Origin of the sequence: Delftia sp. S65, assembly GCF_016516495.1 — a bacterium.
GTDB lineage: Bacteria > Pseudomonadota > Gammaproteobacteria > Burkholderiales > Burkholderiaceae_C > Comamonas > Comamonas acidovorans.
In genome coordinates, this window is record NZ_JACVUR010000022.1 from 1 (window position 1) to 55,500 (window position 55,500).

51 protein-coding genes (1 of these 51 only partly in view) are annotated in these 55,500 nt (G+C 68.5%); 29 read left to right on the forward strand and 22 right to left on the reverse strand.

Features of this window, described 5'->3' with window-relative positions; all coding sequences use genetic code 11:
* The first annotated feature begins 69 nt into the window (after window positions 1–69).
* Window positions 70–366, forward strand: coding sequence for a hypothetical protein (locus tag IAE24_RS17615; protein ID WP_012202852.1), 297 nt, complete (start codon window positions 70–72; stop codon window positions 364–366).
* A gap of 81 nt (window positions 367–447) precedes the next feature.
* On the opposite strand, the gene IAE24_RS17620 is transcribed toward IAE24_RS17615, so the two are convergent.
* Entirely contained in the window at window positions 448–858 is a 411-nt protein-coding gene (locus IAE24_RS17620) for an OsmC family protein (RefSeq protein ID WP_012202853.1), read from the reverse strand.
* A 56-nt stretch (window positions 859–914) separates the two neighbouring features.
* Entirely contained in the window at window positions 915–1,811 is an 897-nt protein-coding gene (locus IAE24_RS17625; protein ID WP_199961270.1) for an MBL fold metallo-hydrolase, read from the reverse strand.
* A gap of 85 nt (window positions 1,812–1,896) precedes the next feature.
* On the opposite strand from IAE24_RS17625, the gene IAE24_RS17630 reads away from it, so the two are divergent.
* The 4 genes from IAE24_RS17630 to IAE24_RS17645 all read left to right on the forward strand — a co-directional run bounded on the left by IAE24_RS17630 (window position 1,897) and on the right by IAE24_RS17645 (window position 5,066).
* Window positions 1,897–2,214, forward strand: a complete 318-nt coding sequence (locus IAE24_RS17630; RefSeq protein ID WP_012202855.1) for an ArsR/SmtB family transcription factor — start codon at window positions 1,897–1,899, stop codon at window positions 2,212–2,214.
* Between the two features lie 27 nt (window positions 2,215–2,241).
* Complete coding sequence (locus IAE24_RS17635; RefSeq protein WP_199961271.1) at window positions 2,242–2,772, forward strand: rhodanese family protein; 531 nt, start codon at window positions 2,242–2,244, stop codon at window positions 2,770–2,772.
* Window positions 2,773–2,872: 100 nt separating this feature from the next.
* Window positions 2,873–4,255 carry an aminopeptidase P N-terminal domain-containing protein gene (locus IAE24_RS17640; RefSeq protein ID WP_199961272.1) on the forward strand — a complete coding sequence of 461 codons (1,383 nt, stop codon included), beginning with the start codon at window positions 2,873–2,875 and terminating at the stop codon, window positions 4,253–4,255.
* Window positions 4,248–5,066 carry a hypothetical protein gene (locus IAE24_RS17645; protein ID WP_012202858.1) on the forward strand — a complete coding sequence of 273 codons (819 nt, stop codon included), beginning with the start codon at window positions 4,248–4,250 and terminating at the stop codon, window positions 5,064–5,066. The genes IAE24_RS17640 and IAE24_RS17645 overlap by 8 nt, the downstream gene beginning before the upstream one ends.
* A gap of 2 nt (window positions 5,067–5,068) precedes the next feature.
* On the opposite strand, the gene IAE24_RS17650 is transcribed toward IAE24_RS17645, so the two are convergent.
* The 3 genes from IAE24_RS17650 to IAE24_RS17660 all read right to left on the reverse strand — a co-directional run bounded on the left by IAE24_RS17650 (window position 5,069) and on the right by IAE24_RS17660 (window position 9,166).
* Window positions 5,069–6,334: a TIGR03118 family protein gene (locus IAE24_RS17650; RefSeq protein WP_199961273.1), complete on the reverse strand. Its 1,266-nt coding sequence runs from the start codon at window positions 6,332–6,334 to the stop codon at window positions 5,069–5,071.
* Between the two features lie 190 nt (window positions 6,335–6,524).
* On the reverse strand, window positions 6,525–8,186 hold the full coding sequence (locus tag IAE24_RS17655) for an AMP-binding protein (protein ID WP_199961274.1): 1,662 nt from the start codon (window positions 8,184–8,186) through the stop codon (window positions 6,525–6,527).
* Window positions 8,183–9,166, reverse strand: a complete 984-nt coding sequence (locus IAE24_RS17660) for a cyclase family protein (RefSeq protein ID WP_199961275.1) — start codon at window positions 9,164–9,166, stop codon at window positions 8,183–8,185. Before IAE24_RS17660 ends, IAE24_RS17655 begins: the two co-directional genes overlap by 4 nt.
* A gap of 373 nt (window positions 9,167–9,539) precedes the next feature.
* Between IAE24_RS17660 and pyk the strand changes: the two genes are divergently transcribed.
* Entirely contained in the window at window positions 9,540–10,976 is a 1,437-nt protein-coding gene (pyk, locus tag IAE24_RS17665) for a pyruvate kinase (RefSeq protein ID WP_012202862.1), read from the forward strand.
* 76 nt (window positions 10,977–11,052) lie between these two features.
* Here the strand turns inward: pyk and IAE24_RS17670 are convergent, their stop codons facing one another.
* Together IAE24_RS17670 and IAE24_RS17675 are read right to left on the reverse strand one after the other, a co-directional pair.
* Complete coding sequence (locus tag IAE24_RS17670; RefSeq protein WP_199961276.1) at window positions 11,053–11,622, reverse strand: phosphatase PAP2 family protein; 570 nt, start codon at window positions 11,620–11,622, stop codon at window positions 11,053–11,055.
* A gap of 12 nt (window positions 11,623–11,634) precedes the next feature.
* A complete protein-coding gene (locus tag IAE24_RS17675) occupies window positions 11,635–12,411 on the reverse strand; it encodes a phosphatase PAP2 family protein (protein ID WP_199961277.1) in 777 nt (258 codons plus the stop codon).
* A 93-nt stretch (window positions 12,412–12,504) separates the two neighbouring features.
* Between IAE24_RS17675 and IAE24_RS17680 the strand changes: the two genes are divergently transcribed.
* The 3 genes from IAE24_RS17680 to fba all read left to right on the forward strand — a co-directional run bounded on the left by IAE24_RS17680 (window position 12,505) and on the right by fba (window position 15,779).
* Window positions 12,505–13,203, forward strand: coding sequence for a response regulator transcription factor (locus IAE24_RS17680; RefSeq protein ID WP_013804530.1), 699 nt, complete (start codon window positions 12,505–12,507; stop codon window positions 13,201–13,203).
* Window positions 13,200–14,585 carry an ATP-binding protein gene (locus tag IAE24_RS17685; protein ID WP_199961278.1) on the forward strand — a complete coding sequence of 462 codons (1,386 nt, stop codon included), beginning with the start codon at window positions 13,200–13,202 and terminating at the stop codon, window positions 14,583–14,585. Before IAE24_RS17680 ends, IAE24_RS17685 begins: the two co-directional genes overlap by 4 nt.
* A gap of 129 nt (window positions 14,586–14,714) precedes the next feature.
* A complete protein-coding gene (gene fba, locus IAE24_RS17690; protein WP_013804528.1) occupies window positions 14,715–15,779 on the forward strand; it encodes a class II fructose-bisphosphate aldolase in 1,065 nt (354 codons plus the stop codon).
* Window positions 15,780–15,836: 57 nt separating this feature from the next.
* Here the strand turns inward: fba and IAE24_RS17695 are convergent, their stop codons facing one another.
* A complete protein-coding gene (locus tag IAE24_RS17695) occupies window positions 15,837–16,673 on the reverse strand; it encodes a sulfite exporter TauE/SafE family protein (protein WP_199961279.1) in 837 nt (278 codons plus the stop codon).
* A 132-nt stretch (window positions 16,674–16,805) separates the two neighbouring features.
* Complete coding sequence (locus IAE24_RS17700; RefSeq protein ID WP_199961280.1) at window positions 16,806–17,591, reverse strand: nucleotidyltransferase family protein; 786 nt, start codon at window positions 17,589–17,591, stop codon at window positions 16,806–16,808.
* 117 nt (window positions 17,592–17,708) lie between these two features.
* Between IAE24_RS17700 and tkt the strand changes: the two genes are divergently transcribed.
* The 3 genes from tkt (at window position 17,709) to IAE24_RS17715 (ending at window position 21,376) form a co-directional block, all read left to right on the forward strand.
* Window positions 17,709–19,754 (forward strand): transketolase, encoded by a 2,046-nt coding sequence (gene tkt / locus IAE24_RS17705; RefSeq protein WP_012202870.1) that lies wholly within the window; start codon window positions 17,709–17,711, stop codon window positions 19,752–19,754.
* 109 nt (window positions 19,755–19,863) lie between these two features.
* Entirely contained in the window at window positions 19,864–20,865 is a 1,002-nt protein-coding gene (gene gap / locus IAE24_RS17710; protein ID WP_012202871.1) for a type I glyceraldehyde-3-phosphate dehydrogenase, read from the forward strand.
* 151 nt (window positions 20,866–21,016) lie between these two features.
* Window positions 21,017–21,376 carry a tRNA-binding protein gene (locus IAE24_RS17715; RefSeq protein ID WP_026062619.1) on the forward strand — a complete coding sequence of 120 codons (360 nt, stop codon included), beginning with the start codon at window positions 21,017–21,019 and terminating at the stop codon, window positions 21,374–21,376.
* A 12-nt stretch (window positions 21,377–21,388) separates the two neighbouring features.
* On the opposite strand, the gene IAE24_RS17720 is transcribed toward IAE24_RS17715, so the two are convergent.
* The 3 genes from IAE24_RS17720 to IAE24_RS17730 form a co-directional block, all read right to left on the reverse strand.
* Window positions 21,389–22,363, reverse strand: coding sequence for a tripartite tricarboxylate transporter substrate binding protein (locus tag IAE24_RS17720; protein WP_199961281.1), 975 nt, complete (start codon window positions 22,361–22,363; stop codon window positions 21,389–21,391).
* Window positions 22,360–23,613, reverse strand: coding sequence for a M20 aminoacylase family protein (locus IAE24_RS17725; protein WP_199961282.1), 1,254 nt, complete (start codon window positions 23,611–23,613; stop codon window positions 22,360–22,362). The genes IAE24_RS17720 and IAE24_RS17725 overlap by 4 nt, the downstream gene beginning before the upstream one ends.
* A gap of 139 nt (window positions 23,614–23,752) precedes the next feature.
* Window positions 23,753–24,640, reverse strand: a complete 888-nt coding sequence (locus IAE24_RS17730; protein ID WP_199961283.1) for a LysR family transcriptional regulator — start codon at window positions 24,638–24,640, stop codon at window positions 23,753–23,755.
* Between the two features lie 141 nt (window positions 24,641–24,781).
* Between IAE24_RS17730 and dkgB the strand changes: the two genes are divergently transcribed.
* A complete protein-coding gene (gene dkgB, locus IAE24_RS17735; RefSeq protein WP_141830770.1) occupies window positions 24,782–25,603 on the forward strand; it encodes a 2,5-didehydrogluconate reductase DkgB in 822 nt (273 codons plus the stop codon).
* A 158-nt stretch (window positions 25,604–25,761) separates the two neighbouring features.
* On the forward strand, window positions 25,762–27,441 hold the full coding sequence (locus tag IAE24_RS17740) for a long-chain-fatty-acid--CoA ligase (protein WP_065346872.1): 1,680 nt from the start codon (window positions 25,762–25,764) through the stop codon (window positions 27,439–27,441).
* Between the two features lie 68 nt (window positions 27,442–27,509).
* Here IAE24_RS17740 and IAE24_RS17745 read toward each other — a convergent pair whose 3' ends face one another.
* On the reverse strand, window positions 27,510–28,955 hold the full coding sequence (locus IAE24_RS17745) for an L-lactate permease (RefSeq protein WP_199961284.1): 1,446 nt from the start codon (window positions 28,953–28,955) through the stop codon (window positions 27,510–27,512).
* Window positions 28,956–29,098: 143 nt separating this feature from the next.
* On the opposite strand from IAE24_RS17745, the gene IAE24_RS17750 reads away from it, so the two are divergent.
* From IAE24_RS17750 to IAE24_RS17790, 9 genes are all read left to right on the forward strand, one after another.
* Window positions 29,099–29,590, forward strand: a complete 492-nt coding sequence (locus IAE24_RS17750; protein WP_016449824.1) for an Lrp/AsnC family transcriptional regulator — start codon at window positions 29,099–29,101, stop codon at window positions 29,588–29,590.
* 81 nt (window positions 29,591–29,671) lie between these two features.
* Window positions 29,672–30,262 carry a TetR/AcrR family transcriptional regulator gene (locus tag IAE24_RS17755; RefSeq protein WP_013804518.1) on the forward strand — a complete coding sequence of 197 codons (591 nt, stop codon included), beginning with the start codon at window positions 29,672–29,674 and terminating at the stop codon, window positions 30,260–30,262.
* A 136-nt stretch (window positions 30,263–30,398) separates the two neighbouring features.
* Window positions 30,399–31,283 carry an NAD(P)-dependent oxidoreductase gene (locus tag IAE24_RS17760; RefSeq protein ID WP_199961285.1) on the forward strand — a complete coding sequence of 295 codons (885 nt, stop codon included), beginning with the start codon at window positions 30,399–30,401 and terminating at the stop codon, window positions 31,281–31,283.
* Between the two features lie 22 nt (window positions 31,284–31,305).
* Window positions 31,306–32,502: an MFS transporter gene (locus IAE24_RS17765; RefSeq protein WP_199961311.1), complete on the forward strand. Its 1,197-nt coding sequence runs from the start codon at window positions 31,306–31,308 to the stop codon at window positions 32,500–32,502.
* A 200-nt stretch (window positions 32,503–32,702) separates the two neighbouring features.
* Window positions 32,703–33,233 carry a cupin domain-containing protein gene (locus IAE24_RS17770; RefSeq protein WP_012202881.1) on the forward strand — a complete coding sequence of 177 codons (531 nt, stop codon included), beginning with the start codon at window positions 32,703–32,705 and terminating at the stop codon, window positions 33,231–33,233.
* A 173-nt stretch (window positions 33,234–33,406) separates the two neighbouring features.
* Window positions 33,407–34,237: an alpha/beta fold hydrolase gene (locus IAE24_RS17775; protein WP_233626265.1), complete on the forward strand. Its 831-nt coding sequence runs from the start codon at window positions 33,407–33,409 to the stop codon at window positions 34,235–34,237.
* A 22-nt stretch (window positions 34,238–34,259) separates the two neighbouring features.
* Complete coding sequence (locus IAE24_RS17780; RefSeq protein WP_012202883.1) at window positions 34,260–35,066, forward strand: IclR family transcriptional regulator; 807 nt, start codon at window positions 34,260–34,262, stop codon at window positions 35,064–35,066.
* A 54-nt stretch (window positions 35,067–35,120) separates the two neighbouring features.
* The gene (locus IAE24_RS17785) at window positions 35,121–35,918 is read left to right on the forward strand and encodes an aspartate dehydrogenase (RefSeq protein ID WP_199961287.1); all 798 of its coding nucleotides are present in this window, start codon (window positions 35,121–35,123) and stop codon (window positions 35,916–35,918) included.
* 111 nt (window positions 35,919–36,029) lie between these two features.
* Entirely contained in the window at window positions 36,030–36,791 is a 762-nt protein-coding gene (locus tag IAE24_RS17790) for a 5'-methylthioadenosine/adenosylhomocysteine nucleosidase (protein ID WP_199961288.1), read from the forward strand.
* Between the two features lie 126 nt (window positions 36,792–36,917).
* Here IAE24_RS17790 and mltA read toward each other — a convergent pair whose 3' ends face one another.
* Window positions 36,918–38,102, reverse strand: a complete 1,185-nt coding sequence (gene mltA / locus IAE24_RS17795) for a murein transglycosylase A (protein ID WP_034389752.1) — start codon at window positions 38,100–38,102, stop codon at window positions 36,918–36,920.
* Here mltA and IAE24_RS17800 point away from each other — a divergent pair.
* From IAE24_RS17800 to IAE24_RS17810, 3 genes are all read left to right on the forward strand, one after another.
* Entirely contained in the window at window positions 38,101–38,271 is a 171-nt protein-coding gene (locus IAE24_RS17800; RefSeq protein WP_016449371.1) for a hypothetical protein, read from the forward strand. The genes mltA and IAE24_RS17800 overlap by 2 nt on opposite strands.
* A gap of 145 nt (window positions 38,272–38,416) precedes the next feature.
* Window positions 38,417–39,115: an OmpA family protein gene (locus tag IAE24_RS17805; protein WP_199961289.1), complete on the forward strand. Its 699-nt coding sequence runs from the start codon at window positions 38,417–38,419 to the stop codon at window positions 39,113–39,115.
* 105 nt (window positions 39,116–39,220) lie between these two features.
* Window positions 39,221–40,495, forward strand: coding sequence for an amino acid deaminase (locus tag IAE24_RS17810; protein WP_199961290.1), 1,275 nt, complete (start codon window positions 39,221–39,223; stop codon window positions 40,493–40,495).
* Window positions 40,496–40,500: 5 nt separating this feature from the next.
* Here the strand turns inward: IAE24_RS17810 and IAE24_RS17815 are convergent, their stop codons facing one another.
* From IAE24_RS17815 to IAE24_RS17830, 4 genes are read right to left on the reverse strand one after another with little or no spacing between them, the layout of a single operon-like run.
* Window positions 40,501–41,130 carry a response regulator transcription factor gene (locus IAE24_RS17815; protein WP_012202778.1) on the reverse strand — a complete coding sequence of 210 codons (630 nt, stop codon included), beginning with the start codon at window positions 41,128–41,130 and terminating at the stop codon, window positions 40,501–40,503.
* A 16-nt stretch (window positions 41,131–41,146) separates the two neighbouring features.
* Window positions 41,147–43,234, reverse strand: a complete 2,088-nt coding sequence (locus IAE24_RS17820; RefSeq protein WP_442778747.1) for a two-component system sensor histidine kinase NtrB — start codon at window positions 43,232–43,234, stop codon at window positions 41,147–41,149.
* A gap of 35 nt (window positions 43,235–43,269) precedes the next feature.
* On the reverse strand, window positions 43,270–44,085 hold the full coding sequence (locus IAE24_RS17825) for a carbon-nitrogen hydrolase family protein (protein ID WP_034389761.1): 816 nt from the start codon (window positions 44,083–44,085) through the stop codon (window positions 43,270–43,272).
* Entirely contained in the window at window positions 44,082–48,227 is a 4,146-nt protein-coding gene (locus tag IAE24_RS17830) for a YhdP family protein (protein ID WP_199961292.1), read from the reverse strand. Before IAE24_RS17830 ends, IAE24_RS17825 begins: the two co-directional genes overlap by 4 nt.
* Before the next feature lie 133 nt (window positions 48,228–48,360).
* Between IAE24_RS17830 and glnE the strand changes: the two genes are divergently transcribed.
* Window positions 48,361–51,105 (forward strand): bifunctional [glutamate--ammonia ligase]-adenylyl-L-tyrosine phosphorylase/[glutamate--ammonia-ligase] adenylyltransferase, encoded by a 2,745-nt coding sequence (gene glnE / locus IAE24_RS17835; RefSeq protein ID WP_099734903.1) that lies wholly within the window; start codon window positions 48,361–48,363, stop codon window positions 51,103–51,105.
* A 374-nt stretch (window positions 51,106–51,479) separates the two neighbouring features.
* Here glnE and IAE24_RS17840 read toward each other — a convergent pair whose 3' ends face one another.
* A complete protein-coding gene (locus IAE24_RS17840) occupies window positions 51,480–52,100 on the reverse strand; it encodes a glutathione S-transferase family protein (protein ID WP_013804599.1) in 621 nt (206 codons plus the stop codon).
* A 115-nt stretch (window positions 52,101–52,215) separates the two neighbouring features.
* On the opposite strand from IAE24_RS17840, the gene purB reads away from it, so the two are divergent.
* Together purB and IAE24_RS17850 are read left to right on the forward strand one after the other, a co-directional pair.
* Complete coding sequence (gene purB, locus IAE24_RS17845; RefSeq protein WP_034389767.1) at window positions 52,216–53,595, forward strand: adenylosuccinate lyase; 1,380 nt, start codon at window positions 52,216–52,218, stop codon at window positions 53,593–53,595.
* Window positions 53,596–53,699: 104 nt separating this feature from the next.
* On the forward strand, window positions 53,700–54,260 hold the full coding sequence (locus IAE24_RS17850; RefSeq protein ID WP_012202786.1) for a YaeQ family protein: 561 nt from the start codon (window positions 53,700–53,702) through the stop codon (window positions 54,258–54,260).
* 25 nt (window positions 54,261–54,285) lie between these two features.
* Here the strand turns inward: IAE24_RS17850 and IAE24_RS17855 are convergent, their stop codons facing one another.
* The 3 genes from IAE24_RS17855 to IAE24_RS17865 all read right to left on the reverse strand — a co-directional run.
* Window positions 54,286–54,999 carry an N-acetyltransferase gene (locus tag IAE24_RS17855; RefSeq protein WP_199961293.1) on the reverse strand — a complete coding sequence of 238 codons (714 nt, stop codon included), beginning with the start codon at window positions 54,997–54,999 and terminating at the stop codon, window positions 54,286–54,288.
* 141 nt (window positions 55,000–55,140) lie between these two features.
* Window positions 55,141–55,275 (reverse strand): hypothetical protein, encoded by a 135-nt coding sequence (locus IAE24_RS30590; RefSeq protein WP_260263915.1) that lies wholly within the window; start codon window positions 55,273–55,275, stop codon window positions 55,141–55,143.
* A gap of 125 nt (window positions 55,276–55,400) precedes the next feature.
* A protein-coding gene (locus IAE24_RS17865) for a DUF3717 domain-containing protein (protein ID WP_012202788.1) crosses the window boundary here: on the reverse strand, window positions 55,401–55,500 show its final stretch. 332 nt of this gene lie beyond the right edge of the window; the window shows 100 of its 432 coding nt (coding positions 333–432); its start codon lies off the right edge, out of view; the stop codon is at window positions 55,401–55,403.

Below are 55,500 nucleotides of genomic sequence, written 5' to 3' on the forward strand. Positions count from 1 at the left end.
CCCCCCCCGCCCCCCGGCGCCGTTGGGGGGCGCCCCCCCCCCGGCCTCACTCTTACAGGAGAAAACGCCATGAATACATCCGTACAGACGCAAGCCGAAGCCGCTGAAGAGGCGGTCCAGAGCGCCGTGGAAGTCCAGCGATTCCCCGAGAAGTTCGAAGCCACGGTCACCGGCAATGTGCAGCACCGGGTAGGCGACGGCCCCCTGGAAGACATTCCGCGCGGCACCCGTGTGCAGGTGGCCACGGCCATCGGAAGCTATGTGCTGTCCTGGACCCAGGACGAGCAGCCGATCACCGTGTCGCTGGCCAAGCGCGAGTTCGAGCTCTATGTCGATACCGGGGAGATCGAGGTCAGCCAAGCCTGACGCCGGCCATGTCCCATCCACTCCCAAAAGCCCTGCGGCCTGACAGCTGCAGGGCTTTTTGCATGGTGGCCCGGCCCGCGCTCAGGCCGGCAGCTGCAGCGCGGTCTGGATGTGCACCTCGCCGGCCAGCAGCTTGTGCACGGGGCAGGCCTCGGCCACCTGCAGCAGGCGCTGGCGCTGCTCGTCGTCCAGCGCGCCTTGCAGCGTGATCTGGCGCTCGATCAGGTTGCCGCTGGCCGGCGTGCCTTCGGGGTTCAGGCGCAGTTGCACGTCCACCTGCTCCAGCTTCCACTGCTTGCGCGCCGCGTACATCTGCAGCGTGACCGTGGTGCAGGCGCCCAGGGCCGACAGCAGCAGCTGCAGCGGGTTGGGCGCCGTGTCGCCGCCGCCCTTGTCCGCAGGTTCGTCCACATGCCAGCTGTGGCCTTGGGGGTCGCCGAGCGTGACGCGATAGGGGGTGTCCGTGCTGGTGGCGTGGGCGCTGTGGATCATGGAAGGTCCTTTGTCCTGGGGTGTCGCAAGAGGGGTGGGAGAGGCAACGGACGACTCTACGCCTGCTTCGCGTCCGCTGCCTGGGGCCGGTGCTTCATGCGCAGCGGGATTTTGAGGTAGTGCACGCCATTGGCCTCGGCCGCAGGCCAATGGCCTGCGTGCATGTTGACCTGGATGGCGGGCAGCAGCAGGGCGGGCGCGGACAGCGTGGCGTCTCGCTGGTTGCGCATGGCCACGAAGCTTGCCTCGTCCACGCCCGTGTGCACATGCACATTGCCGGCGCGTTGCGCGTCCACCGTGGTTTCCCAGGCATGGCGGTCGCGGCCCGGCGCCTTGTAGTCATGGCACATGAACAATCGCGTTGCGGGCGGCAGGGCCAGCAGGCGCTGGATGGAGCGGAACAGCGTGCCCGCATCGCCGCCGGGGAAGTCGGCGCGCGCCGTGCCGTAGTCGGGCATGAACAGCGTATCGCCCACGAAGACCGCGTCCGCGATGCGGTAGGACACGCAGGCCGGCGTATGGCCGGGCGTGTGCATCACCTCGATGCGCAGCCCGCCCAGCGGCAGGCTGTCGCCGTCGGCCAGCAGCCGGTCGAAGGGCTGGTCGCCGCCGGACGCGGGCAGGTTGAAGACGGGGCGGAAGATGCGCTGCACCTCGCGGATGTGCTCGCCCACGGCAATCGGGGCGCCCGTGCGCTCGCGCAGGTACGGGGCTGCGCTGAGGTGATCGGCATGGGCATGGGTTTCCAGAATCCAGCGCACTCGCAGGCCCTGGGCCTGCGCGGCCTCCAGCACGGCATCGGCCGAGCCGGTGTGGGCCTGGCCGCTGGCGTGGTCGTAGTCGAGCACGGGGTCGATGACGGCGGCATCGGCCGTGTCCGCGTCCCAAGCCAGGTAGGTCACGGTGTGGGTGTTGGCGTCGAAGAACGGTGCAATGCGCAGCGGTGATGTCATGAGGGCACTCCTGGTTCGATGGCTCATGTGCAGCCTGTCGGCAATTATATTAGAATTTGCTAAATTAGATTGTTCTTGATCAACCATGACCGAACCGACGCTCTCTCCCGAACAGGCCTTTTTGCAGCAGGGTGCTGCACGTGCCGCCGCGCTGCTGCGCGCCGTGGGCAACGAGAGGCGCCTGCTGGTGCTGTGCCTGCTGATCGAGCATGGCGAGCTGTCCGTGGGCGAATTGCTGCAGCAGATCCCGCTGAGCCAGTCGGCCCTGTCCCAGCACCTGGCCCGCATGCGCGAAGAGGGTCTGGTCGCCTACCGCCGCGAGTCGCAGACGCTGTACTACCGCATCGCCAATCCCGATGTGCAAAAGCTGGTGGCCACGCTCAAGAGCATCTTCTGCGCCTGAAATCCTCTGTTCCCAAGGAGCTGATCCATGTCTCTTTCCTCCGTCTCCTCCCAAGCCGCCCGCCAGATGCAGGAGCAGGGCGCCTGGCTCATCGACATCCGCGCGCCGGACGAACATGCGCGCGAACGCATAGGCGGCGCACGCAGCATGCCCATGGACCGCCTGGCGGCGGGAGCCCTGGCCGGCGCGCCCGCCGCCGTGGTCTTTCACTGCCGCTCCGGCCACCGCACGCGTCTCAACGCCCAGGCCCTGGCGGCAGCCTTGCCGCCCGGCTGTGCCGGCCATGTGCTCGACGGCGGCCTGGACGCCTGGAAGGCACAAGGCCTGCCCGTGCTGCGCGACAGCCGCCAGCCGCTGGAGCTGCAGCGCCAGGTGCAACTGGGCGCGGGCGGGCTGGCACTGCTGGGCGCCGTGCTCGGCGCCACGGTGTCCCCGTGGTGGCACCTGCTGTCGGCCTTCGTGGGCTGCGGCCTGATCGTGGCCGGTGCCACGGGCTTTTGCGGATTGGCGCGCGTTCTGATGAAGGCGTCCTGGAACCGGCGCGCCCTGGGGCAGTGACGGCGCCTGCACTGAATCCAGCCTGACGCCTGATGTCCGACCCCCAAGTTCCCCTGTTCAGGGGACTGTGGAGAACCCCGGACGGCAGTACGATAGCTGTATGACATCTGTTTACGCTCAACGCCGCGCACGCTTGGCCGCCCAGTTGGGCGCTGGCGGCATCGCCATCATTCCCACCGCTCCCGAGCGCCAGCGCAACCGGGATACCGACTACCTGTACCGCCACGACAGCTACTTCTACTACCTGACCGGCTTTGCCGAGCCCAATGCCTGCCTGGTGCTGGCCGCCGACGGCACCAGCGTGCTGTTCTGCCAGCCCAAGGACCTGGAGCGCGAAATCTGGGACGGCATCCGCCTGGGCCCCGAGGCCGCCGTGGCCACGCTGGGCGTGAGCCAGGCGTTCTCCAGCGCCGAGATCGATACGCGCCTGCCCCGCCTGCTGGAGAACCGGGGCCGCCTCTGGTATCCGTTCGCCACGCATGAAGGCCTGGCCGTGCGCGTGGAAGGCTGGCTGGGCCAGGTGCGCGCGCGCGTGCGCTTCGGCGCGCTGTGCCCGGCCGAGCAGGGCGACCTGTGCACGCTGCTGGACGAGATGCGCCTGGTCAAGGACGCGCATGAGCAGGACATCATGCGCCGCGCCGCCGCCATCAGCGCCCAGGCCCATATCCGCGCCATGCAGCGCTCGGCACGCATGCTGCGCGCAGGCCAGGAGGTGCGCGAATACCACCTCGACGCCGAGTTGCTGCATGAATTCCGCCAGCAGGGCTCGCAGTACGTGGCCTACGGCTCCATCGTGGCGGCCGGCGCCAACGCCTGCGTGCTGCACTACCAGGCCGACAAGGCGCCCGTGCATGCGGGCGAGCTGGTGCTGATCGACGCGGGCTGCGAGCTCGACGGCTATGCCAGCGACATCACGCGCACCTTCCCTGCCGATGGCCGCTTCACCGGCCCGCAGCGCGCGCTCTACGAGCTGGTGCTGGACAGCCAGAAGGCCGCCGTGGCGGCCACGCGCGCCGGCGCGCGCTTCAACGATCCGCACGACGCCACCGTGGCCGTGCTGGCGCAGGGCATGCTGGACCTGGGCCTGCTGGACAGAAAGGTCTATGGCAACGCCCAGGACGTGATCGAGCAGCGCGCCTTCTTCCAGTTCTACATGCACCGCACGGGCCACTGGCTGGGCATGGACGTGCACGACTGCGGCAGCTATGTGGAGCCCTCGGAGCTGGGCCAGTCGCACGAGCGCAAGGACCCGCTGTCGGGCGAGACCATCACCAACCGCCCCAGCCGCATCCTGCGCCCGGGAATGTGCACCACCATCGAGCCGGGCATCTACGTGCGCCCTGCGGCCGGCGTGCCCGAGCAGTTCCACAACATCGGCATCCGCATCGAGGACGATGCCATCGTCACCGAGACGGGCTGCGAGCTGATCACGCGCGGCGTGCCCGTGGAGCCCGACGAGATAGAAGCCTTGATGCGTGACTGACAACGCCAGCCTGCCCACCACCGGCCCCGTGTCCACCCTCATGCCCGCCCCATCGGCCTATGTCCCGCCCGCGCTGCCGCGGCTGAGCTGGCGCATCTTCACGGTGCTCTGGCTGCTGGGCCTGCCCGGCGTGGCGGCCATGGCCTGGTTCGTGCTGCCCGACTGGATGCGCCTGCTGGGCCTGCCCGTGGAGCCGCTGGCCACGCCGCTGGCCGGCATTGGCGTGATGGCCGCGCTGCTGGCCCTGCCCGTGGGCGTCGGGGTGTGGCTGGGGCCAAGGCTGGGCCTGTCCGCACCGCTGCTGACCACCTGGGTGGCCGGGCGTTCGCCCCAGCGCGCCGTGCGCTACCTCACGTTGCCGGGGCTGGCTGGCGGCGTGGTCGGCGCGGCCTGGCTGGTGACCCTGGCCCTGGCCTGGCCCGACGACCTGACCCTGATCGACCCCGTCTACGCCATGCCGCTGGGCGCCAAGATCCTGTACGCGGGCATCACGGCCGAGCTGGTGATGCGCCTGGGCGGCATGACGCTGGTGATGTGGCTGCTGTGGCGGCTGAGCGGGCGCACCGACCGCCGCCCGGGCTGGATGCTGGGCTGGTGGTCGGTGATGCTGTCGGCCCTGCTCTGGGGCTTGCTGCAGCTGGCGCTGGCCTGGGGTACCTGGGGCGGCCTGTCGGACGGGCTGGTGCTGCAGCTGCTGCTGTTCGAAATCGTCCACGGCGCCGTGGGCGGCTTCCTGTTCTGGCGCTATGGCCTGGAGGCGGCCATGGTGGCCCATGCGATCACCTATCTGCTCTCGCACGGGCTGGTGTGACTCTAGCCAAACCTCAGCGAGCCGAACAAGCCTTCGGTCTCATCCTTGGGGCCGGCCGCGAAGTACAGGGCATTGCTGTCGCCAAGGGCCACGCCGTTGCCGAACTGCAGCGCCCACAGGCCGGGTATGGCGACCGGGCGATCCTGGCCATCGCGCAGCTCGTCCACGTAGCTGCCGCTGTCCAGGTCGAAGGCGCAGATACGGCCCGCGCCGCCGAAGTTGCCCACCAGCAACCGGCCCGATAGCGGCCCGAAGTCGGGCGGTGCGATGGCCACGCCCCAGGGGGCGTTGAGCCTGCCATCGTCTGAATAGATCCGCTGCAGGCGGCCGTCCAGATCGAACTCGACCAGCTTGCCGCGCGCGGGGCGGTTGCCGGTTGCGGCCTCGCGCTCTGCATCCATGGCATCTTCCTCACCCGCTAAGAAGGCGCTGGCGTCCTCGGGGTCGGGCTGGCTCATGGCGTAGAGCACGAAGACGCGGTCTCTTGAGCCGTCGTTGACAACCTGGATGTTGAACGGCACGGGATCGCCAGGTCTGGCAACACCGGCAGGGCCGCTGGCGAAGGGGTTGACGAAGCCCTGGGTGGGGGTGAGCTGCCACTGCGCGTCCAGTGTGCGGATCTGAGGCTGGTCGCCGAAATCGGCCAGCCACAGACGGTCCCAGCGGCCCGTATGCAGGGCCGCGCCGAAGAAGGCCATGCCCCGGCCCGTGCCATCGAAGACCTCGACGGCTGGGCCGTCCACGCGCACGATGGCGCCCGTCTCGGCGTCGCGCTCGGTCCAGGCGCTGACGCTGCCGCTGTCGGTCACGAAGACGAAGCGCGCCGCGCCGTCGAGCAGGCGCCCGCCTGCGGGCTGGCTGCGCACGCGGAACAGGTGGGATTCCAGGGGCGCTCCGTGGTAGACCACGCCAGTGACCTTGCCTGCGCTGCTGTCGTCGATCCGGGAGTCCGACTGGGGCACGGCCACCTTGCGAAGGCCGTCCTGGCGCAGTGTGCGCAGGCTTGGCTCGGACGAGCGCGAGACGTCACCCAGGAATTGCCAGGAAGTGCCACCGCCGCCAATCCAGAAATGGCCGCCTGCGCCGGCCGGGCGGATGGCAATGCCCCAGCCGTTGACGAAGTCGGGTTCCGTGAAGCGCGCGCCGTAGCCAGCATGGCTGGCGAGCAGGGGTGTCTGGAGGTAGCGGTTGGCGGGTGCGCCGCCGCCGCAGGCGGTCAGCGCCGAGGAGGCGAGGGCGCTCAGAACAAAATGTCGCCGGTCGAGCATGTTGGATTTTCTGGTGGCATGGCAAAGCGGTGGATGGGTTGGCTGAGCATGCGAAACCAAGGGGCACCGGATGTTCTGGCTGCTGCCTGCGAACCCGGGGGGCCGCAGATATGAACAGGCGATGCTAGGGAGGGGCCGCCTGCCGGGTCAATGCGGCCCCGTCTGATTCTGCAGAGCGATGCAGGAGGACTCAGCGCAGCTGCCTGCGCAGAATCTTTCCGGTCACGGTCTTGGGCAGTTCCTCGCGCAGCTCGACGATGCGCGGCACCTTGTAGGCGGCCATGTGCGCCTTGCAATGGGCGATGAGTTCCTCGGGCGCGGCCTGCCGGCCCGCTTTCAGCGAGACCACGGCCTTGACGGTCTCGCCCCGGTAGTCGTCTGGCACGCCGATGACGGCGGTCTCGCGCACGGCGGGATGGGTGTAGAGCACGTCCTCGACCTCGCGCGGCCAGACCTTGTAGCCGGCGGCGTTGATCATGTCCTTCTTGCGGTCCACCAGGTAGAACCAGCCGCGCTCGTCCATGAAGCCCACGTCGCCCGTGCGCAGCCCGCCCTCGAACATGGCGTCGGCCGTGGCTTCGGGCAGGTTCCAGTAGCCGGACATGATCTGCGGGCCGGCCGAGACGATCTCGCCGATCTCGCCCGGCGCGGCCTCGCGGTGCTGGTCGTCGATGATGCGCACCACCGTGCCATAGACCGGCACGCCGATGGACAGCGCACCCGATGCCGGGTCCACCGGCGCCCGCGCGCCCAGCGGCACGAAGTGCGTGGGCGAGCAGGTCTCGGTCATGCCGAAGGCGTTGTGGATGGCCAGGCCCGACAGCTGCTCGAAGGCCTGGATCACGGCCGGCGCAATGGGCGCGCCGCCCGAGTACAAGGCCTTGAAGCTGCGGAAATCCTCGCGCGAGACGCCCGGGTGGTTCATCAGCGCCACGAAGGCGGTGATGGCGCCGATGGTGAAGCTGGGCCGGTGCTCGCGCATGGATTCGAGCATGGTCTCGGGATGGAAGCGGTGGCTGAGCACCAGCGGGCAGGGCACCAGCAGGGCCAGGGCCACATGGCCGACCAGGCCGGTGATGTGGAACAGCGGCGCCAGGCCCAGCACGCTGTCGTCCGCCGTGATGCCTATCCAGTCGCGGTAGGTCTGGGCGTTGAAGGCCAGGTTGCCATGCGTGTTCATGGCGCCCTTGGGCTGGCCCGTGGTGCCCGATGTGTAGGTGATCACGGCCGTATCGTCCGCCGTGGGCCGGCGCGCCAGCGGCGCGGGCTGGCCGCCGGCCTGCACCAGCGCAAGCAGGTCCAGCGTGCCATCGGCCACGGGCAGGCGCGGACCGTCGCCGAGCACGCGCGCATCGCCGCGCGTCTGCCAGTCCAGCGCCGATGTGGTGACCACGGTGGCCAGCGGCAGGCCGCCGGCCGCATGCACTTCGCGGGCCACGTCCAGGTACAGCTGGTTCAGGCACAGCAGGGCCTGGGCGCCCGCGTTGTGCAGGATGTAGTGCAGCTCGCGCTGCCGGTTCATGGGATTGACCGGCACGGCGATACCGCCCAGCTTCCAGGCCGCCACCAGGCCGATGACGAAGGCCGGATTGTTCTGCGTATAGAGGGCCAGCCGGTCGCCGGCCGCAAAGCCCCGCGCCTGCAGCGCATGGGCCAGCGCGCTGGCGGCCTGGTCGAGTTCGCGCAGGTTCAGCCCGCCGTCGAAGTAGCGCACGATGGCGCAGCCGGGTGCCGCAGCCAGCGAGGCTTCGAACAGGTCGAGCATGCTGCCGAACTGCGGCCGCATCTCGGCCGGCTGGCCCGGCGCGTAAAGGCCCAGCCAGGGTCTGTCGTGCGATGGGGCCGCGCTCATTTGATCACCACGGGATTGACGGGCGAGCCCGTGGCGCGGTGGATCTTCAGCGGCGCGGCCACGTACAGAAAGGTGTAGCGGCCGTCGTGCGCGCAGCTGTCGGCCAGGGCCTCCAGGTCGCAGATCTCGGTCAGCGTCACGCCCAGGTTGCGCATCAGCGCGCAGTGCAGCGGCAGGGCCACGCCGTGCACGGGGTCCATGGTGACTTCGTTGGCGATGGTGTCGGTGACCAGGTTGGGGATCTCCATCGCATGGAACCAGTCCACGAGTTCGGGCGAGTAGGTCAGGCCGGGCTCGCAGAAGTCGTTGTAGAAGCTCGCCTGGTCTTCGTAGAAGCCCGACAGGAAATTGGTGCGCACGATCAGGATGTCGTGCTTTTCTATGGTGTGCCCCTGGGCCTTGGCGCAGGCCATCAGGTCTTCGTGCGTGAAGGTCTCGGCACGCTCCAGCGCCACTTTGCCGCGGTGGCGCGCCATGTCCAGCAGCACGCCGCGCCCCACGATGCCGCGCGCGCCCAGCGCCTCCACGCTGGCCTTGTCCAGCCCGCCGATGGTGGTGCGTGCGTCATAGCCATTCCAGATGCGCCCGCCGTACCAGACATGGCCCAGCGCGTCGTACTGGGTCGATCCCTGCAGGAAGGCGTCCAGCTTGTCATCGGCATAGTGCAGGCCGCCGGGGAACCGGGGTGCATCGGGGCCGTCCCAGCTGGACTCGTCAAACACCATGGTGCGCTCGGCCGGCGTGCGACCGGGCCAGACCGGATCGCCGCGCGGGTCGCCGATCAGCCGCTGCAGCGTGAAGGTCTCGCCCGAGCGGATGTGGGACACGCCGCGCAGCACCTCGGCGGGCGTGAGGAAGTTCAGCGCCCCGACCTCGTCGTCGGGTCCCCAGCGGCCCCAGTTGCTGGGGGCGTTCCTGAGCAGATCCTCCATCAGCGGGGCGTCGTCGTGCGTGTGTCCATGGTCGTGGGCATGTCCCATGTCTGTCTCCTGTCGTTGGTTTGTCGAACAAGGCGCGCAGGGCATTCAAACGCCAGGAGGGGCGCGAGGCTGTCGCGGGTTCGACACGCGGGCGGCAGGCATTGCGAACGTCCCGGGCAAAACTGCTTTCACAGGCGGCAGGCATGGCGGCGTGCCTGCGCCGGCGATGCTGCGCTGCAGCATCAAAACCCATAGCGGCAAAGGCCAGGCGCCACGGTGCTTTGCGATGCGCTGCGTGCCGCGCCTGCGCGATCTGCGGGGTGCCTGGGGCCTGGCTTTCAGCCCCTGGCCACATGCCGGAATGTTGCCTTCATGTAACCGCATTCGTGTGAGAATTGAAACCCGATTACAAACCCTGAGCGAGAGACATTCCATGCAAGTCCGCCGTGCCACCAAGATCGTCGCCACCCTGGGCCCCGCTTCCAGCGACCCGCAACTGCTGGAACAGATGGTGCGTGAAGGCGTCAACGTGGTGCGCCTGAATTTCAGCCACGGCAAGGCGCAGGACCACATCGACCGCGCCACCATGGTGCGCGAGGCGGCTCAGCGCGCAGGCCGCGAGGTGGCCATCATGGCCGACCTGCAGGGCCCCAAGATCCGCGTCGGCAAGTTCGCCGAAGGCAAGGTCATGCTGGAGCCCGGCGCGCGCTTCGTGCTCGACGCATCGCGCACAGCGCCCGGCGACCTGGGCGGCGTGGGCCTTGACTACAAGGAGCTGCCGCGCGACGTGAAGCCCGGCGATGTGCTGCTGCTCAACGACGGCCTGATCGTGCTCACCGTGGACCATGTGCGCGGCGACGAGGTGCACACCACCGTCAAGCTGGGTGGCGAGCTGTCCAACAACAAGGGCATCAACAAGCAGGGCGGCGGCCTGACGGCCCCGGCGCTGACGGCCAAGGACATGGAGGACATCAAGACCGCCATGAGCTTCCAGGCCGACTACGTGGCCGTGAGCTTTCCCAAGAACGCCACCGACATGGAGATGGCGCGCCAGCTGTGCAACGTGGCTGCGGCCCAGTACGGCCACAAGCCCGGCCTGATCGCCAAGATCGAGCGCGCCGAGGCCATTCCGCGCCTGGAAGAGATCCTGCATGTCTCCGACGGCATCATGGTCGCCCGTGGCGATCTGGCCGTGGAAGTGGGCAACGCGGCCGTGCCCGCGCTGCAAAAGAAGATGATCCGCATGGCGCGCGACATGGACAAATTCGTGATCACCGCCACGCAGATGATGGAGAGCATGATCACCAACCCCGTGCCCACACGCGCCGAGGTCAGCGACGTGGCCAACGCCGTGCTGGACGGCACGGACGCCGTCATGCTCAGCGCCGAGACCGCCGCCGGCAAGTACCCGCTGGAGACCGTGCAGGAAATGGCCAAGATCTGCGCCGCCGCAGAAGCCGCCGAAGACCCGGACAGCGATGCCGAGTTCACCGGCCGCCAGTTCTCGCGCATCGACCAGTCGATCGCCATCGGCGCGCTGTTCACGGCCCACCACCTGGGTGCCAAGGCCATCGTCGCCATGACGGACAGCGGCTCCACCGCGCTGTGGATGAGCCGCCACCGCATCCACATCCCCATCTACGCGCTCACGCCCAAGATCTCCACGCAGCGCAAGATGGCCATGTACCGCAACGTGCGCCCCCTGCTCATGGACACCAGCGCCGACCGCGACACCGCGCTGGACCAGGCCGAAGGCCATCTGCGCGCGCGCAACATCGTGCAAAGCGGCGATGTCTATGCCATCACCTGCGGCGAGCCCATGGGCCAGCCCGGTGGCACGAACATGCTGAAGATATGTCGTGTGAACTGATGCGCACGCATCCGCTGCGCGTCAGTGATTGAACCCGACCCGGGACAGGCCCACAGGCCTTCCCGGGTTTTTTGTTTCAGAGCGTGCCTGAGCCCAGGCGTGCCAGCAGCGGTCCGCCTGCACGGCGGCGCCACAGCGCGGCATGCCAGACCAGGGTGGCGCTGCAGATGCCCACGATGGCGCCGCCGACCACATCGGACGGGAAGTGCACGCCCAGGTGCACGCGGCTCCAGGCCATGCCCAGGGCCAGCGACCAGGCGGACACCATGACCCAGCGGCGGTGGCGCGTGCAGCCCAGGGTCAGCGCCTGGGCCAGGGCAAAGGCGCCCGTGGCGTGCATGCTCGGAAAGCTGGACCGCAGCGCGTGTTCCACCCATTGCACGCCCATGCCCAGCTGGGCAGGACGCGGCGCAGGAAAGCCCCAGCGGATCAGCCGCGCCACGGCCCAGGCGGCCAGCATGGACAGCAGGGCCAGCACCAGCGTGCCGCGCAGGGCGGGCGAGCCGCGCAGCAGCCCGGCCATCACGGGAACGGCGCACAGCGAGGGAAGCCAGGAGGAGATGGCGCGCGCCGCCTCGATCGAGATGGCGGGCGTTTGCGCGTTGGCGTTCAGCAGCGTGAACAGGGCGGGGTCCAGGGGCAGCATGGCAAAGCTCGATCAGGGGGCGGAAGGCGGAAGGCTGGCGGCGGGCCACAGGGAGTCAGGCGCGCTGCCCCGGGTGCGCAGCGCACGTGTGACCGCCAGGTCGAAGAGCCAGCCCGCCGTCCAGCACAGCCAGCCGGTCCACAGCGTGTGGCTCATGAAATGGGCGCCGCGCATCTGCTGGGCCAGGCCCATCGACAGGCCTGCGGCCAGCGAGACGGCCAGCCAGATCCAGGCTGCGCGCGGTGCATGGCGGCGCAGCGCGAAATAGCCGGCCAAAAAGGCGAAGCCCGCCGAGGCATGGCCTGCGGGAAAGCAGCGCCCCGGCCCGCCATCGGCCAGGCCCAGCGACCAGTGCGATACATGGCGCGCCACGCCGCCGAACTCGGCCAGGTCCCAGGGGCAGCTGGTCGCGCTGGTGTACTTGAGCAGCGAGATCAGGGCCAGCGACAGCAAGATGCCCGCCACCAGCTGCACGCGCCGCCCATGGGGCAGCAGGCGCAGCGGGCCCACGGGCCGCCAGACGCACAGCGTCAGGCCCAGCACCACCAGCCAGGCCAGGCGGCGTGCGCCTTCGTGGGAGATGTTCACGAAGAACCAGTCCGAACGCAGTGCAAAGCCATCAGCGTCGCCAAACCAGCGGGCCATGGCCAGGTCCAGGGCGCTGGCATCCCAGGCCAGGACCACGGCCAGGGCCGCCAGGGTCCACAGCAGGGTGCGTTTGAAGGAGGGGCCCTGCGCGGGGGCTGCGGAGAAATCTCGGGGTTCAGGTGTCGGCATGGCCGGCAGCATGAGAAGCGCGGCTTAAACCCGTCTTAACGCATGCCCCGGCGTGCGGCCATCGTCTGGCACCGCAGCCGGCAGCGGTCATTGCACAATGCGCGCATGCGAATACTGGTCGTCGAAGACAACGCGGGCATTGCCGCAGGCCTGCAGGCCAATCTGCAACAGCGCCGCTACGCGGTCGATGTCTGCACCACCGTGGCCGAGGCCTGGCATGCGCTGGAGATGGAGCGCTTCGATGCCGTGCTGCTGGACCTGGGCCTGCCCGATGGCGACGGCAGCGAAATCCTGCGCCGCCTGCGGGGCCCGCGCCGCCCGGGTGGCGACAGCCAGGCCCTGCCGGACCCCAACACGCCCGTGCTCATCCTGACCGCGCGCGACCAGGTGCGCGAGCGCATCGCCGGGCTGGACCTGGGTGCCGACGACTACCTGGTCAAGCCCTTCGACATTGACGAGCTGGAGGCGCGGCTGCGCGCCATGCTGCGCCGCGCAGGAGGCCAGGCGGCACCCGTGATCCGCCATGGCGAGCTGGAGGTCGACCCGGCCGCGCGCACCGTGCGCCGCGACGGAAAGCTGGTGGAGATGTCGCCGCGCGAGTTCTCCGTACTCTGGGTGCTGCTGCAGGCACGCGGGCGCGTGCTCTCGCGCCAGCAGATCGAGGAACATCTCTACAGCTGGGGCACGGCCGTGGAAAGCAATGCCGTCGAAGTCCACATCCACCACCTGCGCAAGAAGCTGGGCAATGCCAGCATCGTCACCATGCGTGGCGTGGGCTATTTCCTGCCCGTGGAGAACACATGAGCACCGCGCCGGACCGCCGCCCCTCGCTGATCTGGCATCTGATGGCCTGGATGCTGGGCGCGCTGGTCGTGGTCTGGGCCAGCTTCGTGGCACTGGGCTACCAGACCGGCGTGCACGAGGCCGACGAGCTCACCGACGGCCACCTGGCCGGCGTCGCTGCGCTGGTGCTCAATCTGGAAGTCGCAGGCGCCGTAGGCCAGGGAGCAGCCACGCCCGTGCATGAGCCCCCCGGCCTCATGGCCCACGACTACCAGCAGTCGCTGAGCGTGGCCCTGTGGGATGGCGCGGGGCGGCTCATCTCGCGCACGGGCGATGCGCCCGAGCCCTCCTTCGACACCGAGCAGGGCTTTGCCACGCTGCGCCTGGGCCCGGAGCGCCGCGCCTGGCGCAGCTTCACCCAGTGGAGCCGCGACCATGCGCGCAAGGTCAGCGTGATGATCGAGCTGCAGGAACGCGACGAACTGGCCGACGACATCGCGGGCCAGATGGTCGAGCCCGGCCTGTGGCTGCTGCCCGTGGTGGCGCTGGCGCTGGGGCTGGCCATTCGCCGGGGCATGCGGCCGCTCAACGAACTCTCGCGCGAGGTGGAGCGCCTGGACCTGGCCCAGGCCGAGCGCGTCTCGCATCGCCACGCGCTGCGGGAATTCATGCCCGTGGTGAACTCCATCAACACCTTGCTGGACCGCCAGCAGGAGGCGCTGGAGCGCGAGCGCAGCCTGGCCAACGAAGTGGCCCATGAACTGCGCACGCCGCTGGCCTCCATCGCCTTGCAGGCGCGGGCCCTGGGCGATGCGCCGGCTGGTGCCATGGACGCCCCGGCCCAGCGCCAGGCGCTGGCGCAGATAGGCCAGGACGCGTTGCATGCCGGCCATGTGCTCAGCCAGCTGCTGGCACTGGCGCGCGCCGGCCGCGCCATGCTGGCCGAGCCGCCCGTGCCCGTGGACCTGGCCGCGCTGGCCCGGCAGGTGGTGGCCGCCCATGCGCAGGCGGCCTGGCAGCGCGACTGCAGCCTGTCCGTGCAGGCGCCTGAGGCACTGGGCGTGATGGGCAATGCCGTGCTGCTGGAGCTGGCGCTGCGCAACCTGGTGGAAAACGCCCTCAAGCACACGCCGCACGGCACGCAGATCGAAGTCCAGGCCGGGCAGGGGCCCGACGGCGAGGTCTGGCTGCAGGTCTGCGACGACGGCCGCCGTAGCGACGGCCGCCGCGATGGCGCAGAGCGCGCGGCAGCGCCCGTGGATAGCCTGCACCTGGGCCACGAGATCGTGGCGCGCGTGCTGCGCGCCCACCAGGGAAGCTTTGGCGAGGCCGCGCCGCCCGAAGGCTTCACGACCTGCTACCGCATGGGAATGCCCGGGACAGGGTTGGCGGCAGCTGGTTAAAATCGCCAGTTACCAAGCGGTTACTGCCGCGATCCCCCGGCCGTGGCCCCGTAGCGCACCCATGACGCAGCGGCGGCTGCTATGCGGCAGGGGCATCCCCCTCTCAACAACTTGATACGGACCCTACACATGCCTCTCGTTTCGATGCGCGAACTGCTGGACCACGCTGCCGAAAACGGCTACGGTCTTCCCGCCTTCAACGTCAACAACCTGGAGCAGGTGCAAGCCGTGATGTCGGCCGCTGACGAAGTGGGCGCACCCGTCATCCTGCAGGCCAGCGCAGGCGCCCGCAAGTACGCCGGCGAGCCCTTCATCAAGCACCTGATCCAGGCCGCTGCCGAGCAGTATCCCCACATCCCCCTGGTCATGCACCAGGACCACGGCACCTCGCCCGCCATCTGCCAGGGCGCGCTGAACCTGGGCTTCGGCTCGGTGATGATGGACGGCTCGCTGATGGAAGACGGCAAGACGCCTTCCTCCTTCGAATACAACGTGGACGTGACCCGCAAGGTCGTGGAAATGGCCCACAAGCTGGGCGCCACCGTCGAAGGTGAGCTCGGCTGCCTGGGTTCGCTGGAAACCGGCATGGCCGGCGAGGAAGACGGCGTGGGCGCCGAAGGCGTGCTCGACCACTCGGCCCTGCTGACCGACCCCGAGGAAGCGGCCCAGTTCGTCAAGGCCACGCAGCTGGACGCGCTGGCCATTGCCATCGGCACCAGCCACGGCGCCTACAAGTTCACGCGCAAGCCCACGGGCGACATCCTGTCCATCCAGCGCGTCAAGGAAATCCACGCGCGCCTGCCCAACACCCACCTGGTCATGCACGGCTCCTCCTCCGTGCCCCAGGAACTGCTGGAAATCATCCGCCAGTACGGCGGCGCCATGAAGGAAACCTACGGCGTGCCCGTCGAGGAAATCCAGGAAGCCATCAAGCACGGCGTGCGCAAGATCAACATCGACACCGACATCCGCCTGGCGATGACCGGCGCCGTGCGCAAGTTCCTGGCCGAGAACCCCGAGAAGTTCGATGCCCGCGAATGGCTCAAGCCTGCCCGCGAAGCCGCCAAGCAGATCTGCAAGGCCCGCTACATCGAGTTCGGCTGCGAAGGCCAGGGCGCCAAGATCAAGGGCTACACGCTGGAGCAGATGGCCGCCAAGTACGCTGCCGGTTCGCTGCAGCAGGTCGTGAACTGAACGGTTCCTTCCCCTTCAAAAAAAGCCCGCCGGTCCGCCCGGCGGGCTTTTTTGTTGTCAGCGCGGCGCGGGGGCTGCAGCCGGGGTCCGCTGGGGCACGGCCATGGCCATCTCGTCATCGGGCACCACGGGCTGGGGGTGGCTGGCGTTCCAGCCCGACACCAGCAGGCTGGTGCCCGACAGCACCAGCAGCAGGCAGACCATCCATTCGACCAGCCGCTTGGGCAGGGCGGGCGGATGGCGCATGTGCAGCCAGGTCACCACCGTCACCACGGGAAAGGCCAGGGCCGCCGCCAGCAGCACGCTGGCGGTGATCTCGCCCTCCCAGGCCACCATCACCAGGCGCAGCAGCGCGCAGGTGAGGAACATGGCAAACAGGCACTGGCGCACCACCAGGCGGTCCAGCGGCTGGCGGTACAGGTGGTAGACCATGGGCGGGCCCGGCGTGGCAAACAGCCCGCCCAGCACCCCCGATGCCACACCGGCCACCCACAGCGACACCGGTCCCGACACCTGCGCGTTGACCTGCTTTTGCAGCAACAGCAACAGCGCGCAGGCCACGATGGCCAGGCCCAGCAGCATGCGCAGCCCGCTCAGCGCATTGCCGCTGAGCCACTGCAGCAGCAGCACGCCGCTGATCACGCCGATGACGCTGCTGATCAGCATGGGCTTGAGCAGCGTCCACTGCGGCACCTGGCGGTGGGCGCGCAGGTAGGCCACGCCGTTGACCACGGACAGCAGGCAGGCCACGTTGGCCGCATCGCCAATGCCCATCAGGTGCGTGGCACCGGCCACGCCCACGAAGATCAGCCCGAAGGCAAAGCCCGTCAGGTTCTGGCAAAACGTCGCCAGGCCCACCAGGGCCAGGAACATCACATACTGGATCACGCTCATCGAAAGGCTTTCTGGCGCGCCGCTGCGCCGAACCGGCGACGCTATCACGAAGCGCGAGCCGCTGCCTGCAGGTGCAGGGGGCAGGGCGCCAAGCCGCCGATCGCCAGGCCGCACTCACCGACGCGCGGTGTATCAGCCCGGCGCGTTGAGGCGTTCCAGCCGCTCGGGCGTGCCCACGTCGGTCCAGCGGCCCGTGTACAGGCTGGCCCCCACCTGGCCGGCCGCCATGGCGCGGCGCAGCAGCAGTACCAGCGGCACGCGCCATCCCTCGGGGTTGCCGGGCGGGATGTCGCACCAGGGCGCGGCAAATAGCTCGGCGCGCAGCAGCGCAATGGTGCCGTAGGTCTGGCGCGGGCGGGCATCGCCCTCGGGCCAGTCGCAGGCCAGGCCCAGTTCGTCCACGCCGAAGTCGCCACGCGGGTGGTGCTCGGGGTTGGGCACCAGCCACAGATGGGCCAGGCGGCCGCTGGCCGCGAATTCCCGGGCGGCCTCGAACGGAAAATCGAAGTCGGGCGCGTAGACATCGCCGGCCGCCAGCCAGAACACATCGCCCAGCAGCGGCAGCGCGCGCGCAATGCCGCCGGCGGTCTCCAGCGCCTGCTCGGGCTCGGGGGAATAGGCCAGTTGCAGCGGCTCGCCCCCGTTGTCAGGCACGAATTGGGGGCCGAATCGCGCCGGAATCTGCGCGCCCAGCCAGCCCGTGTTGACCACCGCGCGGCGCACGCCCGCCCGGGCCAGCGCCTGCATGTGGTGCTGCAGCAGCGGCTGGCCCTGCACCTGCAGCAGGGGCTTGGGTGTGGTGTCGGTCAGCGGCCGCATGCGCTCGCCACGGCCTGCGGCCAGCAGCATGGCAGGCGGCTGTTCGGTGAGGGAAAGCGCCTTGGCGGCGGGGAACGGCGGGATGGGCTGGGCGGTCATGGAGGGCAACTGTAGACCATTGCCAGCGGCCATTGCCCCGCGCCCGGGAGCCGAAAACCCCAGTCCTTTAAAATGGCCGGCTTATTCTGATTACCCCCTCCTTCACGGAGCGCCCTGATGGCCAACACTCAACAAATGGCGAATGCGATCCGCGCACTCGCAATGGATGCCGTTCAACAAGCCAACTCCGGCCACCCCGGCGCCCCCATGGGCATGGCCGACATGGCCGTGGCACTGTGGAGCCGTCACCTCAAGCACAACCCCGTCAACCCGCAATGGGCTGACCGTGACCGCTTCATCCTGTCCAACGGCCACGGCTCCATGCTGATCTACGCGCTGCTGCACCTCACGGGCTACGCGCTGCCGATCGACGAGCTCAAGAACTTCCGCCAGCTGCACAGCAAGACGGCCGGCCACCCCGAAGTGGGCATCACCCCCGGCGTGGAAACCACCACCGGCCCGCTGGGCCAGGGCATCACCAATGCCGTGGGCTTCGCGCTGGCAGAAAAGCTGCTGGCTGCCGAATTCAACCGTCCCGGCCACGCCATCGTCGACCACCACACCTACGTGTTCCTGGGTGACGGCTGCCTGATGGAAGGCATCAGCCACGAGGCCGCGGCCCTGGCCGGCGCCTGGAAGCTGGGCAAGCTGGTGGCGCTGTACGACGACAACGGCATCTCCATCGACGGCAAGGTCGCCCCCTGGTTCATCGACAACACGCCCGCCCGCTTCGAAGCCTATGGCTGGAACGTGATCCGCGACGTGGACGGCCACAACGTCCAGGCCCTCGATGCCGCCATCGCCGCTGCCAAGAAGAACAGCTCCAAGCCCACGCTGATCTGCTGCAAGACCAGCATCGGCAAGGGCTCGCCCAACCGCCAGGACACGGCCAAGGCCCACGGCGAGCCCCTGGGCGCCGAGGAAATCGCGCTGACCCGCGCGGCCCTGGGCTGGGAGCACGGCCCCTTCGACATCCCCGCCAGCGTCTACGGCGACTGGGATGCCAAGGCCGCCGGCGCCAAGGCCGAAGCGGCCTGGAACAAGAAGTTCGCCGCCTACGCCAAGGCCTTCCCCGAACTGGCTGCCGACTTCACGCGCCGCATGGCCGGCGACCTGCCTGCCAACTTCGGCGAGATCGCCGCGCAGATCGCCTCCGACGCGCATGACGCAGGCGCCACCGTGGCCAGCCGCAAGGCCAGCCAGCTGGCCCTGGAAGGCCTGACCGCAGCCCTGCCCGAACTGCTGGGCGGCTCGGCCGACCTGACCGGCTCCAACCTGACCAACACCAAGAGCACGCCTTCGCTGCGCGTGGACGACAAGGGTGCCGTGGTCCTGACCGAAGACGGCAAGATCGGCCGCCACATCAACTACGGTGTGCGCGAGTTCGGCATGGCCGCCATCATGAACGGCATCGCCCTGCATGGCGGCTACATCCCCTACGCAGGCACCTTCCTGACCTTCAGCGACTACAGCCGCAACGCCATCCGCATGGCCGCGCTGATGAAGCAGCGCGTGGTCCACGTCTTCACGCACGACTCCATCGGCCTGGGCGAAGACGGCCCCACCCACCAGTCCATCGAGCACGCCGCCTCGCTGCGCCTGATCCCGGGCCTGGATGTCTGGCGCCCTGCAGACACCACGGAAACCGCCGTCGCCTGGACCGTGGCCCTGAGCCAGAAGAACAAGCCCACGGCCCTGCTGCTGTCGCGCCAGAACCTGGCCTACGCAGCCAAGACCGAAGACGCGCTGGACGACATCGCCTGCGGCGCCTACGTGCTGTCCGAGCCCAAGGCCGTCGGCCTGAACAAGAAGGCCCAGGCCGTCATCATCGCCACCGGCTCCGAAGTGCAACTGGCCCTGGCAGCCCAGAAGCTGCTGGCCGAGCGCAAGGTCGCCGTGCGCGTGGTCTCCATGCCCAGCACCACCACCTTCGACAAGCAGGACGCCAAGTACAAGAGCCAGGTGCTGCCGGCCAACCTGCCGCGCATCGCCGTGGAAATGGGCGTGACCGACTTCTGGTGGAAGTACGGCTGCGCCGCCGTCGTCGGCATCGACACCTACGGCGAATCGGCCCCCGCGCCCGTGCTGTTCAAGCACTTCGGCTTCACGGCCGAGAACGTGGCCGACACCGTGCAGGCTGCGCTGCAGCGCGCCGGCAAGTAAAGCTGCGAGAAGGGGCCTGTGGCCCCTTTTTGCCGCCCGCCAGGCCCGGCCTGGCCCTCACCGTTTCAGTTTTTCCGTTTTTCGCAATCCGTCAATCCAAGAGGCAAATATGACGATCAAGATCGGTATCAACGGCTTCGGCCGCATCGGCCGCATGGTGTTCCGCGCTGCCGTGCAGAACTTCAGCGACATCGAAGTCGTGGGCATCAACGACCTGCTCGAGCCCGACTACCTGGCCTACATGCTCAAGTACGACAGCGTGCACGGCCGTTTCAAGGGCGAGGTCTCGGTGGAGGGCTCCAACCTGATCGTCAACGGCAAGACCATCCGCCTGACGCAGGAGCGCGACCCCGCCAACCTGAAGTGGAACGAAGTCGGCGCCGACATCGTGATCGAGGCAACCGGCCTGTTCCTGACCGACGAGACCGCACGCAAGCACCTGGCTGCCGGCGCCAAGAAGGTCATCATGTCCGCGCCTTCCAAGGACAGCACCCCGATGTTCGTCTTCGGCGTGAACTGCAAGACCTACGCCGGCCAGGACGTGATCTCCAACGCCTCCTGCACCACCAACTGCCTGGCTCCCGTGGCCAAGGTGCTCAACGACAAGTGGGGCATCAAGCGCGGCCTGATGACCACCGTGCACGCTGCCACCGCCACGCAAAAGACCGTGGACGGCCCCAGCAACAAGGACTGGCGCGGCGGCCGCGGCATCCTGGAAAACATCATTCCCTCCAGCACGGGCGCAGCCAAGGCCGTGGGCGTGGTGATTCCCGAGCTCAACAAGAAGCTGACCGGCATGTCCTTCCGCGTGCCCACCTCCGACGTGTCGGTGGTGGACCTGACGGTGGAGCTGAACAGCGAAGCCAGCTACGAAGAGATCTGCGCCGAAATGAAGGCCCAGTCGCAAGGCGCGCTCAAGGGCGTGCTGGGCTACACCGAAGACAAGGTCGTGGCCACGGACTTCCGCGGCGAGTCCTGCACCTCGGTGTTCGATGCCGAAGCCGGCATCGCCCTGGACAAGACCTTCGTGAAGGTCGTGTCCTGGTACGACAACGAGTGGGGCTACTCGAACAAGTGCCTGGAAATGGTGCGCGTGGTCGCCGCCAAGTAATCCTGGCGCGAACCGCTGCGGGGCCTGTCAAGGGCCCCGCACCAGGCCGGCATCGGACGCGATGCCGGCCTTTTTCATGGCGGGCAGTGTGCCCTGGCACTGCAAGCGTTGCTCGACAAAGCGGGCACCGGCGGCGCGGCATCATGGCCGCATGACTACTTCATCCGCATTGCACGAAACGATTGGCTTTGACGACTTCCTCAAGGTGGAGCTGCGCGTGGGCCGCATCGTGGACGCCCAGGTGTTCAAGGAGGCGCGCCGCCCCGCCTATGTGCTGCAGGTCGATTTCGGCCCGGAGCTGGGCCTGCGCAAGTCCAGCGCCCAGATCACGGCGCTGTACCGGCCCGAGGAACTGATAGGCCGCCAGGTGGTGGCCGTGCTGAACTTTCCCAGCAAGCAGATCGGTCCCATGCGCTCGGAATGCCTGGTCACGGGATTCCACAACGAGAACGGCGAGGTCGCGCTGTGCGTGCCCGACCGCGAGGTGCCGCTGGGCACCAAGCTGCTGTGACGGCCTGGGTGACTATTCGATGCGCACGTCGGCCGCCTTGACGATGCGCTCGGACGCTTCCCAGTCGTCCTTGAGCAGGCGCTGGAATTCGGCGGCCGGCAGGGTGGCGGCTTCCACGCCCACGCGGGCCAGGCGCTCCTGCACCGCGGGCTCGGCCAGCACCTTGCGCACGGCGGTGTTGATGCGCTCCACTTCGGCGGGCGGCGTGCCGGCCGGTGCCAGCAGGCCCAGCCAGGAGTCGAAGGCATAGCCGGGCACGCCGGACTCGGCCACCGTGGGCAGCTCGGGCAGGAAGCGCGAGCGTTGCTGGCCCGAGTAGGCCAGCAGCTTCACGCGTGGATCCTTCTGGAAGGCCAGCATGCCGATGGTGGCGCCCGTGACCAGCTGCACGCGGCCGGCCAGCAGTTCGGTCGTGGCGTCGCCCGTGGATTTCATGGGGATGTGCTGCAGCTTGATGCCCGCCTGCGCGGCCAGCGAGGCCGAGGCCAGGTGCGAGGCGCTGCCATTGCCGGCCGACGCATAGTTGAGCTGGCCGGGCTGGGCCCTGGCGCGCTGCAGCAGCTCGCCCAGGGTCTGCACGCCCGATGCGGCCGGCACGCCCACCACATAGCCCGTGCGGCCCAGGAAGGACACGCCCACGAAGTCCTTGAGCGGGTCATAGGGCAGCTTCGCGTACAGATGGCCGGCCAGGTTGTGGCTGGCCGCAGCCAGCACCAGGGTGTTGCCGTCCGGCGCGGACTTGGCCACCTGGGCCGTGCCCACGCTGCCACCCGCGCCCGCCCGGTTTTCCACCACCACGGTGGCGCCCAGGGCCTGGCCCAGTTCATTGCTGAAGGTGCGTGCCACCGTGTCCTGCGTGGCGCCTGCGCCGAAGGGCACGACGATGCGGATCACGCGTTCGGCATGCACGGCCGGTGCCAGTCCCAAGGCCAGGGCTGCTGCCAGCAGAACGCGGCGGGTGACGGGAGAAGGATGAGAGGTTTTCATGGGGAAGTTTCCTGGGTGACGGCAAGCCACCGCTCCACCAGCCGCACGAAGTAGCTGGCGCCGATGGCAAGGATGTCGTCGTTGAAGTCGTAGGAGCGGTTGTGGATCAGGCAGGGGCCGTCGCCATGGCCGGGCAGTCGGTGATCGCCCTGACCGTTGCCGATGAAGGCGTAGCAGCCGGGCCGCGCCTGCAGCATGTGGGCGAAGTCCTCGGCCGCCAGCACGCCGGGGAACTGCGTGTCCACGGCGTCGTCGCCCGCGATCTCGCGCATCACGGCGGCGGCGAAGGCGGCCTCGGCCGCGTGGTTGACCAGGGGCGGCGAGGCGCGCCGGAAATGGATCTCGGCCCTGCAGCCATGGGCCAGGGCCGTGTGCTCGGCCTGGCGGCGCAAGGCGGCTTCGAGGATGTCCAGCGCCGCCACGGAGAAGGTGCGCACCGTGCCGCCCACCCAGGCGCTGTCGGGAATCACGTTGGGCGCGTCCGAGCCCTGGATCTGCGTCACCGCCAGCAGCGCGCGTTCGCGCGAATCCACATGGCGCGCGACCAGGGTCTGCAGCTGCTGGGCCAGGTCAATGGTGGCGGCCACCGGATCGATGCCCGTGTGCGGCAGCGAGGCATGCGTGCCCTGCCCATGCAGCACGATGCGGAAGGTGTTGCTGGAGGCCATGAGCGCGCCCGGGTTGAGCGCGAAGCTGCCCACGCGGTCCAGCGCGAAGTTGTGCAGGGCGAAGACCGCATCGCAGGGGAAGCGCTCGAACAGGCCTTCGTCGATCATCCTGCGTGCGCCGGCCTTGCCCATCTCTTCGGCGGGCTGAAAGATCAGGTGCACCGTGCCCGCGAAGTCGCGCGTGCGCGCCAGATGCCAGGCCGCGGCCAGCAGCATGGTGGTGTGGCCGTCATGGCCGCAGGCATGCATGCGGCCTGCGTGCTGCGAGCGGTGGGCAAACCGGTTTTCTTCCTGCAGCGGCAGCGCATCCAGGTCGGCGCGCAGGCCGATGGTGCGCGTGCCGTGGCGTGCGTCCGTATGCCTGCCGTGCACCACGCCCACCACGCCCGTGCCGGCCAGGCCGGTGTGCACCTCCACGCCCCAGGAGGCCAGGCGTTCGGCCACGATGGCCGAGGTGCGGTGTTCCTCGAAGCCCAGCTCGGGGTGGGCATGCAGGTCGCGCCGCAGGGCCACGAAGGGCGCCATGTCGGCAAAGCTTTCGATCAGGTGGGGCAAGGCGGTCTCCGGCCGCAGCCGGCCCATGCCTGCTGCGGCGAATCCCGGATTCTGTAAAACCGCCAGCCCTGTGGCAACGAAGCAAAACGCATATGCATGCGCCCTGCATGCACAAGCCGAACGGGCCGATCAAGCCGTTCAGGCGGACGTCACAGGGCCCTCAGGACTACGCCATGCGCTGCGCGAGAAAGTCCAGGAAGGCCGTGATGCGCGCGGCCAGCGCCGTGTTGCGGTAGTAGACGGCGTGGATGGGCTGGCGCTGCTGCACGGTCTCGCGCGCCAGCACCTGCACCAGCTCGCCCTGGGCGCGATCGCGCACGGTCATGAAGTCGGCCAGGCAGACCACGCCCTGGCCGGCCAGGGCCAGCTGGCGCATGGTCTCGCCGCTGGAGGCCGTAAGCTGGGGCGCGGCATCCCAGCGGTCGCCGCCCTCGGGCGTGCGCAGCGGCCAGTGGTTCAGGCCGGGCACCTGGCTGTTGCCAATGCGCTGGTGGCGCGCCAGCGCAGCCACGCTCGCCACGGGGCCATGGGCCTGCAGGTAGGCGGGGCTGGCCAGCACGCGCAGCACGCTGTGGCACAGCAGCCGAGCATGCAGCGTGGAGTCGCGCAGCTCGCCGATGCGGATGGCGATGTCGGTGCGCTGGGCCAGCAGGTCGATGTGCAGGTCATCGGTGTTCAGCTCCAGCGTGATCAGCGGATAGAGCGCGCGGAACTCGCCGACCAGCGGCACGATGGCATGCAGCATGAAGGGCGAGGCCGCGTTGACGCGCAGCAGCCCGGCCGGCGCCTGGCGCCGCGCGGCCAGTTCCTCCTCGGCCGCGTCCAGGGCCTGCAGCACCTCGCGCGCGCGGGCCAGGAAGCGCTCGCCTTCCTCGGTCAGTTCCAGGCTGCGCGTGGTGCGCCGCACCAGTGTGGTGGCCAGCTTTTTCTCCAGGCGCGACAGGCTGCGGCTGATGCCCGAGGTGGTCTGTCCCAACTGCTCGGCCGCCGCCGTGATGCTGCCGCAGTCGATCACGGCGCGAAAGGCCTGCAACTCGTCCAGGGTGGTTTTCATGGGGCGCCAGCTTGGCGCAATTGTTGCTGCAGCGTCAAATATTTTCTGCTGATACCAGGCTTTATCTGCAAGCGTGAACGCGCCAGACTGCAGTCTTCGGGGCGTGGTTCCGCGCCTTGTTTGCTTTTTTGAAAGACCTGCATGACATCGACTGCCTCTCTCGCTTCCGTGGTGCCCGCGTTCGGCCTGGGCACCTTCCGCCTCAAGGATGAGGTGGTGCGCCACTCCGTGGGCCAGGCCCTGGAGGTGGGCTACCGCGCCATCGACACCGCCCAGATCTACGGCAACGAGGCCGATGTGGGTGCCGCCATCGCCGCCAGCGCCGTGCCGCGCGATCAGCTCTTCCTCACCACCAAGATCTGGACCGAGAACCTGTCCGCCGACGCGCTGATCCCCAGCCTGGAGCGCAGCCTTGAAGCCCTGCGCACCGACCATGTGGAGCTGACGCTGATCCACTGGCCCTCGCGCAGCGTGCCGCTGGAGGACAGCCTGGGCGCGCTCATGCGCGCCAGGGAGCAGGGGCTGACGCGCCACATCGGCGTGTCCAACTTCAACATCGCGCTGCTGCAGCAATCCATCGCCGCCGTGGGCGCCGCGAACATCGCCACCAACCAGATCGAACTGAGCCCCTATCTGCAAAACCGTGCCGTCACCGACTTCGCACGCCAGCAGGGCATTCACACCACCTCGTACATGACGCTGGGCTACGGCAAGCTGCTGGCCGATCCCGTGCTGGCCGACATCGCCGCCGCCCACGGCGCCACGCCCGCCCAGGTGGCGCTGGCCTGGGCCATGGCCATGGGCTATGCCGTCATTCCCTCGTCCACCCAGCGCGCCCACCTGCAGGCCAACCTGGACAGCTGCCAGCTGGTGCTGGGCGCCGAAGACATGCAGCGCATCGCCGCGCTGGAACGCGGCGACCGCCAGGTCAGCCCTGACGGCCTGGCTCCCGCCTGGGATTGAACGGGGGGCTGTGATCGGGGGCCTGCGCGGCCCGGTGGGCTTTGACCTGGAGCAACGCAATGGTGACCCTAGGGGTAGTACTAGGGTTATCACAGTATCGAACGACCGTGCTTTTTATGAGAATGCACGTTCAATCGAGAAACCAGGAGACGAGCAGCATGAGTGACCGCCCATGGCTGGGTGCCTATCCGGCAGGTGTGCCCGCCGACATCGATCCCTCCCAATACCCCTCGCTGGTGGCCCTGATGGAGGAGGCCTTCAGCCGCTACGCGGATCGCGTGGCCTATTCCTTCATGGGCAAGGAGCTGACCTACTCGCAGGTCGATGCGCAAAGCCGCGCCTTCGCCGCCTATCTGCAGAGCCTGGGCCTGGCCCGCGGCGACCGCGTGGCGCTGATGATGCCCAACATTCCCCAGTACCCCGTGGCCGTGGCCGCCGTGCTGCGTGCGGGCTTCGTCGTGGTCAACGTCAACCCGCTGTACACGGCGCGCGAGCTGGAGCACCAGCTCAAGGACTCGGGCGCCAAGGCCATCGTCATCATCGAGAACTTCGCCCACACGCTGCAGGCCTGCAAGGCCGCCACGCCCGTGCAGCACATGGTGCTGTGCACCATGGGCGACCAACTGGGCATGCTCAAGGGCGCCATCGTCAATTACGTGGTGCGCAAGGTCAAGAAGCTGGTGCCGCCGTTTTCGCTGCCTGGTGCAGTGCGCTTCAATGACGCGCTGGCCAAGGGCATGCGCTCGCCCTTCCAGGCGCCGCAGCTGCAGGCCTCCGACATGGCCCTGCTGCAGTACACGGGCGGCACCACGGGCGTGAGCAAGGGCGCGGTCCTGCTGCACAGCAACATCATCGCCAACGTGCTGCAGTCCGAGGCCTGGAACCAGCCCGCCATGGGCAAGGTGCCGGCCGGCGAGCAGCCCACCAGCATCTGCGCGCTGCCGCTGTACCACATCTTCGCCTTCACGGTGAACATGATGCTGTCCATGCGCACGGGCGGCAAAACCATCCTGATTCCCAATCCGCGCGACCTCAAGGCCACGCTCAAGGAACTGTCCACGCAGCGCTTTCACAGCTTCCCGGCCGTGAGCACGCTGTTCAACGGCCTGGCCAACCACCCGGACTTCAACACCGTGGACTGGTCGCACCTGAAGGTCTCGGTCGGCGGCGGCATGGCGGTGCAAAGTGCCGTGGCCCAGCTGTGGCTGCAAAAGACCGGCTGCCCCATCTGCGAGGGCTACGGCCTGTCGGAGACCAGTCCCTCGGTCAGCTGCAACCCGGTCAACTCCACCGAGTTCTCGGGCACCATCGGCGTGCCCCTGCCCAGCACCTGGATGAAGCTCGTCGATGACGAAGGAAACGACGTGACCACCATCGGCGAGCGTGGCGAGGTCGCCATCAAGGGCCCGCAGGTCATGGCCGCCTACTGGCAGCGCCCCGACGAAACCGCCAAGGTCTTCACCGCCGACGGCTACTTTCGCACCGGCGACATCGGCACCATGGACGAGCGCGGCTACTTCAAGATCGTGGACCGCAAGAAGGACATGGTCCTGGTCAGCGGCTTCAACGTCTATCCCAACGAAGTGGAGGACGTGGTCTCCAACTGCCCCGGCGTGCTCGAATGCGCTGTGGTCGGCGTGCCCGACGAGAAGACCGGCGAGGCCGTCAAGCTGGTCATCGTGCGCAGGGACGACAGCCTTACCGAGCAGGCCGTGCGCGATTTCTGCCACGACAACCTCACGGGCTACAAGCGGCCGCGCGTGATCGAGTTCCGCACCGAACTGCCCAAGACCCCGGTCGGCAAGATCCTGCGCCGGGAGCTGCGCGACAGCAAGTAACGCGGGCGGCTTGCCGTGTTTGAAAAGAGGCGCTTCGGCGCCTCTTTTCATTGGGAGGGAACACGTCTTCAGAACACGCCCAGACCCGCCAGGACCAGCGCCGCCAGCGCCACGGCCGCCGCATTGAGGCAGGCCAGCGCAAAGCCGAAGCGCACCAGCTCGCCCTCTTCCTGCGCGGTGGTCCGTGCCAGGCCCAGCACCAGCATCACGATGGACAGGGAGCCCAGCGCCGCATGCCCGGCGGCGCTGTTGTGCACGGCGGCCAGCAGCAGGCGCGAGGACTCGGGCAGCAGGGCGATGGCGGGCATGAAGATCGCGTTGCCGCCCACATTGGAGCCCGTCATGTAGCCCGCCAGTGCGCCGAAGGCGGCCACGATGGGCACCAGGGCAGCGGGCGCCAGCTCGGCCAGCAGCTGCACCAGGCCGGACAGGAAACCAGCCTTGACCATCATCTGGGACATGGCCAGAAAGAAGAAGATGGTCAGCAGCGGGCGCTTGGCGCGGGCGGCCAGAGCACCAGCCAGGGCAACGCCACGGCCGGCCCCGCGCGCCAGCAGCAGGGCCAGCACCAGGGTCAGCGCCACGCCCGGGGAGGCCAGCGGCTTCCAGGCCACCTGGGCGCCCTGCACGATCCAGCGCTGGTCCCACTGCGTGGCCAGTGCCAGCAGCTTGAGCAGCACGATGGCAAGGGCGAGCGCCAGATACGGCCAGGCCTGTCGCGGCCAGCCGGGTGCCGCCTGGGCACGGCCGCGCTTAAGCAGGGCGCGCACCAGCATGCCCAGCGCCACTGCAAAGCCTGCGCCCACGCCCGCCACCTCGGGGCCCAGCCAGCGGCTGATGCCATGCAGCACGCCCACGAACAGCAGGCCAAAGCCGCCCAGCAGCAGCCAGGCCCGCGCACCGCGCTCGCCTGCCAGCTGCAGGGACAGAGCGCCCAGCACCAGGAACACCGGCGCGCTGGTCAGCGAGGACACAGCGGCCAGCGCGGCCGCGTCCACATGGGCCAGCGAGGCACCGATCACCGTGGCCAGGCCCAGCGTGCCCCAGGGCATGATGGCCATGCCCGCCAGCGCCATGCGCAGCGCGGCGCGCCGCTCGAACAGGCTCAGCAGCAGCGGCACGGTGGCGATCAGCGACACGCCAAAGCCCGTCATCGCCTCCAGCAGCGGCGCCAGGCCCAGCACGATGAACACCACCTGATCGGCCGGCCCCAGGCCCAGCGAGCGCACCCACTGGCTCAGCGCCTGGTTCACGCCCATGCGTTCGATGAGGATCACAAAGCCCAGGCCCGGCACGATCACGAAGGCCGTGCTCAGGAACAGCACGCCCGTGTCGCGCGCTGCGGCCAGGGCGGCGCCGGAAGCGGCGGTGCCCGTCGCCATCCAGGCATCGACCAGCCACAGCATGGCGACCAGCGCCGCCCCGGCCATGGCCGCCTGCACAGGCGGGCGGCGCAAAACCATGAGCATGGACATCACAAGAAACACGGGAGAGAGGTGGAGCAGGGTGGCCATGGGATGGGCTTTCTCGGCAGGCAGGTCCGCATGCGTTGGATGCGGAAAACGACGAAATACTATTTCGCGGCACCTGTTTTTTGGTCTCTGAATTGGGGGTGTTTGCGAGAAAATTTCTCACCCTTCAAAAGTCCTCGCTTCCCATGACCAAGCACACCGCCCACCCTGCTCACCTGGCCGACCTGGACGGCTTCGACCGCGCCATCCTGGCCATCGTCCAGCGCGACAGCACGGTGCCGCTGCGCCTGCTGGCCGAGCAGGTCAACCTGTCCACGGCCGCCGTGCAGCGCCGCCTCAAGCGCATGCAGGCCGAAGGCGTGATCACCGGCCAGGCCGCCACCGTGGACCCCACGCGCGTGGGCCGGCCCATCACCATCATCGTGGAGGTCATGACCGAGCGCACCAGCATCGACGCGCTCAACGCCATGAAGTCGCACTTCGCCGTGCCCGAGGTCCAGCAGTGCTACTACGTCACGGGCGAGGTGGACTTCGTGCTCGTCCTCACCGTGGCCACCATGCAGGAGTACGAGGCCCTGGCGCGGCGCCTGTTCGCCGAGAACCCCAACGTCAAATGGTTCAAGACCATCGTGGCGCTGGACCGCGTGAAGGTCGGGCTGGAAATTCCCTGCGAGTGAAGGCTCTTTGGCGCAATCTTGACAGCCGTGAAACGGCCGCCTACATTGAGTGGAATGATCGTTCCAATTCAATGAGCCACCATGCGCACCAAGGACTTCGACCCCGATGACATTGCAGACGCCGCCATGCAGGTGTTCTGGCAGCGCGGCTACGCGGCCACCTCGGTGCAGGACCTGGTGGACGGCACGGGCCTGTCGCGCAGCAGCCTGTACGGCACCTTCGAGAACAAGCAGGGGCTGTTCCAGCATGCGCTGCGCCGCTATGAGGCCGTGACCACCTCCAACGTGGAACTGCTGTCCGGCCCGGGGCGCGCCCGGGACCTGGTGCGGCAGCTGCTGCTGCGCATCGTGCAGGACGAATTGAGCGATGCCGGGCGCCGTGGCTGCCTGGTCGCCAATGCCGCGCTGGAGCTGGCCGGCCATGACGAGGCCGTGGCCGAGAGGGTGGCCGGCAACTTCCAGCGCCTGCAAAAGGCGCTGGAAAAGCTCATCCTGCGCGGCCAGCAGGAAGGCGACATCACCGACAGCAAAAAGCCGCGCGCCCTGGCGCGCTTCGTCCTGAACACCGTGCAGGGCCTGCGCGTGCTGGGCAAGGGCAGCAGCGCGCCGCAGCGCCGCCAGTGCCTGATGGATGTGGTCGACGTGGTCGACATGGCGCTGCAGGCGCAATAGCCGGCCACCCGTCACCCGCCGCGCGCATGTCGTGCCGTTGCGGGTTTTTATTTTCCTCAAATTGGAATGATCGTTCCAGTAATCCGGATTTCAATTTTCCGTGTCCGTTTCACTCTCTCATCACCCTGGAGTTCCCATGCATTCAAACCTTCAAACCACCATTGCCGTGCTCGGCACGGGCCTGATCGGTGCGCCCGTCGCGCGCAACCTGCAACGCAAGGGCTTCACCGTCCGCGCCTGGAACCGGACGGCCGCCAAGGCCCAGGCCCTTGCGGCCGACGGCGTTCAGGCCTGCGGCGATGCAGCCGACGCCGTGCGTGGCGCCCGCATCGTCGTCACCGTGCTCAAGGACGGGCCGGCCGTGCTGCAGGCCATGCAGGCTGCAGCGCCCGCATTGCAGCCGGGCACACTGTGGCTGCAACTGAGCACGGTGGGTGTGGACGCCATCGCGCCGCTGGCGCAGTTCGCCGATCGGCATGGCCTGGTGTTCTACGACTGCCCCGTTCAGGGCACGCGCCAGCCGGCCGAGCAGGGCCAACTGGTCATCCTGGCCGCAGGCCCGCTGGCGAAGCGCGGCCAGGCGCAGCCGGTGTTCGATGCCATCGGCAAACGCAGCCTGTGGATTGCGCAGCAGGCAGGCGCCGCCAGCCGGCTCAAGCTGGCGCTCAACCACTGGGCCTTCGCACTCACGCATGGCCTGGCCGAAAGCCTGGCGCTGGCCAAGGGGCTGGACATAGAACCGGCCCTGGTGGTCGATGCCGTCACGGGCGGGCCCATGGACAGCGGCTTCTTCCAGGCCAAGGCCGCTGCCATGCTGTCAGGCCGCTACGACGCCAGCTTCACCGTGGCCAATGCCGTCAAGGACGCGCAGCTGGTGGCCGATGCCGCCGCCGGCGCAGGCCTGCTGCTGGATGGCGCCCAGGCCGGGCTGCGCCGCTTCGAGCGCGCGCTGGCCGCCGGGCATGGCGACAAGGACATGGCGGCATCCCACCTGGCATCCCATCCAGCCTCCCATGCCTGAGATGCTCAGCAAGGAAAAGGCAATGAACCAGCCCATGGACACCTCCGGCGACACCGGCCTGCCGCTGGGCAGGCTGCTGGCCCTGGCGATGGCAGGCTTTCTGGCCATCATGACCGAGACCCTGCCGGCCGGCCTGCTGCCGCAGATCGGCACGGGCCTGGCAGTGTCCGAAGCCATGGCCGGCCAGATGGTCACGCTGTACGCGCTGGGTTCGGTACTGGCCGCCATTCCCGTCGTGGCCGCCACGCGCGGGCTCAGGCGCCGGCCGCTGTTCATGGCGGCGGTGGGCGGGCTGCTGCTGTTCAACAGCCTTACCGCGCTGTCCGGCCACTACGGCCTGACCCTGGTCGCCCGCTTTGCCGCAGGCATGGCTGCGGGCGTGATCTGGGGGCTGGTGGCCGGCTATGCGCGGCGCATGGTGCCGCCGCATCTGCAGGGGCGCGCACTGGCCGTGGCGGGCGTGGGCCAGCCGTTGGCCCTGGCGGCCGGCGTGCCGCTGGGCGCCTGGCTGGGCAGCCTGTTCGACTGGCGCGGCGTGTTCTGGGCGCTGTCGGCGCTGTGCCTGCTGCTGCTGGCCTGGGTGCGGCTGGGTGTGCCCGATTACGCCGGGCAGACGGCGCACCAACGCCAGCCCGTGGCGCGCATCCTGCTCGTGCCCGGCGTGCGCCCCGTGCTGCTGGCGCTGTTCGGCTGGATGCTGGCCCACAACATGCTCTACACCTTCATCGCGCCCTTCCTGGTCTCTGCAGGGCTGGGGCAAAGGGTGGATGTGGTGCTGCTGCTGTTCGGCCTTGCGGCCATTGCCGGCATCTGGCTCACGGGCCTGCTGGTGGACCGCTGGCTGCGCGCGCTCACCGTGCTGAGCCTGGCCTTGTTTGCCGTGTCTGCGCTGGTGCTGGGCCTGGCCGGGCAGTCGGCCGTGGCCGTTCTTATCGGGGTTGCGGCCTGGGGCCTGAGCTTTGGCGGCGCGCCCACGCTGCTGCAGACCGCGCTGGCCGACGCGGCAGGCGAGGGCGCCGACGTGGCCCAGTCCATGCTGGTGACGGTCTTCAACCTGGCCGTGGCGAGCGGCGGCGTGGCCGGCGGACTGCTGCTGGGCTGGCGGGGTGCCTCCGCCTTGCCCTGGGCTCTGGTGGTGTTGGCGCTGGCCTGCCTGTCCGTGGTCTGGCCAGCCAGCCATGCGGGCTTTCGGCCTGGGCGGCGCAGCATGACTGCCTGAGGCACCCGCATCGCTGTTGCACCCGCATCGCTGTTCCCTCAACAGACTGGGCAGCAAAGGGGCCACATGCCGCTGCGCATGTGGCCCTTGTTGCGTGCGATCAATCTTCCTATAATTGTTTTACCCCATGAACTGTGATTCATGGATAAAACAAATGGCGCCTTCCCCGCCATGTTCCACCGACGTTGATGGAGAGACACATGTCCGAATCCGCTCAGAACACGCCCCGCACCTGGGACCAGCCGGAAGGCTCCAGCTTCGAACAATGGATGGAATCGCGCGTGGCGCGGTTTTCCACGCGCAAGTACGACTTCGACGCGCTGAAGTTCCAGGCCGACTTCGACCCCAAGTACCGCCGTGGCCAGATGCGCTACATCGGCACGGGCGGCACGGGCGTGGCTGCGGACAGCAACACCATCCCTTCCGAGAACTTCACCTTCTCCACCATGGTCATCCCGGCCGGCAATGAAGGCCCCTCGCACCTGCACACCGATGTGGAGGAAGTCTTCTTCCTGATCCGCGGCAAGCTCAAGCTCGTGCTGGAGAAGGACGGCCAGCGCTTCGAGACCATCCTCACCGACCGCGACGTGGTCTCCGTGCCGCCCGGCGTGTACCGCGAGGAGATCAACATCGGCGACGAAGACGCGCTGATGTGCGTGATGCTGGGCGCCAAGAAGCCCATCACGCCCACCTATCCCCCAGAACACCCCCTGGCAAAAATCAAACGTTAGAAATGGAGCACCCCCTGAGGCGCTTCGCGCCTTCCCCCTTGAAAGGGGGACGACAGCCTCGCGGCGGGGCGGCCCTTGCTTGCTGTCCCTGGCTTGGATCGTGCCAGTCTCATGGCTGAAGGGCCATGCCATCGCCATGGATAACTGAAATGACCCCCTCGGTAACAGCATGCATGGAACAGCGCCTTCAGGCGCAGTTCCCCGAACACCTCATCGCCCTGCCCGGTGGCGCTCAGGTCGCCTGGCGCGAGGCCGGCGACACGGCCTCGGCCTTTGCCGTGGTGATGCTGCACGGCATCAGCTCGGGCGCCGCCTCCTGGATGGACGTGGCCCTGGCGCTGGCGCCGCGCACGCGCGTGCTGGCCTGGGACGCGCCCGGCTATGGCCGCTCCACGCCGCTGGCACCCGACGCGCCCACGGGCGCCGACTACGCCCGCGTGCTGGAGCAGTCGCTGCAGGCGCTGGGCGTGCGCCGCTGCATGCTGGTGGGTCACTCGCTGGGTGCGCTCATGGGCACGCCCTGGGCGGTGCAGGCCGGTGCCGGGCGCGTGCAGCAACTGGTGCTGATCAGCCCCGCTGGCGGCTATGGCGCACCCGGCATGGGCGAGCAGCAGGCCAAGGTACGCCAGGGCCGTCTTGCGGCCCTGCAGGAAAAAGGCATCGAAGGCCTGGCCGCCGCCATCGACCAGCGCCTGGTCTCGCCCGCCGCGCCCGAGCCCGTGCGCCAATGGGTGCGCTGGAACACGGCGCGCCTGCATGCTGCCGGCTACGCCCAGGCCGTGGAGCTGCTGTGCGGCAGCGACCTGGGGCAGGCGGCGGGGCAACTGGCCATGCCGGTCGAGGTCTGGGTGGGCGAGCACGACGTGGTCACGCCGCCCACCGCCTGCGCGGCCTGGGCCGCAAGGCTGGGCGCGCGGTACGTTACGCTTGCGGCAGCCGGCCATGCCTCTGTCGTCGAACAACCTGCGGATGTCGCACAGAGGCTGGCCACCCTGCTGACCTGATGGCCTACCGGCCCGAATTGCGATGAGCGACACCTCAGAAACCCTCTCGAACGACAACGACCGCTACACCGTCCCCGCGCTGGAGCGCGGCCTGCGCCTGCTGGCCTGCTTCACGCCTTCGCAGCCCGTGTGGAGCGCGCCCGACCTGGCGCGCACCCTGGCGCTGCCGCGTTCCACGGTGTTCCGGATGCTGACGACGCTGGAGAACATGGGGTATCTGCAACGCTCGGGCACCGAGTACCGGCTGGGCCTGTCCGTGCTGCGCCTGGGCTACGACTACCTGTCCACCCAGCCGCTGGCACAACTGGCCGAGCCCGTGCTGCAGGCGCTGTGCGAGCGCCTGGGCTTCACCACCAACCTGGCGCTGCTGGACGGCACCTCCGTGGTCTACGTGGCGCGCATTGCGCCGGCCGGCGCCTTCCAGGGCGCCGTGCGCGTGGGCTCGCGCCTGCCCGCCCATGCCACTGTGCTGGGCCGCGCCCTGCTGCAGGACATGGACGCAGACCAGCTGCGCGAACTCTTCGGCGGCAGCGAACTGCCGCAATTCTCGGAAAGCACCCCGCGTGACGTGCAGCAACTGCAGCAGCTGCTGCTGCAGGACCGCGAGCGCGGCTACGCCATGGGCGAGGGCTTCTACGAGCCCGGCGTCTCCAGCATTGCCGCGCCCGTGCGCGATGCGCAGGGCCGCATCATCGCGGGCCTGGGCATGGCCGTGGCCTTTACCGAAATCGCACCCGGGCGCATGGCGCACTGGGTGGAACAGGTGCGCGAGGCCGCCGTCGAACTGACGGGCCACCTGCGCACCCAGCATCCTGGTTTTCTGCGCTGAGGAGACGGTGCCCCCACCGGCCTTCAGCGCGTTCTTGCTCAGAAAGAAATGACGATGAATATTGCTGTGATTGGCTGCGGTGCGATTGGCGCCAGCGTGCTCGAACTGCTCAAGGGCCATGCCGCGGTGCAGGTGGGCTGGGTGCTTGTGCCCGAAGTGACGGACGCCGTGCGCGCCACCCTGGCCCGGCATGCGCCCCAGGCGCGCGCACTGCCTGCGCTGACGACTGAGGACCGGCCCGACCTCATCGTCGAATGCGCAGGCCATACCGCCATTGAAGAGCATGTGCTGCCCGCGCTGCGGCGCGGCATTCCTGCCGTCGTGGCCTCCATCGGCGCACTCAGCGCCCCCGGCATGGCCGAGGCCGTGCAGGCGGCGGCCGAGGCCGGAGACACCCAGGTGCAATTGCTGTCGGGCGCCATCGGCGGCGTGGATGCGCTGGCCGCAGCCCGCATCGGCGGCCTGGACGAAGTGGTCTACACCGGCCGCAAGCCGCCCCTGGCCTGGACCGGCACGCCCGCAGAACAGCGCTGCGACCTCGCCAGCCTCAAGGAAGCCTTCTGCATCTTCGAAGGCAGCGCGCGCGAGGCCGCCCAGCTCTACCCCAAGAACGCCAACGTGGCCGCCACCCTGTCGCTGGCCGGCATGGGCCTGGACCGCACCACGGTGCGCCTGTACGCCGACCCGGCCGTGGACGAGAACGTGCACCATGTGGCCGCGCGCGGCGCCTTCGGTTCCATGGAATTGACCATGCGCGGCAAGCCGCTGGAGGCCAACCCCAAGACCTCGGCCCTCACCGTCTACAGCGTGGTGCGCGCCGTGCTCAACCAGGCCACGGCCATCGCCATCTGAGCCGCACCGGGCACAGGCTCGCGGCACAATGGGCGCTTTCGCCCCGCAGGCGGCCCCCGGGCCGCCTTTGCTTTTTGCCTGTGCCGTTGGAACGTTGAAAGAGAAGCCACCATGACCATCGCCATCCTCAGTGCCCTGCCGCAGGAACAGGAAGGCCTGGTCCATGCCCTGTCCGACGCCCAGGGCACGGCCCACGCCGGCCGCATGTTCTGGCGCGGGCGCCTGCATGGGCACGACGTGGTCTGCGCGCTGTCGGGCATAGGCAAGGTGGCGGCGGCCACCACGGCCACGGCGCTGATCGAGCGCTTCGGCGTGCGCCGCATCGCCTTCACCGGCGTCGCCGGCGGCCTGGGCGAAGGCGTGCGCGTGGGCGATGTCGTCGTGGCCGACGAATACCTGCAGCACGACCTGGACGCCTCGCCCATCTTCCCGCGCTGGGAAATGCCCGGCTACGGACGCACGCGCCTGCCCTGCGACCCTGAAATGACCGCCGCGCTGCTGGCGGCTGCCCAGGCCTGCGTGGCCGAGGCGGGCGAAGACCTGCGCGCCGCCCACGCCACCACGGCGCCGCGCGCGCACCAGGGGCTGATTGCCAGCGGTGACCAGTTCGTGGGCACGGCGGGCGCCTCTTCCGCGCTGGCGCAGGGCCTGCGTGCTGCAGGGCATGAGGTGCTGGCGGTGGAGATGGAAGGCGCCGCCGTGGCGCAGGCCTGCCTGGACTATGGCGTGCCGTTTGCGGCGATGCGGACTGTTTCCGATCGGGCGGATGACAGTGCGCATGTGGACTTTGCGGAGTTTGTGCGGGTGGTGGCGAGTCGGTATGCGTTGCGGGTTGTTGATGGGTTTCTGAAACGGCTTCCAGTGGCGCGCTGAGCACCAGCGCCTTGAAGCCGATGGTGCCGGCCCCATCCCGCCTTGCAGGCTTTCATTGCCTGCACGGCGGCCAGGACACCCCAGGCGTCGTACAGGAGCCGCCGCCGTGCGGCGGTTCAGGGGAAATCACCTCAAGTGCGGCGCCTGGCTGGCAAGGCTGCGCGGCCAGAAGGCCCACAGGCGCAGGTTCTGCTTGATGCGGCCGGCCAGGTCGCCGGCTTCTGGGCCCCAGCCCATGAAGTAGTCGGCACGCACGGCGCCGACGATGGCGCTGCCGGTGTCCTGGGCAAAGACCAGGCGGTTCAGGGCCACGGTGGGCCCGGATGTGGACAGCCAGACCGGCGTGCCGTAGGGAATGCTCTGCTTGTCCACGGCGATGGAGCGGCCCGGGGTCAGGGCCACGCCCTGGGCGCCCTTGGGGCCGAATTGCAGGTCCAGGCCTTCCAGCGGCTCCTCGCGGAAGAAGACATAGCGCGGGTTGCTCCACAGCATTTCATTGACGCGGCCGGGGTTGGCGGCCACCCAGGCGCTGATGCCGGGCCAGGTGGCGTCGCGCACCAGTCCCTGGTCCAGCAGCCAGCGGCCCACGCTCTTGTAGGGCTGGTCGTTGGTGCCCGCAAAGGCGACGCGGATCGTGCGTTGCGCGCCTGTGGGCTCGGTGATGTTCAGGCGCCCCGATCCCTGGATGTGCAGCACCATCGCATCGACGGGGTCGCGCAGCCAGGCGATGGCGCGGCCTGCCAGGGCCGCCTGGGCCTCGGGCATCGTCTCGATCTGCTGGCGCGAGAACCAGGGCTTGCGGCTGCCGAAGCCGGCGCCGGCCGGCGTCTTGTACAGCGGCACGTTGAAGCCGTCGCCCGGCAGGCGCCGTGCCTCGAACAGCGGCTCGTAGTAGGCGGTCAGCATGCCGTCCGGGCCACCGCCCAGCGCTTCGATGCGGTAGGGCTGCAGATTGGCCATGAGCCAGGCGCGCTGCTCGTCGCCCGTGGCAATACTCAGCTGGCGCACGTCCCGGCACAGGCCCGCGAAGACCGAGCTGGGCCGTTCGCAGTTCTTGAGCCAGGCATTCCAGGCTTCGTGCAGCGCGTCTTCCTGCAGGCCGGGCAATTCGCTCCAGTCGGCTGCGATCCAGCGGCTCTTGGTGGGAGTGCTGGTGACCAGCGGGGGCCTGGGTGTCACGGTGACCGGGCCTCCCGGCTGCAGGTCGGGCACGGGCGAAGGGTCATAGACCGGCTTGGTGGTGGTCGTGCAGGCGACCAGCGTCCCTACAATCAGCGCCATCGCGGCATGGCGCAGGAGGTGGAAATTCATGGGGTTGATTTTGCTCGAAGCACTGCTGGCCTTGGTGATTCTGGTCGCTATTGTGTGGTGGACCATGTTCTCCGGGCGCCGCAAGGGCGAGTTGCCCGTGGACACGCCACGGGATTCGCATCCGTCTCCAGACAAACCCTCTCCCGGGCAGGATCGCAGCGGCCCGTGACGGACCCGAAAGCAGCCTCGCGGAGCGGGCGCCGTCCTACGGGTATGCCCTGCCCGCACTGATAGGCTGTGCGCAGCATGCTTTCCACAATGGGGACCCTGGCGCTACCGCACGGCGCGTTCCCAAGATTCAAAAGGAGTTTCCCATGCGCAAGCACATCGTTCTGGCCGCCGCAACGGCTGCCGCACTGTTCATCTCCGGCTGCGCGAACATGAGCGACACCCAGCGCCGCACGGCCACGGGCGCTGGCGTGGGCGCTGCAGCCGGCGCCGTGCTGGGCGCGGTCACCGGCGGCAGGGCCGGCACGGGCGCCGTGATCGGTGCCGGCGTGGGTGCACTGGGCACCTACATCTGGTCGCAGAACATGGAAAAGCAAAAGCGCGAGATGGAGCAGGCCACCCAGGGCACGGGCGTGAACGTGAGCCAGACGGCCGACAACCAGCTCAAGCTCGACATTCCCAGCGACATCTCGTTCGATACCAACCGTTCCGACATCAAGGGCAACTTCGCCCCCATCCTGGACCGCTTCGCCGAAGGCCTGCGCAACAACCCCAATGCCGAGGTGCGCATCATCGGCCACACCGACAGCACGGGCTCGGACGCCATCAATAACCCGCTGTCGCTGGACCGCGCCAACAGCACGCGCAACTACCTGACCATGCGCGGCGTCTCGGGCGCTCGCATCGCCACCGAAGGCCGTGGGTCGCACCAGCCCGTGGCTTCCAACGACTCGGCCAGCGGCCGCGCCATGAACCGCCGCGTGGAAATCTTCGTGGGCGAGATCCCGCAGCAACAGCAGCAGCCCCAGTATCAACAGCAGCCGCAGTACCAGCAGCCCCGCTGATCCCGGCTCTGGCCCGGATGCAACGCCCCGCAACGCGGGGCGTTTTTGCGTGGGCGGCCACCTGCCTTGCCCTATGCTGGCACCCATCCATCAATGGGGAGTCGTATGAGTGAAGCAAGCACAGCAGGCATGGCCGACGTGGTCAGCCCGCTCGACAAGGGCCTGGGTGCGCTGCCGGCGCCCTGCGCGCCGCAGGACGCCGCAGCGCAGGGCTGGAACCTGCTGCGCGAGGATCTGGGCCTGCCGGCCGCCGTGCTCTCGCAGTCGCGCCTGGCGCACAACCTGGCCTGGATGCAGCGCTTTGTGGACGCCTACGGCGCCAAGCTAGCGCCCCACGGCAAGACGACCATGGCGCCCCGCCTGTTCCGCCAGCAGATCGATGCGGGCGCCTGGGGCATTACCTTGGCGACCGCCCAGCAGACACGCGTGGCCCATGCCCACGGCGTGCGCCGCGTGCTCATGGCCAACCAGCTGATCGGACGGCGCAATATGGCCGCCGTGGCCGAGCTGCTGGCCGACCCCGGTTTCGAGTTCTTCTGCCTGGTGGACTGCGCCGAGCAGGTCGAGCAACTGGCGGCCTTCTTTGGCGCGGCGGGCCAGTCCGTGCAGGTGCTGATCGAGCTGGGCCCGCCCGGCGGGCGCACGGGTGTGCGTTCCGATGCGCAGATGCAGCCGCTGCTGGACGCGTTGGCAAAGGCTGGCGCGGCCGTGCAACTGGCCGGCATCGAGGTCTACGAGGGCGTGCTCAAGGAAGAGGATGCCATCCGCACCCTGCTGCGGCGCGCCGTTCACTGGCTTGAGCGGCTCGCAAGCGATGGACGATTGCAGCGCAGCCCGGCCGTGCTCACGGGGGCCGGCTCGGCCTGGTACGACGTGGTGGCCCAGGAATTCGGCAAGGCCGACATTGGCGGTCCCCTGGATCTGGTGCTGCGTCCGGGCTGCTATCTCACGCATGACGCGGGCATCTACCAGGCAGCGCAGCAGCGCATCGACCAGACCAACCCCGTGGCGCAGCAGATGCGTGCCAGCCTGCTGCCTGCGCTGCAGGTCTGGGCCTATGTGCAGTCACTGCCCGAGCCCGGCCGCGCCATCGTGGCGCTGGGCAAGCGCGATACCGCCTTCGAGGCCGTGCCGCCCCGGCCCGCGCTGCGCTACCGCCCCGGTGATGCCGCGCCGGTGGCCGCACCGCCCCATTGGGAGGTCACGGCCATGATGGACCAGCATGCTTTCCTGAAGGTGGCCGAGGACGATGGCCTGCGCGTCGGCGACATGCTGGCCTTCGATATCTCCCACCCCTGCCTGACCTTCGACAAATGGCGGCAGATGGCCGTCGTCAATGACCGCTATGACGTGGTGGACGTGATCGCCACGTATTTCTGAAGGAGTCAGCCGTGCGTGCGCAGCAGGTTGGCCAGTTCCACGGCCGACTTGACCTGCATCTTGTCGAAGACGCGCGCGCGGTGGACTTCGACGGTGCGCACGCTGATGTCCAGCTGGTCGGCGATGAGCTTGTTGGGAATGCCCTCCACCACCAGCCGCATCACGTCGCGCTCGCGCTCCGTCAGTTCGTTGAAGCGCGCGCGCACGGCCTCGCGAGCGCGGGTCTCGGCCTGGTGCTGGGCTGACAGTTCCAGCGCCTGCTCGATGCGGTCCACGAGCGCGTTGTCCGAAAAGGGCTTCTCGCAGAAATCGAAGGCGCCGCGCTTGACCGTGTCCACGGCCGTGGGTACGTCGGCATGGCCGGTCAGGAAGATCACGGGCATGCCCGCGATCTGGTTGCGCTCCAGCATGAGGTTGAACAGCGCCAGCCCGCTCATGCCGCCCATGCGCATGTCCAGCAGCAGGCAGCAGGGATTGCGTGGTGGCGGGCGCGACTGCAGCATGGCGTCGAAGGCCTCTGCGCTGTCATAGCATTCGCTGAGCAGGCGGCGCGAGCGCAGCAGCCAGGCCAGCGCTTCGCGTACATCGGTGTCGTCATCGACGATGTAGACGGTGGCGTCGGGTACAGGTTCCATGGGCCTATTGTTCCATCTATGGTTCCACCTGTGCCGGGTTGTGGGTCGGCAGCGTGAAGGCGAAGACGGTTCCGCGCGGGCTGTGCGGGCTGTGCTGCAGGTGGCCGCCATGCTGTTCGACCACGGTGCGGCACAGGCTCAGGCCCAGGCCCATGCCCTCGTTGCGCGTGGTGAAGAAGGGCGTGAACAACTGCTCCGCCACATGCTTGGGGATGCCGCTGCCGCAGTCGATGACGGCGAATTCCACCCAGCTGCGGCGCGTGCTGGCGGCCGCACGCCGCACGCGCAACTGCAGTTCGCGGTCCACGGTCTCGGGCGAGTCCATGGCCTGCATGCCGTTGCGCGCCAGGTTGAGCAGCACCTGCTCGATCATGGTCGGATCGCAGAGCACGGGCGACAGGCCGGGCTCGATATCGGTGGTCACGCGCACGCCCAGGTTGCGAGCCTGCAGGCTGACCAGCGGCAGCACGGCGTCTATGAGTTCGGCGGCACCTATGACTTCGCGGGACTGGTCGCGACGCCGCACGAAGTCGCGCACGCTCTTGATCACGCGGCCTGCACGGTCGGCCTGGAAGCTGATGCGCTCCATGGCCATGCGCAAGTCCTGCAACTGCTGGCGCAGATGGGCTTCGTTGCCGGCGCTGCCTGCCGCACCGTCGTCGCTGCCCAGCATGTTCAGCGATCCCGTGGCGTAGCTGGAGATGGCCACCAGCGGCTGGGTGAGTTCATGGCTGAGCAGCGACGCCATTTCGCCCACGGTGGCCAGGCGGGCCGTGGCCTGCAGGCGCTCCTGCGAGGCACGCGAGATCTCTTCCATGCGCTTTTGCTCGCTGATGTCGATGAAGGCGCTCATCCAGCCCGTGTGCTGGCCCTGAGCGTTGATCAGCGGCGCCTCGAAGATCAGCACCGGAATGCGTGTGCCGTCCTTGCGCATGAAGATGCTTTCGTGGCCCTCGCGCGGCGGCGGTGCGTTGCCGGACAGGCGGTTGTCGCGCCGGCGCGCGTAGATTTCGGCGCGCTCGGGCGGCCAGTAGGGCGCGATGCTCAGGCCCAGCAGCTCCTCGGCCGTGAAGCCCACCATGTTGCAGAAGGCCGGATTCACATAGCTGATGCGGCCCTGCAGGTCGCGCGCGCGCAGGCCCGTGACCAGCGAGTCCTCCATGGCCTTGCGAAAGGCCAGCGCATCGCCCAGGTCGCGCTCGGCACGCAGGCGGCGGCGGTTGTCGCGCACCAGCACGGCGACCACGGAGACCAGGGCGATGGACATCAGCGTCACCAGGGCCGTGAGCACGTTGGGGAACACGCTGGGCGCGCGGTGCCAGCTGTCCATGCGCAGCACCAGGGTGCTGCCGGGCAGGTCCAGCAGCTGCTGCGCCGTGAACATGCGCGTGCCGCGCCATGAGGCGCCCAGCAGGGCCAGGCGCGTGCCGTCGGGCTCGGTGAAGGACACTTCCTGGGTGCGCGGCAGGTTCTTGCTGACCTGGGTGATGAGCAGGCTTTGCAGGCTGTAGGTTCCGATGACGAAGCCGATGATGTGGCCGCTTTGCGTCAGCGGCAGGCAGACCTCCATCATCTCCGTGCCCAGGCCCTCGGCCAGCAGCTGGAAGTAGCTGGGCGAGTAGGCGGGGCCGTTCAGGCGGCGCGCGTGGGTGCAGGTCAGCACGGCCTCGGGGTGGGTGTTGTTCGTGCGCAGCTGGTCTTCCCACTGCACGTTGCGATAGGGGGTCTCGGCATGGGAGCGGATCTGCAGGCCCGCGTCGCGCCACTCGATGCGCATCAGCTCGCGGCGCACCTGCAGCAGCTCGGCGGCGCGGGTCTTCCATTCGGCGGGCTCGTTGTCGGGCGCGTTCAGTGCCTGCAGGTCCTGCAGGTTGCGGTTGAGCGCGGCGCGTATGTCGGCCACGGCATTGGCCGTGTCGCGCTCCAGCTTGTCCTGGACCTGGGAGGCCTCGTAGCGCCCGGCCAGCCAGACCATGGTGACGAGCATGCTCAGGACCAGGGCGACCAGCATGCTCCACAGCGACCAGCGGCGCCAGGCCGTGCGCCAGCGGCGCCAGGGCCAGCGGCCTTCGGGCATGGGCGACATCGGTGACATGGCCGGCATGGGCGGCATGGGCGGCATTGGCGGGTGCGGTGGATTCACAGGACGCGGTGCTCCAGGGCCGGCAACTGGCGGCGCACATGCGCCAGGCGCTCGCGCTTGATCTCGCCCAGCACCACGCCGGCGCCCTCGGCCTGCTGCGCCAGCACCATGCCCCAGGGATCGGCCAGCAGGCTGTGGCCCCAGGTACGGCGGCCGTTTTCATGGTGGCCGCCCTGGGCGGGCGCCAGCAGGTAGGCCTGGTTTTCTATGGCGCGGGCGCGCAGCAGCACTTCCCAGTGCGCCAGACCCGTGATGTGGGTGAAGGCGGCGGGCACCAGCAGCAGGTCGGCGCCCTGCTCGGCAAGGCGGCGGTACAGCTCGGGAAAACGCAGGTCGTAGCACACGCTCAGACCCAGGCGCCAGGTCTCGCCCTCGCGCGAGGTGATATCGCAGGTCACGGGCGTGTGGCCCGCCTGGACCACGGCGGCTTCCGTGTAGCGCTCGCGTCCGTTGTCGTAGTGGAACAGGTGGATCTTGTCGTAGCGCGCCACGCATTCGCCCTGGGGCGAGAACACCAGCGAGCTGTTGAGCACATGGGCATCGTCATCGGCCACCAGGGGCAGGGTGCCGCCCACGATCCACAGCTGCAGCTCGCGTGCTGCGCGGCGCAGGAAGTCCTGGATGGGGCCTGCGCCGAAGCTCTCGCGGTAGGCCAGCTTGTCGGTGTCGCGCAGGCCCATGGCGCAGAAATACTCGGGCAGGGCCGCGAGTTCGGCACCCTGGTCGCGCGCCTGGCGCAGCAGGGCCAGCGCCTGGTCGAGGTTGGCGCGCACATCGGGTTCCGACACCATTTGCAGGGCTGCGATTTTCATGGGTTCTCTCCTGAAGAAGCGGGCTCGGTGGCGCCGGAGGGCGTGCTGGCGGGGCTGTTGGCGGCAGGATCGGAGGGTGTCGTGGCCCGGCGCCGCGGCAGGGCCGTGACCTGGGGCTCGTCCCAGCTGCCGTCGATGCGGAATTCCTTGGTGGCCGCCGCGATCAGCGGGCCGCGCAGCAGCACCTGCGCCAGGAAGCTGCCCAGGCCGACCACGGGGTTGATGGCCGTGGCCACCAGGGAGGCCGTCATGGCATTGATCTCGGGCACCACCACCACATGCAGATTCTGCGTCTCCTGGACCAGGTCGGCCGTGCCCTCCATCAGCACGGCGGCGTTGACGCCCTTCATCTGCATGTTGTTGGTGCGCGCCACGCCGTCGGTGATCTGCACGTCGCCGCGCATGAAGTCGAAGGCGAAGCCGTTGCTGAACACATCGCGGAAATCCAGGGTCAGCCGGCGGGGCAGCGCCTGCAGGCTGAGCACGCTCAGCAGCTTGGCCAGGCCCGGCTCGGCCTTGAGGAACTGGCCGGTCTGCACATCCAGGTGCATGGAGCCAGAGAGGCTGCGGAAGTCGGGCGTGATGGGCGAGCCCGTCCAGCCCGCCGATCCCTGCAGCACGCCCTTGCCGTTGCCCACCACGCCGGGCATATCGAAGCGCGTGAGCAGCTTGCCCACGTCGCGCAGGTCCAGCTGGAACTGCAACTGGCTGCGCCCCGGGTGCTCGGACTGGCCCTGGGGCAGGCGCCACTGGCCGCTGGCCGTCAGCGTGGCCTCGGGCGTGGCGATGTTGAAGCGCGACAACTGCCATTCGCGCGCCGCCGCATCGCCGGGAACGGGGCGGTTGCGGGCCTCCACTTCCAGGCGGCCCAGGGCGTGGCCTGACAGGTGCATGTCGTCCACCACGATCTGCAGGGCCGGCAGCTGGCGCGGCCCCTCGCTGAACAGGGCGTCCACGCGGTCGGATTTGGCCTCGGGCACCGTCAGGCGCGACAGCCGGGCCACCAGCTGCCCTTCGGGCTGGGCATCCGTGCCTTCGCGAAAGCCCACGTAGCCGTCAAGCTCCTGGGAGGCGAGGTTGCTGTGCCACGAGCCGCCATCGCGCGAGATGCCCGCCACCACGTCGCGCAGCTGCCGACCCTTGGCCTGCAGTTGCTTGACGCGCAGGGTCAGCCGGTCGGGGAGGTATTCGCGCGCCGGGTCCGCGGCATCGGCGGGCTCCGGCTTGGCGCCGCTGGACTGCGGCGCCAGTGCCAGCCAGTCGTCGAGATTGAAGAGCGGCAGCTGCACGTGGGCCTGCACGCCCTGGCCCGAAGTGGAGGCCGTGCCCGCTTCCTGGCCGATGAGGATGCTGCCGTGCAGCACACGGCTGTGCTTGCCACTGATGTCGCGCTCATAGAACACCGAGCCCGTATCGCCCAGTTGCACGCTGATCTGGTCGCGCAGCGGGGCATCGGGCGAGGTGAAGCTGGCGGGTGCGAGCTGGTGGCTCACGTTCAATGGCTGGATGGACTCCGACGCCTTGCCCAGCGGGGCGGGCAGGTTGATGCGCATGCCTTGCAGGCTGGACTGGACCTGGATTTCGGGTGTTCCGCGCCGCACCTTCAGCAGCAGGGAATAGGGCGATTGGCCTTCGGCATGGCGGGCCAGGTCGGCCACCCAGCCCAGCTCCCTGGCTTCGCGCAGCCCCTGTGCCGTTGCCGTGCCCTGCACGCGCACTTTGACGGACGATTCGGTGGCCGGCGCATTGCGCGCCAGCGCCTGCATGCCGCCATCGGCGCGCAGCTCACCGCCCAGCGCGCGCGCCTGCAGGCCGGCCAGCGAGAAGCCGGTTTCGGAGAACTTGACGGCCCCGCGCAGCTGGCTCAGATGGGGCGTCTGATCATCGAGCTGCAGTGAGTTGCCCGCCAGCGTGACCTGTCCAGACACCTTGCTGCGGTCCAGATGGTCGATGGGCAATTGCAGCTGCAGGGCCAGTTGCGCGGCGCCCGTGGCCTCGCTGCCGTCCAGCACGTGCCCGGTCAGCGCCGACAGGGCCGAGGTCTTGACCACGCCCAGCATGTCGGCCAGCGGGCCCTGGCCCTTGGCGGTCACGGCCACCTCGGTGTGGCCCAGGTTGGGAATGCTGGCCTGGATGTCGCGCATCTGCAGCTGCGGGTAGCCCGCGAACTCGCCGCGTGCATTGCGCACGGCCATCGATGAACGGTCGAAGACCAGCTCGCCCGACAGATCGACCAGGGCCGGCCAGGGCGCCTCGCCATGCGTGAGCAGATGGGGCGGCACATATTCATAGTGCACGTCATGCAGCTTGGCAGCGATATGGAACTCGCCCTGGCTGGGCTTTTCGGCCGGCACGTGGTCCAGGTGGCCGCGCACCTTGAAGTTCACCGTGCTTGCGCGCCCGGCGTGGATGGCCTCTCGCACGTAGTGGCGCGCATCGGCGGGGATTTCCAGCGGCAGGTAGCGGTGCACGCGCGTGCCGTCTGCGTTGCGCAACTGGCCCTGCAGGTCCAGCACGCCCGGAAAGCGCGGGTGCTTGTCGCTGCCGTCGCCGGTGTGCCATTGCGCACGGGCCTCGCCTTCGGTGTCATCGTTGGCAAAGCGCAGGTTGGGCACCTGCACGCTGATGGCCTGGCCGCGCAACTGCCAGCGCAGGCTGGCCTGCAGGCGGTGCAGCGGGATCTCGGGTTCCTCGAAGACGCCAGGAAAGGACAGCGCAGCTGGCTGCTGCCCCGTGCCCTCCATCTCCAGCTGCGCCTGTCCACCGTCCTGGTCCAGCGAAAAGCGCGCGTTCAGGCCCTTGATGCCGGGCATGCCCGGCTTCGTGGGGCCTTCGGACGATGCCACTCCGTCGATCGACAGCTGCTGCAGCTCGCCGCTGGCCTTGTACTGCTGCACAGCCTGCAGCGGACCGCGCCAGCTTCCCTGGAACTGGCGCAGCTGGCCGGCCGGGGCCATGTCGGCCAGATGGCGCTGCACCTGCTCGGGCAGCGGCAGGCGCTGGCCCAGCTGGGCGAGGATGGCCAGGTCAATGCCATCGGCCTGGAACTCGCCCTGCTCGCCCAGCGCCCCCTGCGTGCTGGCGCCCGCAGGGTTGTAGCGCGCGCGCAGATTGCCGGCAGGCCAGTGCAGGCCGTCACCCGTGGAGAACTCCAGGTTCTGCGCGGCGAAGCGCCAGCCATCCTGGTGCTGCACGCTCAGCCGGCCCGTCAGCGCCTGCAGTTGCAGCGGCTCCAGGTTTTCGCGCCACTGCAGTTGCAGGGCATTCACCGCCACATCGGCCATGGCACCCACGGGCTGGCCCTGGCGCAGGTCGATCCAGGCGCGCAGTGCGCCCCGGCCCTGCTGCAGGCGCAGGTCGGACGTATCCATGTACTGCCCGAGCCGGGACAGGTCGATCTGCGTGAACATCGCATGGGCCTGTCCGCTCCAGCGCTGCCAGTTGCCCTCGTGCGTGGACAGCAGCGGTTCGCGGAACAGGCCGGCAAGCATGAAGCGCTCGCCCCAGCCTTCGGGCGGCGTGGCATCCAGGCGGATTCCGTGGCTCCAGCCCTTGTTGCGCAGCACCAGGTCCACATCGCGCAAGGCCAGCGGCGGTGCCTGGCGCAGCTCGTCCACCCACAGCAGGCTGCCGCCGCGCAGGGCCAGCTCGGTCTGGGAAAACAGCCAGTCGGCGGCGGCATTGTCCCCGCCCGATGAAGGGCTGATCTCGATGCCCGCCACGAAGACACGGCCATCGGCCGCGCGGCGGACCACGAGTTCGGGGCGGTCGATATAGATCTGCTCCACGCCCAGGCGCATCAGCGAGCGGGCCGAAACGGCCACCACCACGCTGGGCAGGCGCAGGGCGTCCGCGGAGTGTTCTGGGTCTTCGACCACCACGTCGCCCAGCTCGAACCGGGGGACCAGTCCCTCGCTGCGGGCCGTGATGCTGCCTATGCGCACGGGTAGGCCCAGCGTGCGTGAGGCCAGGGATTCCAGCTGAGGACGCCATTCGCCGATTCGCGGCACAATCCAGCCATGGAGCACCCCCCACACGGAGCCCAGGACCAGCCAGAAGGCCAGGACCAGCCCCAGTGACCACCGCGCAAGGCCGGCCATCCAACGGGTCAGGCGTGTGGGGTGCGGTTTCGGTTCGATCATCGGCGGCATCAGCTATGACGGGAATTATGACCGGCACCCTCAGGGGCCGGACGGTAACCAAGGGTTGCTGCGATCCCTCTGCGCGTGAGTGGCCGCTTCTTTCGCGTTCCGTATGCAATCCTCAGAGCACGCAATGGCAGACACGGCCTTGAATGTCCCCGCACAGGCCGCCTATTCCCGTTTCCACCAACGGCTGCATCGTCGCTATGGCGACGAGTTGAGCCTGTTGCCGCCGGGTCCGCCCGAGCGCGCCTCCATGGAGCAGGCCCTGGCGGCGCTGCTGGAGCGCGGGCTGGATCTGTCGGCCGCGCTGCGCGTGCTGCGCCAGCTGGTCATGGAGCGCACCATGGTGCTCGACTGCGAGCAGCAGGCGCCGCTGGCCGTGGTCACGCGGGCCGTGACCGAGCTGGCCGAGCTGGCGCTGGAGCGCGCCTGCATCCAGGTGCGCGCCGAACTCGATGCGCGCCATGGCGCACCGCAAGGCCCCGAGGGCCGGCCCGTGCAGCTGTGGATCATCGGCATGGGCAAGCTGGGCGCGCGCGAGCTCAATGTCTCCAGCGACATCGACCTGATCTACGTCTACGAGCAGGACGGCGACACTGCCGGCCTGCCTGACGGGCGCGGCGTTCTCTCCAACCATGAGTACTTCGCGCGTGTTGTCAAAGGCATCTATGGCCTGATCGGCGACACCACCGAGCACGGATTCGTGTTCCGCGTGGACCTGGCGCTGCGGCCCAACGGCAACTCGGGGCCGTCGGCTGTCTCGCTGGCCTCGCTGGAAGAGTATCTGCAGACCCATGGCCGCGAGTGGGAGCGCTTCGCCTGGCTCAAGAGCCGGGTGGTGGCGCCCATGGACAGCGTGCGCTCCACGCAGGTGCAGGCGCTGCGCGCCGTGGTTCTGCCTTTCGTCTTTCGCCGCTATCTGGATTACGCGGTCTTCGATGCGCTGCGTTCGCTGCACCGCCAGATCCGCGAGCATGCGGCGCGGCGCAGCGCGGGGCATCCCGGCCGCTCCAATGACGTCAAGCTCTCGCGCGGCGGTATCCGCGAGATCGAGTTCACCGTGCAATTGCTGCAGGTGGTGCGGGGCGGCCAGTTCCCCGAGCTGCGCTGCCGCCCCACGCTGGAGGCGCTGGGGCGCCTGGCGCGCGCCGGCCTCATGAGCCAGGAAGTGGCCGACGCCCTGGGCGCGGCCTATACCTTTTTGCGCCGTGTCGAGCACCGAATCCAGTACCTGGACGACCAGCAGACCCATGTGCTGCCCACGCGCGATGACGACCTCGAATGGATTGCGCGCACCATGGGCTTTGCCGATACCTGCGCCTTCCTGCACCAGTTCGACGCCCACCGCGAAAAGGTGGCCGAGGAGTTCGACACCCTGCTCGGCGGCTCGGCCCCGCCGCAATGCAGCGCGGGCCGATGCAACGGCGCCCGCAGCCCTGCCCAGGGAGGAACGCCGCGCGAGATCGATGGACTCATGGAGCAGCTGCCGCCCGCCCTGGCCGCCCACGTGGCCGACTGGCGCGGCAACGCCCGCATCGCCAACCTGCGCGACGAGGCGCGCAGCCGGCTGTTCCGCCTTGTGCAGCGCACGGCGCAATGGGTGGCCGAGCGCAGCGTGCCCGAAGACGCCGCAGTGCGCTTTCTGAACTGGCTGGAGCCGCTGCTGCGCCGCGAAAGCTATCTGGCCCTGCTGCTGGAGCGCCCTGCCGTGCACGAGCGGCTGCTGGACCTGCTGGGCGCGGCGCGCTGGCCCGCGCGCTATCTGCAGCAGCACCCGGGCGTGATCGACGAGCTGGCCAACGACGCCATGCTGGGCGAGCGCTTCTCCCCCATGGATTTCGAGCATGAGCTGGCCCTGCGCCTGGCCGCGCTGCAGACCACGGGCGAGGACGACGACGAAACCCTGCTGAACCTGCTGCGACGCGCCCACCATGCCGAGGTCTTTCGCACGCTGGCGCGTGATATCGAGGGCCGCATCACGGTCGAGCAGGTGGCGGATGACCTCAGTGCGCTGGCCGACTGCGTGCTGCGCGTGACGGCCAGCTGGTGCTGGAGCCGGCTCAAGAACCGCCACCGCGAGTCGCCGCAGTTCGCCATCATTGGCTACGGCAAGCTCGGCGGCAAGGAGCTGGGCTACGGCAGCGACCTGGACATCGTCTTCGTCTTCGATGACGACGACGAGCACGCCTCCGAGATCTATGCCGCCTTTGTGCGCAAGCTCATCAACTGGCTGGCCGTCAAGACGGGCGAGGGCGATCTGTTCGAGATCGACACCGCGCTGCGCCCCAACGGCAACTCCGGCCTGCTGGTGACCAGCTTTGCCTCCTATGCCAACTACCAGCAGCAGCGCGGCAGCAACACGGCATGGACCTGGGAGCACCAGGCCATGACGCGGGCGCGCTTCGTGCTGGGCAGCGACGATCTGCAGGCCCGCTTCGACGCCGTGCGCGAGGCCGTGATCACCGCACCGCGCGACGCTGCGGCCCTGCGCGACGAGATCGTGGCCATGCGCGAACGCGTGCGCAGTGCGCATCCGGTGCGCGGCGGCCTCTTCGACGTCAAGCACAGCCCCGGCGGCATGGTCGATGTGGAGTTTGCCGTCCAGTACCTGGTTCTCTCGCAATCGGCACTGCATCCGGGGCTGATGGCCAATCTGGGCAACATCGCGCTGCTGCAGCGTGCGGAAGAGGCGGGCCTGCTGCCTGCAGGCGTGGGCCAGCAGGCCGCCCGGGCCTACCGTGAACTGCGCCGCCTGCAGCACGTGGCGCGGCTGGACGAGCGGACGGCCCAATTGGTGCCGGGCCAGGCCGAACCGCTCAGTGCGCCGGTCAAGGCCCTGTGGGACGCGGTTTTCACGGGGGCCGCTCTGGTGTGAGGATGCGAAGAGGGAAGGTGGTCGGCCCTGGCCGACGCCGCCCCGTCAGCATCCATCGAACACGGCCTACAGCAGAATGACGCTTCTCGTCAAAATGTTACATTTTTCCCACCCCCGACCCCTGGAACTTCTGCAAAAGTAGCTCATCTATTGGACAGGTTGACGAGAGAGGGTATCCAGATCGAATTTCACGTTGCGAAGCCTCTGGGGCCACAGTCCTGAACTGTTCCGCCCGAAGCGCTTCTCCTCCCTCCCTCTCTTTATTCGTTTCGGGATGCTTCGCAACTTTTTTATGCCAGCAAAAAGGCCACCCATCGGGTGGCCTTTTTTGTTGCCGCTGCAACTGCAGTTGTCGTTGCGGGGGTGACCCGTTTTCAGGGCTGGGGCGGGCGTGTGGCCGCAAAGCTGGCGCGTTCCGCCAGCTTGGCCTGCAAGGTGGCCAGATTGGGGTGGTCGGCGCGCCAGTCCAGTTCGGGAAAGCGAAAGTCCAGCCAGCCCAGGGCACAGCCCACGCACACGTCGGCCAGGGTGAAGTGGATGCCGCAGCAATACGGCTTGTCGCCCAGGCCCTGGGACATCACGTTCAGTGCGGCGCGCACCTTGGCCAGCTGGCGGTCTATCCAGGCCTGGCAACGCTGCTCCTCGCTGCGGCCATCCCAGGTGGCTTCGAGGCGGGCCAGGGCTCCGGCGTCCAGCACGCCATCTGCCAGGGCTTCCCAGGTCTTGATCTCGGCACGCTCGCGGCCTGTGCCGGGGATCAGCTTGCCTACCGGGGAAAGTGTGTCCAGATATTCGACGATCACGCGCGAGTCGAACATGGCATCGCTGCCGTCCATGACCAGGCGTGGCACCTTGCCCAGCGGGTTGCCGGTGCCGGGCGACAGCTCGCGGCTCCAGGGGTTTTCCTCGACGAACTGATAGTCGAGCCTTTTCTCGGCCAGTACGACGCGTACCTTGCGTACGTAGGCGCTGGTGGAGGAACCTATCAGTTTCATGGCTGTTTTCCGTGGCGAAGAGGCGGCCCATGGGCGGGCAGCCGATTCTATGCGCTGCCCGGCGATCTCCCCCTACAGCCCCCGTTTTTGCCGCGCGCACCTACAATCACGGCCCATGAATCTGCCGCACATCTCCGCCCTGTCCCCGCTCGACGGCCGCTACGCCGCCAAACTGTCTCCTCTGCGCCCGATCATGAGCGAGATGGGATACATGCACCGCCGCGTGCAGGTGGAGGTGACCTGGTTCATCGCCCTGTCAGACGCCGGCTTTGCCGAGTTCAAGCCCCTGACCGAAGGCGCCCGCGTCTATCTGCAGGATCTGGTGAAGAACTTCTCCGAGGCCGATGCCGTGGCCATCAAGGACATCGAAAAGACCACCAACCACGACGTCAAGGCCGTGGAGTACTGGATCAAGGGCAAGTTCGACGGCCGTCCCGAACTGCTCAAGGCCGCCGAATTCGTGCATTTCGCCTGCACCAGCGAAGACATCAACAACACCAGCCATGCGCTGCAACTGCGCGCCGGTCGTGACAGCGTGCTGCTGCCGGCCTTGACGGGCATTACCGCCAAGCTGCGCGAGATGGCCCACGCCTACGCGGCCGTGCCCATGCTCAGCCGCACGCACGGCCAGACCGCCAGCCCCACCACCGTGGGCAAGGAAATCGCCAACGTGCTGGTGCGTCTGGAAAAGGCCTCTGCCCGCATCGCCGAGGTCAAGCTCCTGGCCAAGATGAATGGCGCCGTCGGCAACTACAACGCCCATCTGTCGGCCTGGCCCGAGTTCGACTGGGAAGCCTTCAGCAAGAAGGTGATCGAGTCGCCCGAGCCCCAGGGCCTGGGCCTGAGCTTCCAGCCCTACTCGATCCAGATCGAGCCGCATGACTACATGGCCGAGCTGTTCGACGCCATCGCACGCGCCAACACCATCCTCATCGACTTCTCGCGCGATGTCTGGGGCTATGTGTCCCTGGGCTACTTCAAGCAGCGCCTGAAGGCCGGCGAGATCGGCTCGTCCACCATGCCGCACAAGGTCAACCCCATCGACTTCGAGAACGCCGAAGGCAATCTGGGCCTGGCCAACGCCCTGCTCAAGCACCTGGCCGAAAAGCTGCCTATCTCGCGCTGGCAGCGCGACCTGACCGACTCCACCGTGCTGCGCAACATCGGCGTGGCCATGGGCTATGCCACGCTGGCCTACAGCTCCCTGATGACGGGCCTGAACAAGCTCGAACTCAACGAAGAGCGCCTGCAGGAAGACCTGGACCACGCCTGGGAAGTCCTGGCCGAGCCCATCCAGACCGTCATGCGCCGCTACGGCGTGCAGGGCGCCTACGAAAAGCTCAAGGAAGTCACGCGCGGCAAGACCGTGCAGGCCGAAGACCTGCACCGCCTGATCAACGGCCTGGAAATCCCCCAGGCCGACAAGGATCGCCTGCTGGCCATGACGCCTGCCTCCTATGTGGGCAAGGCGGCCGAGCTGGCCCGCCGCGTCTAATCCATCCTTTGCCGCGCCATGAAGGGCGCGCTTCAACCATTCAGGGCTGCCGATGCAAGCACAGGCTTGCTGCGGCAGCTCTTGTTTTTGATAGGTTCTGTCTCATGGCCCTCAAATCCACCATCTTCAAGGCGAACCTGTCCATCGCCGACATCGACCACGGCTACTACGCCGACCATGCGCTGACCCTGGCGCGCCATCCCAGCGAGACGGACGAACGCATGATGGTGCGCCTGGTTGCCCTGGCCCTCAATGCACACCAGCTCAATGATATGTGCAAGGGTGACGGCACGCTGGCGTTTGGCGCAGGCCTGTCCGATCCCGAAGACCCCGATGTCTCGCTGACCGACTTCACGGGCGCCAAGCGCCTGTGGATCGAGGTCGGCCAGCCCGAGGAAAAGCCCATCGCCAAGGCCTGCAACAAATCCGATGCGGTGGTGCTCTACGCCTTCCACCATGCGGCCGAGGTCTGGTGGAAGGGCCTGGAGGGAAAGCTGGCGCGGCTGAACAAGCTGCAGGTCTGGCGCATTCCCTCCGAAACATCCCAATCCCTGGCGGAACTGGCCGAGCGCAGCATGCAGCTGCAGGCCACCATCCAGGAAGGCGCGCTGACGCTCAGCAGCAACCTGGGCACGGTCTTCATCGAGCCGCTGCGCTGGAAGTAAACGGTCTCCCGCTCAAGTCCCCGTCTCAACCCGGCAACTGCATCCGGACGGCCTGGGCGAAGGACTCCACGGTCCAGCCCGCGCCCAGCAGCATGCGGCGCGTGGACAGGCGGTCCATGACATCGTCCGGCACATTGCGGCCCAGATGGATGAGCGACTTGCTGTCCGCAATTCCCACATATCGGCCGTCATAGCTTCGCGCCAGATGGTTCCACAGGCCGTGGGCGCCCGGCGACTGGCGTGCGCCGCTGACCAGGCAGGTGCCTTTGTCCAGCACGCTGCGATACACGGCGCTGGCAATGCCGCGCCGCTGGTAATGCGGCGCAAAGCGCGAATGCGGCGAGCGCACGCGCCGGTCTGTGCGCTTGTCCACCTCGACCAGGCGATTGAACACCGTGTAGCCAGCCAGGCAGCGTCGCTCCATGTCCTCCACGTAGGCAAACCATTCGCCGTCGGCTTCGCGCCAGTGCAGCTGGAACTGCGGGTCGTGCAACGGGCGGCGCTCCAGGCCATGGAGCTTGTTGCCGGGCTGGTACAGGCGCTCGTGAATGGCTTCGAGCTCGCCCTCCACCAGCGGCTGCATCACGTCGATGCGCAGCTCGGTGACGTGGCGTGGCGCGCAGCGGGGCAGGGCGCGATGCGCCACGGTATCGCTCAGATGGCGCAGATGGCGCAAGAGCGTGGAAAAAGAGGGGGCGGCAAAAGAGGGTCCGGCTGGGGCAAGGGCTAGACAGGTCACGGCAGGGCTCGCTTCGTCGGCTGGCCTTGAGGCCGGGCAGACGCGTGAAAATCCAACCGCCTTCAGGCTTTCGGATGAAGGCGGCGCAAGAAGAGCGGATTCAGTGAAGCGACGCTGCCCGGTTCCGCGCAGGGCAGCGCATCAAGACCGTGCGGCCTGTCGGGGGCCGATGTTCAGCCGTGCCGCATCACGCTCGCGCAGGCGCGCGGCCGTGGCGGGCCAGGCCTTGCCGGCCGGCACGCGCGTCTCGCCCGCATCACGTGCCGTGAGGCGCAAGCAAAGGCGGAGGTGGCTGGGGCGGTAAGCGGCGGTCTGCAGCATGGCGGCCGATGTTAGGCCGTCTGCAACATCGCACTGGTCCGGTGCGGTATCCGGCAGATCAGCCGGCAATCAACCAGCAATCAGCCAGAGTCACGCGATGTGTCCGTGCGCTCGGCCGCACGCTCTGCATAGCGGGTGAAACGCCAGGAGTCGCCCTCTGCCGTGATCCTGCGCCAGACC

What these genes read in the sequence shown, in the direction of transcription:
- pyk (WP_012202862.1), top strand. Translation starts at nt 9,540, where the DNA reads ATGCAAGTCCGCCGTGCCACCAAGATCGTCGCCACCCTGGGCCCCGCT.
- IAE24_RS17780 (WP_012202883.1), top strand. Translation starts at nt 34,260, where the DNA reads ATGAGCGACACCTCAGAAACCCTCTCGAACGACAACGACCGCTACACC.
- IAE24_RS17815 (WP_012202778.1), bottom strand. Translation starts at nt 41,130, where the DNA reads ATGGAACCTGTACCCGACGCCACCGTCTACATCGTCGATGACGACACC.
- IAE24_RS17810 (WP_199961290.1), top strand. Translation starts at nt 39,221, where the DNA reads ATGAGTGAAGCAAGCACAGCAGGCATGGCCGACGTGGTCAGCCCGCTC.
- tkt (WP_012202870.1), top strand. Translation starts at nt 17,709, where the DNA reads ATGGCCAACACTCAACAAATGGCGAATGCGATCCGCGCACTCGCAATG.
- IAE24_RS17740 (WP_065346872.1), top strand. Translation starts at nt 25,762, where the DNA reads ATGAGTGACCGCCCATGGCTGGGTGCCTATCCGGCAGGTGTGCCCGCC.
- IAE24_RS17800 (WP_016449371.1), top strand. Translation starts at nt 38,101, where the DNA reads ATGGGGTTGATTTTGCTCGAAGCACTGCTGGCCTTGGTGATTCTGGTC.
- IAE24_RS17630 (WP_012202855.1), top strand. Translation starts at nt 1,897, where the DNA reads ATGACCGAACCGACGCTCTCTCCCGAACAGGCCTTTTTGCAGCAGGGT.
- IAE24_RS17775 (WP_233626265.1), top strand. Translation starts at nt 33,407, where the DNA reads ATGGAACAGCGCCTTCAGGCGCAGTTCCCCGAACACCTCATCGCCCTG.
- IAE24_RS17675 (WP_199961277.1), bottom strand. Translation starts at nt 12,411, where the DNA reads ATGCTGCCGGCCATGCCGACACCTGAACCCCGAGATTTCTCCGCAGCC.
- IAE24_RS17840 (WP_013804599.1), bottom strand. Translation starts at nt 52,100, where the DNA reads ATGAAACTGATAGGTTCCTCCACCAGCGCCTACGTACGCAAGGTACGC.
- IAE24_RS17655 (WP_199961274.1), bottom strand. Translation starts at nt 8,186, where the DNA reads ATGAGCGCGGCCCCATCGCACGACAGACCCTGGCTGGGCCTTTACGCG.
- IAE24_RS17785 (WP_199961287.1), top strand. Translation starts at nt 35,121, where the DNA reads ATGAATATTGCTGTGATTGGCTGCGGTGCGATTGGCGCCAGCGTGCTC.
- IAE24_RS17725 (WP_199961282.1), bottom strand. Translation starts at nt 23,613, where the DNA reads ATGGGCCGGCTGCGGCCGGAGACCGCCTTGCCCCACCTGATCGAAAGC.
- IAE24_RS17830 (WP_199961292.1), bottom strand. Translation starts at nt 48,227, where the DNA reads ATGATCGAACCGAAACCGCACCCCACACGCCTGACCCGTTGGATGGCC.
- IAE24_RS17680 (WP_013804530.1), top strand. Translation starts at nt 12,505, where the DNA reads ATGCGAATACTGGTCGTCGAAGACAACGCGGGCATTGCCGCAGGCCTG.
- IAE24_RS17685 (WP_199961278.1), top strand. Translation starts at nt 13,200, where the DNA reads ATGAGCACCGCGCCGGACCGCCGCCCCTCGCTGATCTGGCATCTGATG.
- IAE24_RS17635 (WP_199961271.1), top strand. Translation starts at nt 2,242, where the DNA reads ATGTCTCTTTCCTCCGTCTCCTCCCAAGCCGCCCGCCAGATGCAGGAG.
- IAE24_RS17820 (WP_442778747.1), bottom strand. Translation starts at nt 43,234, where the DNA reads ATGCCGGCCATGTCACCGATGTCGCCCATGCCCGAAGGCCGCTGGCCC.
- IAE24_RS17745 (WP_199961284.1), bottom strand. Translation starts at nt 28,955, where the DNA reads ATGGCCACCCTGCTCCACCTCTCTCCCGTGTTTCTTGTGATGTCCATG.
- IAE24_RS17755 (WP_013804518.1), top strand. Translation starts at nt 29,672, where the DNA reads ATGCGCACCAAGGACTTCGACCCCGATGACATTGCAGACGCCGCCATG.
- IAE24_RS17650 (WP_199961273.1), bottom strand. Translation starts at nt 6,334, where the DNA reads ATGCTCGACCGGCGACATTTTGTTCTGAGCGCCCTCGCCTCCTCGGCG.
- mltA (WP_034389752.1), bottom strand. Translation starts at nt 38,102, where the DNA reads ATGAATTTCCACCTCCTGCGCCATGCCGCGATGGCGCTGATTGTAGGG.
- IAE24_RS17700 (WP_199961280.1), bottom strand. Translation starts at nt 17,591, where the DNA reads ATGACCGCCCAGCCCATCCCGCCGTTCCCCGCCGCCAAGGCGCTTTCC.
- fba (WP_013804528.1), top strand. Translation starts at nt 14,715, where the DNA reads ATGCCTCTCGTTTCGATGCGCGAACTGCTGGACCACGCTGCCGAAAAC.
- IAE24_RS17660 (WP_199961275.1), bottom strand. Translation starts at nt 9,166, where the DNA reads ATGGGACATGCCCACGACCATGGACACACGCACGACGACGCCCCGCTG.
- IAE24_RS17770 (WP_012202881.1), top strand. Translation starts at nt 32,703, where the DNA reads ATGTCCGAATCCGCTCAGAACACGCCCCGCACCTGGGACCAGCCGGAA.
- dkgB (WP_141830770.1), top strand. Translation starts at nt 24,782, where the DNA reads ATGACATCGACTGCCTCTCTCGCTTCCGTGGTGCCCGCGTTCGGCCTG.
- gap (WP_012202871.1), top strand. Translation starts at nt 19,864, where the DNA reads ATGACGATCAAGATCGGTATCAACGGCTTCGGCCGCATCGGCCGCATG.
- IAE24_RS17640 (WP_199961272.1), top strand. Translation starts at nt 2,873, where the DNA reads ATGACATCTGTTTACGCTCAACGCCGCGCACGCTTGGCCGCCCAGTTG.
- IAE24_RS17670 (WP_199961276.1), bottom strand. Translation starts at nt 11,622, where the DNA reads ATGCTGCCCCTGGACCCCGCCCTGTTCACGCTGCTGAACGCCAACGCG.
- IAE24_RS17825 (WP_034389761.1), bottom strand. Translation starts at nt 44,085, where the DNA reads ATGAAAATCGCAGCCCTGCAAATGGTGTCGGAACCCGATGTGCGCGCC.
- IAE24_RS17850 (WP_012202786.1), top strand. Translation starts at nt 53,700, where the DNA reads ATGGCCCTCAAATCCACCATCTTCAAGGCGAACCTGTCCATCGCCGAC.
- glnE (WP_099734903.1), top strand. Translation starts at nt 48,361, where the DNA reads ATGGCAGACACGGCCTTGAATGTCCCCGCACAGGCCGCCTATTCCCGT.
- IAE24_RS17805 (WP_199961289.1), top strand. Translation starts at nt 38,417, where the DNA reads ATGCGCAAGCACATCGTTCTGGCCGCCGCAACGGCTGCCGCACTGTTC.
- IAE24_RS17615 (WP_012202852.1), top strand. Translation starts at nt 70, where the DNA reads ATGAATACATCCGTACAGACGCAAGCCGAAGCCGCTGAAGAGGCGGTC.
- IAE24_RS17760 (WP_199961285.1), top strand. Translation starts at nt 30,399, where the DNA reads ATGCATTCAAACCTTCAAACCACCATTGCCGTGCTCGGCACGGGCCTG.
- IAE24_RS17765 (WP_199961311.1), top strand. Translation starts at nt 31,306, where the DNA reads ATGAACCAGCCCATGGACACCTCCGGCGACACCGGCCTGCCGCTGGGC.
- IAE24_RS17750 (WP_016449824.1), top strand. Translation starts at nt 29,099, where the DNA reads ATGACCAAGCACACCGCCCACCCTGCTCACCTGGCCGACCTGGACGGC.
- IAE24_RS17720 (WP_199961281.1), bottom strand. Translation starts at nt 22,363, where the DNA reads ATGAAAACCTCTCATCCTTCTCCCGTCACCCGCCGCGTTCTGCTGGCA.
- IAE24_RS17695 (WP_199961279.1), bottom strand. Translation starts at nt 16,673, where the DNA reads ATGAGCGTGATCCAGTATGTGATGTTCCTGGCCCTGGTGGGCCTGGCG.
- purB (WP_034389767.1), top strand. Translation starts at nt 52,216, where the DNA reads ATGAATCTGCCGCACATCTCCGCCCTGTCCCCGCTCGACGGCCGCTAC.
- IAE24_RS17620 (WP_012202853.1), bottom strand. Translation starts at nt 858, where the DNA reads ATGATCCACAGCGCCCACGCCACCAGCACGGACACCCCCTATCGCGTC.
- IAE24_RS17715 (WP_026062619.1), top strand. Translation starts at nt 21,017, where the DNA reads ATGACTACTTCATCCGCATTGCACGAAACGATTGGCTTTGACGACTTC.
- IAE24_RS17790 (WP_199961288.1), top strand. Translation starts at nt 36,030, where the DNA reads ATGACCATCGCCATCCTCAGTGCCCTGCCGCAGGAACAGGAAGGCCTG.
- IAE24_RS17730 (WP_199961283.1), bottom strand. Translation starts at nt 24,640, where the DNA reads ATGAAAACCACCCTGGACGAGTTGCAGGCCTTTCGCGCCGTGATCGAC.
- IAE24_RS17625 (WP_199961270.1), bottom strand. Translation starts at nt 1,811, where the DNA reads ATGACATCACCGCTGCGCATTGCACCGTTCTTCGACGCCAACACCCAC.